We start from the raw sequence: 55,399 nt of genomic DNA on the forward strand, positions 1-55,399 counted from the left end.
AGGCGAGGACGCGCTCGTAGGCCTCGTTGACCCGGTCGGCCGAGATGATCTCGATCTCGGAGCCGATGCCGTGCTGGGCGCAGAAGTCGAGCATCTCCCCGGGTCTCGGGGATGCCGCCGATCATCGAGCCGGCGAACGAGCGTCCGTTGGTGAGCAGGCTGAAGACGTTCAGGCTCAGCGGCTCGGCGGGCGCGCCGACGTTGACGAGCGCACCGTTGACCGTCAGCAGCCCGAGGTGGGCATCGACGTTGATGGGCGCACTGACGGTGTTGATGATGATGTCGAACGAGCTGCGCAGGACCTTGAACGTGGCGGGGTCGCTGGTCGCGTAGTAGTGATCGGCACCCGTGCGGAGCCCGTCCTCCTGCTTCTTCATCGACTGCGAGAGCACGGTCACCTCGGCGCCCATCGCGTGCGCGATCTTGACGGCCATGTGGCCCAGCCCGCCGAGACCGACGACGGCGACCTTCTTGCCCGGACCGGCGCCCCAGCGCTTGAGCGGTGAGTACGTCGTGATGCCCGCGCACAGCAGCGGGTGCGGCTGCAGCGGGGTCGATGCCGTCGGGGACGGTCAGGACGTAGTCGGCGTCGACGACGACGTGCGTCGAGTAGCCGCCCCGGGGTGGTGCTGCCGTCGCGGTCCTTGGCGGCATAGGTGCCCACCATGCCCCGGACGCAGAACTGCTCGTCGCCGTTCTTGCAGTGAGCGCACTCGCCGCACGAGTTGACCATGCAGCCGACGCCGACGCGGTCTCCGACCCGGTGCCGGGTCACGCCGGAGCCGACCTCGGCGACGGTGCCCACGATCTCGTGGCCGGGCACGACGGGGAAGGGCTGCGAGCCCCAGTCGCCGTTGACGGTGTGGATGTCGGAGTGGCAGATGCCGGCGAACTCGATCGCGATCAGCACGTCGTTGGCCCCGACCTCGCGGCGCTCGATCGTGATCTGGGCGAGGGGCTGACCGGCAGCGGGTGCGGCGTAGGCGTTGACGTTCATCGGGTGGTGCTCCTTCGTGGATGTCATGGTGTGGGGGGCCGCTTGAGCTCGTCGGCGATGACGCGTGCCTCGCCGCTGAGCTGTTGGGCCGGGGGCGTCGTCGCCCGCGTTGATGGCTTGCCAGTAGTCGATCTTGAGCCGCACGTAGCGCTGGCGGACGGCGATGTGCTCCGCCTCGACCCTGAGCCGCTCCTGCTGGGCGGTCAGCAGCGCGACCCGGGCGTTGGCGGCCACCGGACCCAGCGCGCCGTTCGCGACGTACGCCCGCATGTCGGCCACGGACATGCCCGTGGCAGCGAGGCAGGCGACCCACATCAGCCGGTCGAGGTCGGCCTCGTCGTAGACGCGGTGCTTGCTGCTCTCGCCGCGGGTGATGTGGTCGATGACGCCGACCGACTCGTAGTAGCGCAGGGTGCTGGCCGGGAGGCCCGTCAGGGCTGCCGCCTCCTTGATCGTGTAGCTGCGCGTGGTCACGTCGTCGAACGTAGGAACTTCAAGTGCTTGAAGTCAAAGGCGTGCGGGACGCTTGGCTCGTGATCCAGCGCCTCTTCGTCTACGGCACCCTCGCGCCCGGCCGCCCCAACGAGCACGTCCTCGAGGACATCGAGGGCCACTGGGAGTCCGCCACGGTCAGGGGCAGGCTCGTCGAGGAGGGCTGGGGCTTCGAGCACGGCTACGCCGCGCTCGAGCTCGACGACGACGCCGCCGAGGTCGCCGGCCTGCTGTTCGTCTCCGAGCACCTCGAGGAGCACTGGGCGCGACTCGACGAGTTCGAGGGTGTCGGCTACGAGCGAGTCAGCGTCCGGGCGGTGGGCGACGACGGTCCCGTGGAGGCCCACGTCTACGTCAACAGGGAGACTATTCACTCGGAGTAGTCACTGTGTGTATAGTCGCCGCATGAGCATCGGTCACGTCCTACTCGGCGTCCTGTCCGCCGGGCCTGCGCATGGCTACGACCTGAAGCGGGAGCACGATGCCCGGTTCCCGAGCGCCAAGCCACTGGCCTTCGGGCAGGTCTACTCCACGTTGTCGCGCCCGGAGCGCGACGGACTGGTCGAAGTGGCCGAGACGTCGCAGGACGGCGGCCCCGAACGGACCACGTACGCCTTGACCTCCGCGGGGAGAAGTCACTGGCGGCGTGGCTCGAGGAGCCCGAACAGGCAGGGCCGTATGCCGCTGACGACCCGGTCAGGAAGACGGTGATGTCCCTCCATGTGGGCTCCGACGCGGGGGAGTTCCTGCGTCGGCAGCGGGCAGTGCACCTGGCTCGGATGCGAGAGCTCGTCGCGCTCCAGTCGGCAACGGCCGACGCGGACGAGCAGATCGCCGTCGACCACACCATTTCCCATCTCGACGCAGACCTGCGTTGGTTGGACACGGCGGCCGCCCGGGTGGCCGCACGACGAAAGGTTCGTCCATGAGTGCCGCAATCGTGGAGGCCCGCGCTGTGCGCAAGGCGTTCGGCCGGACCGAGGCCCTGCGCGGGACCTCGATCGCGGTGGACGAGGGCGAGGTCGTCGCGGTCACCGGGCCCTCCGGCAGCGGCAAGTCGACGCTGCTGCTCAGCCCGGCCGGCGTCCTGAGGCCCGAGGCCGGCGAGATCTGGTTCGACGGGCGCAACCTGACCGACCTCTCGGAGAGCGACCGCACCCGGTTGCGCAGGCGCGAGTTCGGACTCGTGCTCCAGTTCGGTCAGCTCGTGCCCGAGCTGACCGCAGGGCAGAACGTCGCCCTGCCGCTGCTCCCGGAGAAGCACGAGGCGCGCCGCGGCCAACACCCTCGCCCGGGGCTGGCTCGAGCGCCTCGACGCGCTGGCCATGGCCGATGCGCTCCCCGGTGAGCTGTCCGGCGGTGAGGCGCAGCGCGTGGCGATCGCGCGTGCCCCGGTCACCGGCCCGCGAGTGATCTTCGCCGACGAGCCCACGGGCTCGCTCGACACGGTCAGTGGCGAGCGAGTCCTGTCGGCGCTGCTCTCCACGGCGCGAGACACGGGCGCGACCGTCGTCATGGTCACCCACGACAACAAGGTCGCCGCGAGCGCGGACCGTGAGGTCGTCATCCGTGACGGCGCGGTCGAGGCTGCGCCGGTGACCTCATGATCCGCCCGGCTCTGACCCTGACCCGCGCCGGCGGCTGGCCGCGGATGCTGCTGCTCGGCTCGTGCACCGCCGTGGTCAGTGCCCTGCTGCTGCTCGTCGTGAGCTACGCCCGGTTGCCCGAAAATCCCAACGAGATCCTCTTCAACGTGGTCGCCGATCCCGGCACCCGCGGCGGTACGGCGTTCGCGACCGGTCTCCTCACCCTGCCGCCTCTCCTCCTGCTATACCGGGCCGTCCGCCTCAGGACGGCCGCCCGTGACCGGCGACTCGCAGCCCTGCGACTGGCGGGCGCGACCCCGGGGGAGGTGCGACGACTGGGCGCTCTCGAGGTCGGCATCCCGGCCCTGCTCGGCAGTCTCGGCGGGATCGCGCTCTACTGGTTGCTGCGCCTGCTGCTCGGTGGCGAGGTGTCCTACAACGACTTCGGCGGCAACGGCTACGTCTACACCGAGAGCCTCCGACTCGTGCCGACCTCGGTCGCGCCGCTGTGGTGGCAGGTGCTGCTCGTGGTCATCGGCACGACCGTCCTCGGTGTGTTCGTGGGGGCTCGCGCCTCGCGTGGTGTCGTGGTCACCCCGCTGGGGGTCTCGCGCCGGCAGGCCGCCGCACCGCCCGGGCCGTGGGGGTTGGTGCTGGTGGCCGGCGCGATCGTCCTCCTGCCGGTTGCGCTGCTCGTGTTCGAGCCGGCCGTCTTCGTGGCCATCGGTCTCGCCGTGCTGGGTCTGATCGGTCTTGCTCCGTGGGCTGCGTTCCGAGCCGGCTCCTTCGTCCAGTCCCGCACCGCGTCCCCGGCGGTGCTGCTCGCGGCCCGCCGGCTCGTGGCGGAGCCTCGCCCGGCCGGTCGCGCCGCGGCCGCGGTCGGAGCCATCGCGCTCGTCTCCGGGGGTGGAGCGGCCGTCGCCGCCGATCTCCCGGCCAGCGACAACGTGGACGCCTTCTACTACATCTCGCTCGCGCTGGTGGCGGGCGCGCTGCTGGTGGCGCTGCTGGTCGCGATCGGCACCCCGGCGGTGCACTCGGTGGAGTCGATCCCGGACCGGAAGCGGTCCGTCGCGTCACTGTTGGCGCTGGGCATGCCGCTCGACGTCCTCGAGAGCGCCCAACGCTGGGAGTCACGACTCGTGGCCATCCCGATGGCGACGGCCGGGGGTGATCCTCGGGTCGCTGACGGTCGGCGTGCTGGGAGACCGTGGCTCGCCGCTGGCGTTGCTCGTGCTGGTGGCCAACGCCGTCATCACCCTCGGCCTCGTGTGGCTGGCCATCACGGCCGCCGCCCGCATCACCCGGCCGTGGGCGACGCGGGCGGCCTCGGCCGCCAACCTGCGCACGGAGTAGTCGGCAGGCAGAGCCGGATCAGGCGTAGCTCGCGGCGGTCTCGAGCAGGACGTCGTGCAGGGCCAGCTCGGCAGCAGCGCGCACGCGTCCCGGCCGGTGCGCCGTCAGGACGCGCCGTGCGGGTGCGGTGTCGCCCAGTGAGACCACGCGGACGTCGGGGTGCTGGTTGACCGTCGCCGTGCGTGGCGCGAGCGCGATCCCGAGACCGACGCTCACCATCGCCTGCGCCTCCCGGTAGTCGTTGGCGTGGAAGGCGATGGTCGGCGTGAACCCGGCGGCCGGGGCGCTGCGTTCGAGCACCTCGACGACCGGGTGTCCGCCGGCACGGATGATCCGGGGGTTCGTCGGCCGGGTCGGCCATCTTGACGGTGCGCCGGCGCGCCAGCCGATGGGTGGCACCGACGAGCAGGACCGTCGGGTCGGTGAAGAGCTCCGTCAGCTCCAGCTCCTCGTTGTCGATCCGCTGCCACTCGTAGTCCCACAGCAAGGAGATGGCGACCGTGCCCTCCTCGAGCAGTCGGACCGGGTGGTCCTCGCGTCCGCTGCTGATGGTGAGCTGGATGGCGGGATAGAGCTCGCGGAACCGGCGTACGGCGAGGGGCAGGAACGAGCTTCCGACGGTGGGGAACGTGCCGAGGGCGACGCTCCCGCGCCGTACGCCTGCGATGTCGGCGAGGTCCGCCTCCGCCGCTGCCAGCTGTCGCACGACCTTGCGCGCGTGCCGAGCCAGCACCAGTCCCGCATCGGTGGGCGTCATGCCGCGTGCGTGCCGGTCGAGCAGCGGTTGGCCGACCTCCCGCTCCAGTCGCAGCAGCTGCTGGGAGATGGCGGACGGCGTGTAGCCCAGCGCGGAGGCCGCGCTGGTCACGGAGCCCTCCTCCACGACGGCGAGCAGGACCCGGAGGCGTTTGACGTCGAGCATGGGTCAAGTGTGCATGAAGGATCGCTTCACGACCATGAAGTGTGCTTCAGCAGCTCTAACGCGCGGCTGATGGCGAGCGGAGCGGTGGATCCACCGGGCCTGACCGCCGGATTCCCGGGTCTGCTGCTCGGCCCGGTGGGCACGTCCCCGACCACTGCCGAGGAGCGGTTCACCTTCGGCTCCCTCTTCCTCGGGGACGGGGTGTCACTCGTCGCGGTGGCCCTCGGCATCTTCGGCCTCGCCGAGATCGCCAGCCGCGTCGGCCAGCGCCGTGTCACCGAGCAGCCTGTCACCCTCAGTGGAGGGTGGGGCGCCGGCATCCGCGAGTGGCTCACGCACTGGACCCACGTCGTGCGGGGCTCGCTGATCGGCATCTGGGCCGGGATCCTGCCCGGCGTCGGCGCCACGGCCGGCACTGGCTGGCCTACGGCCGGGCCGTCGCGACCGCCAAGGACAAGCGCCAGTTCGGCAAGGGTGACCCCCGAGGCATCGTCGGCCCGGAGAGCGCGAACAACTCGGTCGAGGCCGGCGACCTCATCCCGACGTTCCTCTTCGGGATCCCCGGCGGAGTGCCGTCCGCGATGCTGCTCGGGATGCTGTTGACCTACGGCATCCAGCCCGGGCCGGCCATCGTCACCGAGCACCTCGACCTGATGTACGTCATCATCTGGTGCTTCGCGATCGCCAGCGTCGCCGGAGCCTTCCTGTGCTTCCTCGCCACGCCGACCCCGGCCAAGCTGACCAAGGTGCCCTTCGCCATCCTCGGCCCGGGACTGCTGGTCGTCATGCTGCTCGGGGCCTACCGGGAGGGCGGCCAGCTGGGCGACCTGTGGGTGATGGTCGTGCTGGGCGTCATCGGGTTCTTCCTCAAGGCCACCGGCATGCCACGCGCACCGTTCCTCATCGGATTCGTGCTCGCCATACCCATGGAGCGCTACTACTACCTGACCACCAGCCTCTACGACAGCTCCGCCTGGATGGCGCGTCCCGGCGTGCTCGCCTTCGCGGCCATCCCGGTGGTGCCGCTGCTGTGGTCGCTGGTCAAGCGCATCCGGGCGACTCGCTCCGGCGCACCCGACGACGGCCACCGCAACGAGGCCGAGCTCGACGACGCCGACGGTGACGAGCTCGAGGGATCGATGACCGGCACGCGCTGGTCGCTGGCCGTGGCCGTGGGTGCCGTGCTGCTCTTCGCCGGAGCGCTGGTCCTCAGCGGGTCGTTCTCCGAGGAGGCCAGACTGATGCCTCGCCCGGTCGCCGGCTGTGGCCTGCTCGCAGCGGTCGCGCTGCTCTGGCAGGAACGGCGCGGTTGGCAGGGAGAGACCCCGGACACCGTTGACGAGGTCGGGCCGACGGCGGCGCCCGCGTCCGGGACGACCATGCTGGCCACCCGCGACGAGGCTCGACTGCGGACGCGGCGCGAGGACCTCGTGGTCGCCGGCCGCACCTTCGCCTCGATGGCGGCCTTCCCGGTGCTGGTGTCCCCGGCCGGCTACCCGGCAGCCGCCCCTGGTCTTCGTGCCGTTGTTCCTGCTCTACACGGCGCGTGCCAAGCCTCGGACCGCGGTCATCTACACCCCGGTCCTCGGCATCGTGCTGCTGTCCCTGCCGTCCCTGCTCCCGGTCGAGCTCCCGCCGGGCCTGTTCCAGTGACCCGGCACCGTGTCCTCGCTCCGCTCCGCACGTCGAAAGGATCGCTATGACCATCGTGGTCGCCTATGCCGACACCCCACCCGGCCATGCCGCCATGAGGGCCGCAGTCGAGGCGTCGATCGACGAGGAGGAGGTGATCGTGGTTCTCGCCGTGCGTGGCGAGGCCCCGCCCACCGTCGCCGACGTCGAGGCTCACTGGCCCGAGCTGACCGGCCGCGTCGAGGTCGACCGGGCGGACGTCGGGGACCCGAGTGACGCGGTCGTGCAGGTGGCGCAACGACGGGACGCGCGCCCGGTCGTGCTGGGCCTCAGGCACCGCACGCCGGTCGGCAAGATGGTCTTCGGGTCCACCGCGCAACGCATCCTGCTCGATGCCACCTGCCCGGTCCCGGCCGTCAAGCCGGCGCTATAGCCCCAGCATCCGGCCGATGATCTCCTTCTGGATCTCGGTGGTGCCGCCGTAGATCGTCTGGATGCGACTGTCGACGTAGGCCTTGGAGATCGGGTACTCCGACATGTAGCCGTAGCCGCCGTGCAGCTGGACGCCGGCGTCGACGACCCGCTTCTGCAGCTCGGTCGTCCACCACTTCGCCATCGCGGCGAGCGAGGTGTCGACCTCGCCGGCATTGAGCTTGAGGACGCAGTCGTTGACGAAGACCCGGGCGATGTGGGCCTCGGTGGCCATCTCGGCGAGCACGAACCGGGTGTTCTGGAACTTCCCGATCGGGCGGCCGAAGGCCTCGCGCTCCTTGGCGTAGGCCGGGCACATGTCCAGCACGTGCTCGATCGCGGCGACGGCGATGACGGCGATGGAGATGCGCTCCTGCGGCAGGTTGACCATCAGCGAGATGAAGCCGGAGCCCTCCTCGCCGAGCAGGTTGGCCTTGGGCACGATCACGTTGTCGAACGACAGCTCGGCGGTGTCCTGAGCCTTCAGGCCCATCTTGTCGAGGTTGCGCCCGCGCTCGAAGCCCTCCATGCCGCGCTCGACCACGAGCAGGCTGATGCCCCAGTGGCCGGCGTCGGGGTTGGTGCGCGCGACGACGATGACGAGGTCGGCCGGGATGCCGTTGCTGATGAAGGTCTTGGAGCCGTTGAGGACGTAGTGGTCGCCCTTGTCGACCGCCGTCGTCCTGATGCCCTCGGAGGTCGGAGCCGGCGCCCGGCTCGGTCATCGCGATCGCCGAGATGAGCGAGCCGTCGACCGTGCCCGGCAGCCAGCGTCGCTTCTGCTCGTCGTTGGCCAGCGAGCTGATGTAGGGAACGATGATGTCGGTGTGCACGGGGAAGCCGAGCCCGCTGGCGCCGACGCGGCTGATCTCCTCCGCCATCACCATGTTGTAGCGGAAGTCCTTGATGCCCGGGCCGCCGAACTCCTCCTCGACGTCGAAGCAGAGCAGGCCCATCTCGCCGGCCTTGCGCCATACGTCGCGATCGACCCGGCCGTCCTTCTCCCACTGCTCGTGGAACGGCTGCACCTCCTTCTCCATGAAGGCGCGCGCCGTACGGCGGAAGTCCTCGTGTTCCTGCTCGAGGATGGTGGGGCGTTCAGGCATGGAGTTCCCTTTCCTGTGCTGCATTGAGAGCGTCGAGCATGGAGAGCGGGCCGAGGTCCGACAGGCGGTGGCCGTCCGGATAGGTGACCGGCTTGTGGAGGTACGGCGACGTGCGGGGCGCCGCGAAACGCAGCGCTCGTCCTCGCAGCCGCAGCGATCGGCGTACGAGGGAGGCGAACCGGGCCGGCTGGGCGGGCAGCCCCGGGGCGACGCGCAGCGGCTCGTCCATCATGGCGATCGTCACCCGCCGCACCAGCGGGCGGGCCGGGGCCAGGGGCGACCGCCCGCGCGATGTCGATGGACGCCTCGGCGAGCGCGGTGTTGGCCGGGTCGGGGGAGAAGTGGGTGCGTTCGTAGTCGACCAGCAGCTGCAGGTAGCCGTCGTACGTCGAGGGCAGCCCCTTGATCCCCATCAGCTCGCCGAAGCGGGTGGTGACCCGGGTGATCGCGACCAGCTCGTGCGGATCGAGCGGCCGCCAGCCGTAGGCCGAGATCCAGCGCACCGGTCCGACGATGGTGGTGGCCGGGACGTAGGCGAACTCGTCGTTGGGGATGTCGTAGTGGCCGTGGATCTTGTTCAGGCGCCGCACCGCCGCGTGCCCGCGAGCGGAGTCGATGCCCTCGATCGTCGACTCCTCGCCGATCAGGATCGTGTCGTCGTAGCGCTTGATGCCGTCGTGCTCGAACTCGCCCGTCTTGTGCAGCAACCGGGAGATCGACGGGACGCCGTAGTCGCGCATGAAGGCGATCCCGGTGCCTTGCACGTAGTCCCACGGGAACTCGTGACGCGCGGTCAGGTTGGTGATCGCGTCGTAGTCGACCTCGGGGTCGAGGGCCCGGATCCGGCGAAGATTGTCGTAGCGACGAGGGTGGGCTAGGAGACCCATTCCTTCACCTGCGCAATCGTCGCGGCCGGGTCCTCCGTGACCGGGGTGAGGGACAGGTTGGTCACGCCCGCCTCCTTGAAGGCCGCGATCCGCTCGCGCGTAGGACTCGGGACCGACGAGGTTGGCGGCCTCGAGCCACTCGAGCGGGACGAGCGCCTCGGCCTCCCTCTTCTTGCCGGAGAGGTAGAGCTCCCGGATCTGCTCGGCCTCCTTCTCGTAGCCGAACTGGCAGGCGATGTCGTTGTAGAAGTTCTTGCCCTTGGCGCCCATGCCACCGACGTAGAGCGCGTAGAGCGGCCGGGCGAGGTCGAGCAGCGCCTTCGTCTCCGCGCCCTCGCCGATCGCGACCATGCCGCCGGCGTTGATCTCCAGCGGTCCGAGGTCGGCCGAGCGCTTCGCCGTACCGGCAGCGAGGGCGTCGCCCCAGACCAAAGTGCGACTTCTCGGGGTGGAAGAGCATCGGGATCCAGCCGTCGGCGATCTCGGCGGTCTGCTCGACGGACTTCAGCCCGAGGGCGGCGATGTAGATCGGGATGGTGTCGCGCTCGGGGTGGGTGAGGATCTTCAGCGACTTGCCGAGCCCGGTCACGGCGCCGTCCGCCTTGGTCAGGGGCAGCTTGAAGATGCCGTCGTTCTCGAGCCGCTCGCGCTTGAGGCCACGGCGGACGATGTCGATGACCTCGGCGGTGCGGCCGAGCGGCTTGGAGTAGGGCACGCCGTGGAAGCCCTCGATCACCCGGGGACCGCTGGCGCCGAGGCCGAGGATCGCGCGGCCACCCGACACGTTGTCGAGGCCGGCGGCGGTCTGCAGCAGCGCACCGGGGGTGCGGGAGTAGACGTTGAGGATCGCCGAGCCGATCTCGATCGTCTCGGTCTTCGCCGCGAGGTAGCCCATCAGCGTCGGAGCGTCGAAGCCGTAGGCCTCCGCGATCCACACGGTGTCGAGCCCGGAGCTCTCCAGCTTGCTGACCCGGTCGGCGGCCTCGCGGGGGTTGCCGGCGTACATCAGCGGCATGGAGAGCTTCATGGCGCCAACTGTGACACCATTACTGTCACAATCGCAAGGAGGGTACGGCGATCAGTCCTGCGGGCACACGGGACGGGGCTCCCGGCCGGGGAAGTGCTCGGCCCACTCGGCCTCGGTGAGGTCCCGACCAGCCAAGCGGCAGGCGAACTCGACGGCTCGCGTCGCGGAGGGATCCCACACGTAGACGGCGGGATCCCCTGCCCACGGGACGATCAGGATTTCGCCGTTCGGCAGGAAGACGGGCGAGGTGAGCACTCCCTCGGTCACGCTGATGCGGCGGGTGATCCGACCCGTCGACACCTCCCAGAGGATGACGGTTCCGTCCGGGCCGCTGCTGACGAGCTGTGAGCCGTCTTCGGAGAACGCAGCCCACGAGGCATAGTCGCCGTGGGCGATCCCGGGTTGCCGCACGAGCTGACCGGTCTCGGTGTCGATGATGGCCACGTCTCCGTCGAACCCGGTAGCGGCTACGTGCCGACCCGTCGGCGAGTAGACCGCCCAGTTGGCGCTCGCCGGGCCGAGAGCCCCTTCCCTGACGACCTCACCGGCCTCGAGGTCGACCAGCGCCCAGCGGTCGACTGGATCGTCCCAGAAGCCGCGGGCGTCCGATCCGCCGATGAGGACGAAGGCGGTTCGGTTGTCCGGCCCGAGAGCGACGCAGCACACGTTCGCACCGAGGTCGACCTGTCGCCCGACGGGCTCGAGGGTCGGACCATCCGGGAGGGTCAGGGTGCCGGACAGCTCGGAGATCACGACCCGGGAGCCATCAGGGCTGTGAGCGAGCTCTGTCACACGGTTGCCGACCGGGTGAGGACCGACCCGGACCCGACCCGTGGTCCCGTCCATGACGTAGATCGTGCCGCCCCGGGCCCGGAGATACTCGGCGCGCGGCGAGAACCAGCTGCCCCCGCCACGGCCGTAGGCCTCGCTGTCGGGTTGTCTCCGGAACGCGCGGCGTCGCGCCACGTCCACCATGATGGAGTGTCCCGTGCACAGCTTGTACGCGATGTAGGCCCCGTCGTAGGAGGGATTGACGAAGCAGGGCGCCTTCGTTCCAGTCCACGTGGGGAGTCCCGTGATCTGCTCCCGGCGGAGGTAGCGATGCTGGCCGTCCACATCGAGATCGCGCAAGCTCTGGTCGGTCGCGCTGATGACCCGCTTCCCGAGGCCGTGCAGGTCCACGGCGCCGGGCTCGCCCCGGGGAAGGTCGAACTGGGCGAGCCGACGTCCGGTCCGGGTGTCCCAGACAAAGGCACCGGTCGGCCGGTAGGTCGCCGTCAGGACCCGGCGGCCGTCGCTACTGAAGCGGGCATCGAACGTGTGATTGTCGTGGGGCAGGGTGTGCCGGACCTGACCGGTGCCGGCATCGAGCAGGAGAGCCTCGGCCTCCGGGTCGCCACGCGCCAGGACCGGGAACCGCCCGTCGGGGCTGATATCGAGACCCACCTCGAAAGGCGTGGTGTCCTGCTCCAACAGGGTGCGGACCTCACCCGTGCGCAGGTCGTGGACGCGCACGGCAGGCGTGGCGGTGTAGAGCAGACGGCCATCCGGTGAGAGGACGGCAGAGGCCCATCCCGTGGTCCACGGCGTGAGATCGATCATCAGCGGCTTCGAGGACGACCCCAGCGACCAGACGTAGGCGCGATGACTCGCTGGCGCCCATTCGTTGTTCTCAGAGGTGAGCTTGCCCACCACCACGGCCAGTGTCGAGCTGTCTTGGCTGAAATGCGCTTCGTTCAGCCGCCAGTTCCCCGGGGGCAGACCTGCCGGTTGTGGCGAGACTGGGTCCAGCGTGCGGGCATCGAGGAGGTGCAGCAGATGCGCGGAGAACGCGGACCCACCAACGGCGACCATTCGCCCGTCGGGGCTGGCACGGAGGGCTCGCCGGGTGTCGAACTCGGAGCGGGTCGAACCGATCTGGCGTCGAGCGAGCTCGGCACCCGTGGTCAGATCGCGGATGCTGACGGTGTGGGCCGAGTCGTAGAGTGCGGCGGTGCGGCCGTCGGGCAGGACGTCCAATGCCACTGTCTGCGTGCCCGAGAGTGGGGTGGAGCGGATCAGCGCCGGGTTGCGAAGGATGGCCTGCTGCAGGTTGCCGATCGTCTCTGGCGAGTCGTCCAGGACCACCCCGGCTGCAGGCCAGCAACATCTCGGTGTCGACATCACCCAACGTGGTGCCCCGAGCCGCGGCGCCCCGCGCCAGCGCGGACACGGCGGACTGCTCCGCATTCGCAGCGCTCTGCTCCGCCCGCTCTGTCTGGACAGCAGCCACACCCCCCGCGGCGAGCGCCGGGACGAGGAGCACGACGGCACCGGCGAGCACGATCCGAAGCCGTCGGATGAGCCGGCCCTGAGCTCGGGCGCGCTCGGCGGCGCTCTGTTCCTCGGCGTCGGACGCCTCTCGTCCGGCAGTCAGGAAGTCGCGCCCCGTGTCGGTGAGCGCGGACGCCGTACGCGACTGCCAGTCCAGGGGCACGAGTCAGCCGCACGCCGCGATAGAGCTCGCTGTCGGGGCGGTCGAGGGTGTCCCGGGCGTCGGCGGCGCCGCTGAGGTGGTGGCGGATGCGTTGGCCCTCGACGTCGTCGTCGAGCCAGCCGCGCAGGCGTGGCCGGCGCGAGCGAGGGCCTCGTGCGTGATCTCCAACCGTCCCTCGTCGCTGGTGACCAGCCGTGCGTCGACGAGCATCTGGATCAGGCGCTCGTGCTCGGGGTCCGAGGTGAACAGCCGACGGGAGACTTGGGTGCGGACCGCTTCGCCGTCGATGCCCGGCGAGACCAACCGGAGGACCGTGTCGCGGAGCAGCGGTCGTTGGTCAGTTTCGACCCGGCCGTAGAGGAGCTCCGCGGACTGGGCCACCGCCCCGTGGATCCCCCCGGTGGCGCGGTAGCCGTCGACGGTCAGGGTGTTCCCTTCGCGCCGGCGCCGGGTCTCGAGCAGGGCGTGCGACAGCAGCGGCAGTGCGCCGGGGTCGTCGCGGACCTCTCGGACGAGCAGGTCGACGAGACCCGGTTCGAGGAGCAGCCCTGCCTGCTGAGCCGGACCTGTGACGGCCTCGCGCAGGGCCTGCTCGTCGAGCGCGCCGACGAGGTGCAGGCCGCGTTCGACCAGCCGGCTGAAGCCGTCATGCTCGGTGACCTGCGCGAGCCGGTCTCCACGCAAGGTCAGGATGACAGGTCGACGGGTGGCCTCCTCGGCCAGCCGCGAAAGGAACTCGCGCCGCTCGTCCGGGTCGTCGCAGAGCGCGAAGACCTCCTCCGTCTGGTCGATGGCGAGCACGGTGCGGGCGTCCGCGTCCTCGGGGAGGGCGGACAGTGCCTCGACGGGGCGCGCGCCCGGAGTGATCACCACGATCCGGTGTCCGCGCTCGCGCAAGGCCGCCAGCACGCCGGCGCGCATGATCGAGGACTTGCCGGAGCCGGAGGGGCCGACGAGCGCGACGAAGGACTGGGCGGCGAGCAGGTCAAGGCACGACCACACGACGGCGCTGCGGCCGAAGAAGCGCTCGGAGTCGTCGACGTCGTAGGCCCGTAGCCCCTGCCGGGGACACTGCACCGCGCGGTCCGGGGCGTGGGGACCAGGGGGCCGACGTCCTGCTGCAGGATCGACTGCTCGAGGGCCAGCATCTCCGGAGCGGGGTCGATCCCGAGCTCCCCGGCTCAGCACGGCGCGGAGCTGGCGCAGCGAGCGCAGCGCCTCGCCCCGGGCTCCGGTCTGGTACTGCGCGAGCGCCAGCAGCTCCCAGCGGCGCTCGCGCAACGGCGCGGCGCGCACCATGGCGTGGGCCTGCGGCAGCACTCGCGCGGACGTCCGCTGCGCAGCAGCGTCGACGTGCATCTCCTCGGCCTCGAGCCGCAGCTCGCCCAGCCGTCCGGCCTCGCGCCGCGCGGGCCCCCAGTCGGGCAGGTCCGGGAACGCCTGCCCCCGCCACAGCTGGAGTGCCTGCTCCAGCAGGTAGGCCACCCGGTCGCTCTCGCCGACCGCCGGGAGCTCGCGAGCCCGGACCACCCGGGCCTCGAAGTCGCGGGAGTCGACGTGGTCGGACGGCACCACGAGCGCGTAGCCGTGGGGCGTCGTCTCGATCGCGGCACTGCCGATCGCCTTGCGGAGCCGGACGACGCACGACTGGAGGTTCTTGGCGGCGGACGCGGGTGGATGGTCGCCCCAGACGGCGTCGATCAGTTCGTCCGCGCTCACCGGCTGCCCCAGCCTCGTGGCCGGGGCCTGCAGTACGACGCGGTCGCGGGGGCCGAGACGTCCCGAGCCATCAACGGTGAGCGGACCGAGGACAGTGATCCCCACATCGCCAGCGTCCTCGCCTGAGGTACCGGCGTCAACGACGCGGATACCGAACGGATACCGGTCCTACGAGCGACGTGTACCGGCGATCAGTTCTTCCCGTGCCACGAGTCCCAGAGTGCGGCGTAGGAACCACCAGCAGCGACCAGCTCGTCGTGCGACCCGAACTCGCTGATCCGTCCGTCCTCGCACACCGCGACCCGGTCGGCGTCGTGCGCGGAGAAGAGCCGGTGCGCGATCGCGATGACGGTGCGTCCTTCGAGTACGGCGGCGAGCGAGCGCTCCGGGTGCCGGGCCGCGCGAGGGTCGATGAGAGAGGTCGCCTCGTCGAGGACCAGCGTGTGCGGGTCGGCCAGCACCAGTCGAGCGAGCGCGATCTGCTGGGCGTGGGCAGCCGTCACGGCCCGCCCGCCGGAGCCGATGATCGTGTCGAGTCCGGCCGGCAGGGCGGCCACCCACTCCTGCGCATCCACCGCTGACAGGGCGGCGTGCACCTCGTCATCCGAAGCGAACGGCCGGGCGAGGATGAGGTTCTCCCGCAGCGTGCCGACGAAGACATGGTGCTCCTGCGTGACCAGCGCGACGTGGCCGCGGAGGTCGCCCAGCGGCAGCTCGACCAGACCGACGTCGCCGACGGTGACCGAGCCGGACCGCGGCGGGTGGATGCCGGCCAGCAGTCGGCCGAGCGTCGACTTCCCGGCTCCTGACGGGCCGACCATCGCGATCCGCTCGCCGACACCGACGTCGAGGTCGACGCCGTGGAGCACGTCGCGCCCCTCGACGTACGCGAACCGCACGTCGGATGCGTCGAGCTTCTCCGAGGACGGGGTGCGGCCCGAGACCGAGCGGTCGTCGGGCACCCGGGCGACGCCGAGGAGCCTCGAGAGCGCGGGCGGCGCCGAGCTGGAGCTCGTCGAGGATGGAGACGATCCGGTCGACCGGGTCGATCAGCATCTGCACGTAGAGCGTCGCGGTGGTGACCTCGGCGAGCGAGACCGAGCCCTGCGTGTAGAGGTAGCCGCCGAACAGCAGCGTGCCGACCACGGGCAGCAGGTAGCTCAGCTCCATGCTCGGGAAGAACATCGTGCGCAGGTGCAGGGTGTACTTCTCGGCGGTGAACGACTTGGCGCAGTCGTCGTCGCACATCTCCACCCGCTTGGCGCCGAGCCCCAGCGCCTCGACCGTCCGCGAGCCCTCGACGGTCTCGGAGAGGGTGGTGGTGATCTGCGAGTAGGACGCGGTCTCGGCGAGGTACCCGTCCTTGGCGCGGGCGAGGTACCACCGCAGCCCGCCCACCAGCGGCGGCAGCGCGAGCAGGCACGGCAGCGCGACCCACCAGCCGACGCTGAGCGCGGCGGCGAAGGTCAGCACGGCCGACACGACCGCGATGGTCCACTCGGGCAGCGCCCAGCGGACCGACCAGCCGAGCCGGTCGATGTCGGAACCGGTGCGGGTCAGCAGGTCGCCGGAGCCGGCGGCCTCGACGGTGCCGACGGGCAACGCGAGCGTGTTGGCGACGAAGTCCTCGCGGAGCTCGGCCAGCACCAGCTCGCCCATCACCTGCGAGCGGTAGCGGGCGTAGCGCGTGAGCACCGACTGCAGCACCAGGGAAGACTGCCGGGGCGATGACGATCTTGTCGACGTACGCGCGGGTCGTGCCCTCCTCGACGGCCTGCACGAGGTCGCCGAGCAGTCGCGGTGCGGCCAGCGCCGCGAGCGCGGCCAGCACGTGCAGCCCGAGCGCGGTCCACAGGAGGCGCGGGTGCCGGTGCGCGACTCGGCCGACATAGCGGCGTACCGCGCGACCGTCCGCGATCGGGAGGCGGGTCGTCACACTCATACGACTGCCTCCACGTCACGCACGACGACACTGCGGTATGCCGCAACGTCGGCCAGCAAGGAGGCGTGGGTGCCCACCGCGGCGACCCGCCCGTCGACGAGGAACGCCACCTCGTCGACGGCGTCGAGCAGGAGCGGACTGACCGTCGTGACGACCGTGGTGCGACCCGCGCGGTGGGCCCGCAGCCGGGACGCGATCCGCGCCTCGGTGTGGGCGTCGACGGCGCTGGTCGGCTCGACCAGGGACCGGGATCTCCGGGTCGGCGGCGAGGGCGCGCGCCAGCACGAGCCGCTGTCGCTGGCCACCGGAGAAGGAGCGGCCCTTCTCGGTGACGATGGAGTCTAGCCCGTCGGGGAGCGCCTCGAGGATGTCCTCGGCGGACGCGGTGAACAGCGCCTTCTCGACGTCGCCGTTGCCGCGCTCGTCGATGCGATCGGCGAGCCGGCCCGCGAACAGGGCGGCGCCGGTGTCGGAGACGATGATCCGCTCGCGCACGTCTGCATGGCGAAGCGAGGTCAGCGGCACGCCACCGAGCGAGACCTCGTCGTCCTGCTCGGCCGCGCACAGGCCCAGCCGGTCGGCGAGCAGCGCCGAGTCGTCGGGCTGGTCGGAGACGATCGCGGTGAGGATGCCGGGGCGGACGCGCAGGCCGGATCGAAGATCGACCAGCGTCGAGCCCGGAGGCGGGGAGCGGCGGGAGACGACGGCTCCACCACGTCCGGCGCCAGTGCGAGCACCCGGCACACCCGGCTCGCCGCGACGCGGCCGCGGATCAGCTTGTTGGCGAACTCGGTCGCCGTACGCAGGGGAAGGAGGAGAAAGGCGGAGTAGCCGTAGAAGGCGACCAGCTCACCCGCGGTGATGGCGCCGGTGACGGCGGACCGGGCGCCGAGCCAGACGACGAGCACGACGAAGATGCCGGGCAGGAACACCTGCAGCGCGTCGAGGGACCGACTGGAGCTTCGCGACGTTGACGGCGGCGGTCCGGGTCGCCTGCGACTCGCGGCGGTAGCGGTCGAGGAAGACGCCCTCGCCGCCGATCCCGCGCAGCACGCGGAGACCGCCCACGATGTCGGTGCCGGTGTTGGACAGGTCGGAGCGCATCTGCCGCTCGGTGGCGGCGCGGACCTGCAGCGGCTTGAGGATCGGGCCCATCACCAGCATCAGCAGCGGCACGCCGATCAGCACCACCGGGCCGAGCTGGACCGAGGTCGAGAGCAGGATCGCGGAGACGAGCAGGAAGGACACGATCGCGCCGGCGAAGCGGGCGGTCACGTCCATCACGTTGCCGATGTGGTCGAGGTCGGTGGTGCCGATCGCGATCACCTCGCCGGTGCTGACCTTGCGCGGCAGCGAGCCCCCGAGGCGCACGGACTGGCGCGAGGTGAGCTGCACGATCCGGTAGGACGCGGTCAGCCAGTTGGTCACCGCGAACCGGTGCCGCATGATCCCGGTGAGCGCCTGCACGAGCCCGATCGCGAGCATCACGCCGGCCCAGAGCACGAGCTGGCCCCGGTCGCGATCAGCGACGCCGCGGTCGATCGCGCGACCGAGGACGGCGGGCATCACGGCCCGGCAGGACATCCAGATGATGCCGAACGCCATGCCGCCCATCAGGGTCAGGCGCTGCTGCCCCGCGAGCCACCACAGGAACCGTCCCGGCCCGCGGTGATCGGCGATGCCGGGGTCGGGGACGGGGAGCTGACGCACTCGAACGAGAGTACGTATCGAGTGCCTGCTCGGGCGAATCCTTTTTGCGCACAGTCCTCATGCCTCGTTCACCTCGCCGTCGTCGCCGCGACGTACGCCGACGCGACGGTGTCCCACATGACCGTGACTCGGCAGGTGCCAGTTCGAGACCGGACCCCGAGCCCGGTCGTCACGCCCGCCATCGTGGGTCACCGCGGTGCCAGCGGGCACCGCCCCGAGCACACGCTCGAGGCCTACCGCACGGCGATCCGCATGGGCGTCGACGACATCGAGATCGACCTCGTCAGCACGTTGGACGGCGTGCTGGTCGCTCGGCACGAGTCCGAGCTGAGCGGCACCACCGACGTCACCGACCACCTCGAGTTCGCGGGCCGTCGCGACACCCGCCGCATCGACGACCACCTCGTCACCGGTTGGTTCACCGAGGACTTCACGCTGGCCGAGCTGAAGACCCTCACGGCCCGTGAGCGGCTGCCCGCGACCCGGCCGGGGAACACGGCCTACAACGGCCGCGAGGGGATCGCGACCCTCACCGAGATCCCGGCGATGGTGCACGCCGAGTCGATGCGCCGAGGTCGCAGCGTCGGGGTGATGATCGAGCTCAAGCACGCGGCCTACTTCGACTCCGTCGGGCTGCCTCTCGACGACCCGCTGCTCATCGCCCTGCACCGCCACGACCTCGACCGGCCGTGGGCGCGGATCAGCCTGATGTCCTTCGAGACCGGCATCCTGCGCCGGTTGGCCCAGCGCACGAAGCTGCCGATCATCCAGCTCCTCGAGGCGGGGCCGTCGCACGCCGAGCTGTGCACCCCCGCCGGGCTCGCCGGGATCGACGAGTACGCCGACGGGATCGGTCCGCACAAGAGCCCGGTGCTGCCCCGCGACGACCGCGGCGCGATCGGCGAGCCCTCGAGCTCGGTCCGCGACGCGCACCGCCTGTGGCTGACCGTGCACGTCTGGACGGTGCGCGCGGAGAACCGCTTCCTGCCCAGCAACCTGCGCCGCGGCGACGCCCCGGACGCGCCCGGCGACATGGCCGGCGAGGTGCGCGCGCTGCTCGACGTCGGTGTCGACGGCGTCATCACCGACCACCCGGAGCTCGCGGTCGCCGCGGCCCGGGAGCTCGACATCTGACGGTCGGACGGCGGACCGCATACCCGGTTCGCTGGTCAGCCGCTCGTGCCGCGCAGACTCAGGGCCACCGCCAGCACGTGCTTGCAGGGGCCTCGGGTGCCGTGGTGCTTCTCCTCCCGGGGACATTGGCAGACCAACGTGGGTCGGCTGAACTCGAGGGTGTCGTTGACGGGGCCGGCTGGATCGTCGGTGCGGACTCGGTAGGTCGCTGTGCCGCTCCCGGCCACCAGCCAAGCTCCGGGCTCGGCCTTGGCTGACCTTGTCCTGTTCGACCAGACGTTGCGCGGAGAGCAGGCGTGGGTTGCGTCGGAGCACTCTTGCTACGTCGATGGGCAGCTCACGGTGGAACCAGGCGCGTGCGGTGAGGTCATAGCCGAGACGTCCGGACGCGGCGAGCCATGCGAGCCCGGTCGTCACCTTGGATGTGCCCAGTCCACTGGCGTTGGCGAGGCGGTCAGGGTCGATGGTGGGTTCCCAGCCGAGGAAGGGCAGGAGGTTGAGGCCGTGGGTCTCGGCGGACGGGTCGTTGAGCCACATGAGGAGACTGCCCTCGCCGGAGAACGCCCGGTATGGCTCGGGGCTCAACACCAGAGTCAGGCGGCTGCTGGGGAGCTCGAAGACCCATGCAGTGGTGCCGGTCGGGGAGGCGTAGACGTCGAGCCGCCGTGTGTGCCTCGCCACGCGCTGAGAGCCTCGCAGCCGGGTGGCGCCGGGTAGGGGGATGGAGAGCTCGGAGCGGTGAGTCGCGATGCGCCGGGAGCCGGGCGCGGGCACGAGGTGCAGGAAGGGGCCCGGTGGGGCGACGCGTGGGAGGGCGCCGAGCAGCTTGCTGACGGCGGGTCCGACGAGGCTGCCCCGGTGCGACATGGAGGCGCTGATCGTGGGAACCTCGGCGAAGCCGCGCACCCAACGGTCGGGCAGGGTGACCTTGCGTTCGAGGTGGCTGGCGGCAGGCGTCGAGGCAGTGAGGCCGTGGTGTCCGACGGCGAGGTGCAGCGTCTCGGTGCGTGCTGTCCGGGCCAGTGCGGCGCGCAAAGGCGGATTGATGTCGACGTTGGTCGTACCGAACCCGATGGTGCTGGCGCCGAGCCCTTCTGCGAGGACGTCGAGTCGTGCGTGGACGCCGTTGCAGGCGGAGAACGACTCGAAGCGGAGGATGTCGCCGCTGGCGGTGACGACCGGGTCGAGGTTGGCCACTCGTTGGGCCGGGCCGAAGTCGGCGTAGCGCGTGCCGGCGACGTCGGCGACGGCAAGAAGACCGGCGGCGAGGACGTCGGGGCGGTCCGGGAAGCCGCTGAAGAACGTGGGGTTGTCGACCAGTCCGTCGGGGGTGATTCCGAGCGCGGTGGCGAGTGTGAGCGTGGACGTACCCTCGTGCTCGGTCAGAGTCGAGGCAGCCCTGTAGTCGCCGCTCACGCCTGCTCCACTGCCTCGACCAGCGTCCGGGCCGCATCGTGGGCCTTGGACGACCCGCGTGAACCGGCGAAATGGCGGATCCCGTCCGGCAGCTCGACCCGTTCGGGGATCTCGACCACCCAGCCCGACAGCTGGCGGAACAAGCCGGCCGGGGCCGGGGGCCGCTTGGGTTCGGCTGCCGGGCCCGAGGCCGGGGCCGTGAGCAGAGGCCACAGCTGCTTGACCAGCTGCTGCTCGCCGAGTGCCTGAGTGGTCTCGAGGAGATGGGGTAGGTCGAGGGTTCCGGCCCGGTGTCGCTGAAGGCCCACCTCAGCGATCAGACCGGGGTCGAACCGCTGGTGCCCGAGGGCGCAGCGGGCGCCGAGCAGCCGGTCGTCGTTGTGGTCGCCCTTGACCGTGGCGCGGGTGAGGTCGTAGAGGAACAGGTCGTGCAGGGGCGCGCCGAAGGTCCCGGTCGCATGCGCCGGGAAGTCGACCGTTGTCGTGAAGTGCCGATTCCCTTCGGCGAACGCGTTCTTCACGGCACGATCGGTCCAGTGGGAAAGACGCGGGCCAGTTCGGCTGCAGGACACGTAAGGATCTTCTGCGACCGAGGAGACGCGTGTGAGCACTCGGCACGTCGAGAATGGCACGGGTGCGGTTGCCGTGGAGACCCACTTACCGTCGACAGTGCGCGCGTCGACTGGTGGGAGGCCCCCGCTCGATACCCGTGTGCGGACGAGCTCGATCGCGTCCCACGACTCGTTGCCATCGGGAGAGGTGAGCTCGGGCGTCGTCCGGACAGCGAGTCCGCCGAGCTCGGTCAGCCGGGCCGGGTCCACCGGTCGCAGCCGGTGCAGGGCCTGAACCACGTCGAGCGGCCCGACTGGTCGGCCCTCGCACGCCGTGAGGCGGGCGAGCAGGTCGTCGAAGTCGATGGTGAAGTCTGCCCGGTCGGCGCGGCGAGGACGACGTCGTTGTGCTCCACGTTCAGGAGTCCCTCGAGCAGTCGGAACCGGGCGATCGCCTCCAGCTCGCCCGGCGCGCGAAACACGGCGAGCAGGGGCTGGGCGTCGACCCGCGGATTGCCGGTCGGACGCCCGAGCGGCGAGTCCGCGGCCAGAAGCCCGGCGACCTGCGGCACCCGGCGGAGGATCACGTGGTCGTCCCGGGCCATGTCGAAGTCCCGGTAGCGGACGCTCTGCCGCCACACCTCGACGTGGTGGAGCTGCTCGTGGTCGGGGTCGGACAGCTGGCTCGTGACGGTCCACGCGGGCACCGAGCGGCATGCGATCCGCCAGTAGTCGTCGACAGTGAGGTCGGACGCGGCCCACTGCTGGACCGCCCGGCGGCCGCCGGAGAACTCGTGCGGGTAGCCCTCGCCAGCCGCCTTGGTGACTGGCCGGCGCATCTCGCGCCGTACCGCGTCGGAGCCGTGTGACGCTGCAGCCGTGATCACGGCGAGCTCCAGGAGCTCGTCGTCCGGGGGCCGGGACCGGGACGAAGTAGGCCCGCTGCTTCTTGACCCACGCCTTGGAGAAGCACTGAACGTGGGTGCCGACGGCCGAGTAGCTCGGGTCGGCGACCATCGCCCGCAGGTGCGAGAGGTCGCGAGCGCGAGCGACCCGTGCGTCCTCGGAGGCGGACGTCCTCGGGCATGGGGCACAGGACGGGGTCGGTCCACAGCCCCCGGGCTTCTCGCGGCGTCATCGACGCCCCGCCCGACCGCAGGTCCGCCAGCCAGGCGTCGCCGTCCTCGGCGCGTGCGAGGGCGACACCGAGCCGCCGTGCTTCCTCCTGCGCGCTCGTCCGTCCCTTCGCCACGGCCAGTGTGCGGATGTTCGCAGGCAGCTCGATCGACACGTCGGGCGGGATCTCGACGGCGTACTGAGCCAGCAATCGCAGCAACAGGTGCAGCCCGGCCGGCTTGCGTCCGACACCTGCTCCGGTGTCCGCGACAGCCAGCGCGACCGGGTATGCGTCGCGGAACCCCCCGGCGAGGAACACGTCGGTGAACGCGTCGACCGTGCGGGACACCCTCAGCTGCCCGTTGGTCATGCGACTCTGGAGACTGGCGAGCAGTGGGGCGCGCCAGTCCCGGCCGCCTGCCATCGCGCTCAGCAGGTTGAAGGTGGCCCGCTGCAGCTGTTCGGGGTACTCGTTGGACCTCTTCGCGAGCGCCTCGCCCCACGTGATGTTGGGGTCGAGCCAGTGAGGCCAGTCCTTGTCGGGCGCGATCGGCGTCGGGCGCAAGTCCCACAGCCCGAGGGGTTCGACGCCGACGGGATGTGACGGCGCGGCTGCACCGCGTCGGTCGAGTGATCGCGTGACCGCCGCGGCGAATCGGACGTCCTCGTCGGCAGCGAGCAGCTCCAACGCCTCGACGACGCCGACACGGCCGACCCTTGCTTCCAGCGCCTCGTCGTCCGGGGCCTTCAGCAGCGTGGTCTTGTGCACCTTCTCGCGGCCGGCGACCAGCATCGTGAGGTCCGTCAGATCGTCCGGACCAGACACCAGTTCCAGCACCAGCGGCAGCACGACCTTCAGCACGGAGGACTTGGTCGTCGCCAGCACGCCCAGCATGTAGTCGAACCCACCCGGCACCTCCTCGACCCGCAAGCCCAGCACCCGGAGCGTCTCAGCCATGACGGCCTGCGCAGACGGACGATGCTGGGTCGTCAGCGCAGTGAGAACCACCTCGAGCAACCGGGAGCGGTCGAGCACCTCGAGCTGCACACCACGGCCCAACGCCTCGGGTAGCCACCCCCAGCTGCCGCACTGGTCGGAGTTCAGCAGGTGGTAGGCGAGGTCGGGAAGCAGAGGGTCCGCCCGGAGCCACTCGTCGACATCAGGTACGGCGTTCGGCCAGTGCCCGTGGAACGTGAGCGGTGCGCCGACGGTCCACACCTCGAGGAACGCCTCGCCAGAGGGGCAGGCCAAGCCGTGATGCGCCACGACGGAACGGATCACCTCACCCGACCCACCGCTCTTCGCCGCCTCGTCGACGTAGGCCCTGGGCCCACGCGCGGTCCTTCTCCCACAGTGCGTAGATGAGCTCGCTGTGGTCGTCGATCGCCCACGACTCGGCTTGCACTCGGTGGGCTGCCTTCACCGGTCCACACAGCTCGACTGCGGCGAGCGCGAGGATCAGGTGCGCCCGGTAGCCACGCTTCGATGCAGCCTCGTATGCGTCCCGGTCGTGCGGCTCCCCCGCCGCCGGCTGGTCGTACCCGAAGGTGGATTCGTTCATGAAGTCTGACCACGGTTTGGGCCGTTCGAACGCAGCCTTCGCCTCGTGACGCTCGTCCCCGTGCAGATCGTGAAGGACTTCCCAGCCCGCGGTCACGTCGCCCGCCTCCAGAGCCGGCGCCAGTCGATCCTTGAGCCCCACCCGTTCACCCCTGTATGCGTCGCTCCTGCGCAGTGCTGACAAGTGTGCAGGCCGTGGTCTGCGGTCGGGTGAGAATCGACAAATGGGGCCATTGTGCGTGGGATCCCGGGGGGCGTTGAGCTCGCCCGGGAGCTCGACATCTGACGTTCACCTCGCCCACGCGGGCCGGCTGCCTGCGCGCTGTTGGCTCTGGACATGAAAACTCGGAGCCTCATCGTCGCGGCCATCGCTGCCGCCGTCACCCTGACCACCGTCCCGGCCAACGCGCTGCCCACCGAGGACCCGATCGTGATCGGGCACCGCGGGGCCTCGGGCTACCGCCCCGAGCACACGCTCGCGGCCTACAAGCTCGCGATCAAGCAGGGCGCGGCCTTCATCGAGCCCGACCTCGTCTCCACCAAGGACGGCGTGCTCGTCGCCCGCCACGAGAACGAGATCTCCGGCACCACCGACGTCAGTGCGCACCCGGAGTTCGCCGACCGCAGGACGACCAAGCTGATCGACGGCTCGCCGATCACCGGCTGGTTCACCGAGGACTTCACCTACGCCGAGCTGAAGACGCTCAACGCCAAGGAGCGGCTGCCCGCGGTCCGCCCGGCCAACACGGCGTTCGACGGTGAGTTCAAGATCCCCACGCTGGAGCAGGTCCTCGACCTCGCGACCAAGCGCGGTGTCGGCGTCTACCCCGAGACCAAGCACCCGACCTACTTCGACTCGATCGGGCTCTCCCTCGAGGAGCCGCTCGTCGCGGCACTCCGGGCGCACGACCTCGACGACGCCGACGACAAGGTGATCATCCAGTCCTTCGAGGTGGCCAACCTCGTCGAGCTCGACACGGTGATCGACGTGGACATCGCCCAGCTCGTGAACTCCAGCGGTGCGCCGTACGACCAGACGGTCGCCGGCACCGGTGTCACCTACGCGTCGATGACGACTCCTGCCGGCATCGCCGCGATCGCTGCCTACGCCGACGGCATCGGCGCCAACAAGGACCTCGTGCTGCCGCGGACCGGCGGCGCCACGACGACCCCGTCGGCCCCGGTCGACGACGCGCACGCGGCCGGCCCGGTCGTGCACGTGTGGACGCTGCGCCCGGAGAACCAGTTCATGGCGACCAACTTCCGCATCGGCACCGACCGCAACGCCCCCCGGGGACCTGTTCGCGGAGACCCAGGCGTTCCTCGATGCCGGGGTCGACGGAGTGTTCTCCGACAACCCCGACATCGCGGCGGCTGCGCTGGCTGACTGGCTCAGCTGACGGCTACACCTCGTCGTCGAGCGGCGTCGGCTCCTCCGGGGCCGGCGCCGCGGCGTACGACTCGACGGCCTCAGGCTTGGTACGGCGACCGGTGAGCGCCACCGCGAGCAGGCCGGCCGGGCCCGCCGCCAGCCGGGGGAGCGGCAGGAACCAGCGCAGGTCATCGTCGCCGATCGCCGTCGTCTCGAACAGCAGCCAGATGGCGGCCAGCCCCGGAGAACGCGACGCCCATCACGAGGTGGCCGACGTTGACGGGGTGGCGACCGGACTGGTCGGTCTCGACCTCGGTGTACGAGGTGTAGGGGTTGGGGTAGTCGCTCATGTCTGACCTCACTGCTCGCGGACGGTGACTCGGCCGACGCCGAGGTCGATGTTGATGCGCATGTCGGGCACTTCGTTGCCGCCGTCGACGAAACCGTCCTCGCTGATGTCGAGGCCGTCGTCGTGCTGGCCGAAGAGGCTGATGTCGCCGACACCCACGGCGGCGTGGACGGAGACGTCCATCCCCTCGGGGACGATCACGACGAGCTCACCGATGCCGCCGTCGATGTTCAGCTCGTTGCCGTCCGGGCCCTCGACGTCACTGACCCTTGAGAGGTCGACGAGCAGGTCGCCGGCCTCCATGTCATAGGAGTCGCGGACCTCGGCCGACGTGGTCGGGGTGTAGGTGAGGCTCTTGCCGTCGTAGTTCGCGGTCGCCGTTGCGGCGAGCGTCGCAACGGCGGTGATGAGGCCGATGAAGATCAGTCCGCCGGCACGGCCCCAGAAGGCGCCGAGGAGCAGCATCGCCCCGGTCAGCGACATGGCGAGGGCGGGGTAGGCGGCGTCCGGAACGGAGGTGCCGGAGACATCGATCAGGCCGAGCGTGCCGACGCCGGTGGCGATCAGCGCGAGGGTGAACCAGAAGAGGATCGGGCCCCTCCGGCGCGGGTTGCGGGGCTTCACGTAGCCCTGCCACTGGTAGGGCTGGTCCCGGGTACGAGTACGCCTGCTCCGTGCCGGTCGTCTCCGCCGTGGTCGGCATCTGCCAGCCCGGCTGCGGCTGGGCGCTGGCGTAGGTCGCCGGCTGCTGGTCGCTCTTCTCCTTGCGGTTGAGGAACCACACGACGAGCAGCCCGATGATCACCAGCGGCCGGGGGAACCAGAAGGCGCCGGCGAAGTCACCGACGGCCGCGATGGCCGCGAGCACGCCGGTGCCGATCAGGGCGATGTTGCGGTTGCGGTCGTCCAGCCCGAGCGGCTCCGCGGGGGAGCCCTCCTCGGGGACGAGCAGCCACATGGCGCCGTACAACAGGAGACCGGAGCCGCCGAAGAACACCAGCACGACCAGCGCGACCCGCACGATGATGGGGTCGATGTCGAGGTGGCGGGCGAGGCCGCCGGCGACTCCGGCGATGTGCCGGTCGTCGCTGGCGCGTCGCAGTCGACCGAGCTCGAGGACCTCGTTTCGGGTGGTGCGAGGGCCTTGCTGTTCGCCCGGATCCGCGGCGGGAGGTGGAGATGTGTTCGTCATGGCACCAACTCAACGCCACGCGCGCCCTCCGCACCATCGGGGACGACCCTGAATGTGCCTCAGCGATCCCGGTCGGGACTCAGGGTCGGCTCGGGGGTGAACCTCATGGTGAGCGGCGCGCTGGCCTGCGACGATGGACGCACGATGAGCAGCACTGTGTCCCCGCCCCCCGCCAGCAGCACCGGCCCGCGCCCGTTCCGCCGCGCCACCCGCGACACCGAGTCACCGATCGCCGGTGGTGTGTCCGGCGGCCTCGCGCGGGCACCTCGGGGTGCCCGTCCTGTGGGTGCGCGTGGCTTTCGTGCTGCTGGCCGTCCTCGACGGCGTCGGCCTGATGTTGTACGCCGGACTGTGGATGTTCCTGCCGAGCGACTCCCGTTTCCGAGGAGGCCGCGCCCGGGCTGGAGAGCGCCACCCGCACGGGCAAGCGACCGCGGCGAGGCTCGCGGCTGCGCGACGCCGGCCCGGTGATCGCGATCGGGGCGCTGCTCTTCGGCGCCGTGCTCGGCTTCGAGGCGGCCTTCGGGCAGGGTGCCCTCTTCTGGCCTGTGGTGATCGCGCTCTCCGGGGTCGCGCTGTTGTGGCGGCAGGCCGACGAGGCCCAGCGCGAGCGCTGGCTCGACTCGACTGGGCGGATCGATCCGTTCCGCGCGATCTTCGGGGGCGGTGGCTGGGCGGCCTACTTCCGGGTCTTCGCGGGCCTCTCGCTCGTCGTCACCGCGCTGATCCTCTTCGCGGTCTGGTCGGGCTCCTTCGCGTTCCGCGGGGCCGGTGATCATCGCGGCCCTGCTGGGCGTCGTCGGGCTGGCGATCGTGGTCGGACCCCGGGCGCTGCGGCTGGTGCACGACCTCGGGGCCGAGCGCGCCGAGCGCGTTCGCACCCGTGAGGGGGCCGACATGGCCGCCCACCTGCACGACTCGGTGCTGCAGACGCTGGCCCTGATCCAGAAGAACTCCGGCGACGCGGCCATGGTCGCCGCTGGCCCGGCCCGCCTGCAGGAGCGCGACCTGCGTGGCTGGCTCTTCGAGTCCGTCGGCACCGACGTCACCGTCGCCGGCGAGCTCCGCGCCCACGCCGCCATCGTCGAGGACACCTACGGCGTGGTCGTCGACGTCGTCGCGGTCGGCGACCTCGACATGACCGAGTCGCTCAAGCCGATCACCGACGCGACGCGTGAGGCCCTGACCAACGCCGCCAAGCACGCGGGCGTCCCGCGCATCGACGTGTACGCCGAGGTGTCGGCCGAGGCCCTCGACGTGTTCGTCCGAGATCGCGGTCTCGGGTTCGACCCGGGCTCGGTCGCGGACGACCGCCGGGGCGTCCGTGGCAGCATCATCGACCGGATGGCCCGGCACGGCGGCAGCAGCGAGATCCGCTCCGCCCCGGGCGACGGCACCGAAGTGCGGCTCCACCTGCCGCTGAAGACCGAGGAGAAGTCATGACCGCCCCCGCACCAGGTCCGACCCCGCGTCCCGTCCGGGTCGTGATCGTCGACGACCACGCGATGTTCCGGGCCGGCGTCCGCTCCGAGCTCGCCGCCGCCGGTGTCGGTGTCGTCGACATCGTGGCCGAGTCCGCCGACGTCGATTCGGCGGTGGCCGCGATCCGCGAGCACCAGCCGCACGTCGTGCTCCTCGACGTGCACCTCCCCGGCGGAGGCGGCGTCGAGGTCATGCGGCGGATGCCCTTCCCCGACGCGCGCTACCTCGCCCTGTCGGTCAGCGACGCGGCCGAGGACGTCATCGGCACCATCCGCGGCGGAGCGCGCGGCTATGTCACCAAGACGATCACCGGCCCCGAGCTGGTCGACGCAATCGGGCGCGTGGCGGACGGCGACGCCGTGTTCTCGCCCCGGCTCGCGGGCTTCGTGCTGGACGCCTTCGCGGGCTCCATCGACGTCGCCGCGGTCGACGAGGACCTCGACCGCCTGACCGAGCGCGAGCGCGAGGTGATGCGCCTGATCGCCCGTGGCTACGCCTACAAGGAGGTCGCCAAGGAGCTCTTCATCTCGGTCAAGACCGTCGAGACCCACATGTCCTCGACCCTGCGCAAGCTGCAGCTCTCGAGCAGGCACGAGCTGACGCGATGGGCCTCGGACCGCCGCCTCCTCTGACCGCCGGGTTTCATGTAACCGGCGTTTACCCGGACTGACCGGCCGTTGCGTGGGCCGTTCAGTGTGACTAAACGCCGGTTACAAGGAGCGGGCCTCGATCGTCGTACGGCGATGGGCCCTGTTCCGGACCGCAGCTCGTCCACAGGCAGCCTCGATGGTCGGTTGTCCACAGCCCCCGCGACGGGGTCAGGCGCGCTGTCGGAGGTGCTCCGGACGCTGGTCCCATGGACCCGCGAATCATTGGCCGGATGGCCACACAGGAAGGCCTGATCACTCGCCGTCAGCTCCTCGAGCTGGGCCTCCTCCCCGAGGAGATCGACCGGCACGTGCGAGTCGGCGTGCTCGTCCTCGTGCGACGAGGGGTCTACGCGCGGCCCGAGGTCTGGGCCGCGGCCGGGCGGTGGGACCAGAGGCAGCGGCTCATGGACCGCGCCGCGTCGCTCTCGACCGGCCGACCACACGTGTGGAGCCACGACTCGGCGGCTCTGCGACTGGACATGCAGGTCCTCAAGCAGGACGGGCGGTCGCACCTGACCCATGCCGGTCGACGAGGAAGCCACACCCGCGCCGGCATCACACATCACCATGCGCCGTACACCTCAGCAGAGCTCGACCCGACGGGGCACTCTCTCCGGCTGGCTCGCGTCGCCCTCGACATTGCCCGCGAGCACGGGATCCGCGCCGGGGTCTGTGCTGTCGACTCGGCGCTGCGTATGGGTGCCACCTATGAGGAGCTGGAGTTCTCCCTCGAGCGGATGAAGCACTGGCCCGGCGTGTCTCACGCGCGCGTGCGGTTGCCCTCAGTGATCCCGACACCGACTCCATCGCCGAGACGCTCGGGCGCGAGCTCGTCGAGGAGCTGGGCCATGGTCGACCTCAGACCCAGTTCGGCTTGTCGGCAGATGGGCGCGTGGTGTGGTGCGACCTGAGGCTGCACCGCCACCTGTTCGAGATCGACGGCTGGATCAAGCTGCTGGCCGTCGCCGAGGGCGGTGTCGCGGACGACCCCAAACAGGCGCTGCGGGAGCAGAAGGAGCGCCGGGACTTCGTGACGGGCTTCAAGACAGGAATGTCTCACCTCGTCTGGGCCGATTTCTGGGGCGCCCAGCGCGACCAGGGAAGGCCCGCCCGGAGCGGGAGTACAGGACACCTGCAGCCGATTCGGCACTGACATCAGCGATCTCGCGGCCTTCAGGCCACGACAGCCGCGTCGCCGTACGTCGCCTCCCACCGCAGCCTGAGGCAAGGGCGCCGCTAGTCTGCGGCCATGGAGATCCTGCGCCTCGTCCTGCTGTTCGTGCACGTGCTCGGCTTCGCCGCACTCTTCGGAGGTCTGGTGGTGCAGGCCCGCAGCTCCGAGAAGTCGGTCAATGCCGCGATGCGCGACGGCGTCGGCACCGCCTTCCCGGCTGGCCTGCTGCTCGTGGGTGCGCTGGAGTCGGGCGACGACCCGGTCAACCACGCCAAGATCGGCGTGAAGTTCGCGATCGGGCTGGTGCTGCTCGTGCTCGTCATGGCCAACACCCGCAAGCCGACCATCCCCCGGGGTCTCTGGGCAGGCCTGCTTCTGCTGAGCGTCGCCAACGTCGCAGTGGCCATCTTCTGGTCGCCCGCCCACGCCGCCTGACCCGACCTCGGTCTTGTAACCGGCGTTTACACGAACTGAACGGCCGACCCAACGGCCGGTCAGTGTGACCAACGGCCGGTTACATGTTCCGCGCGCGGACCTGTCGGTCCCGGGCCGTAGGCTGGCCGGGAGATGAGTAGCCCCGACCTGATCCCCGGCCTCGAGCACGTCACGCCCCATGAAGAGCCACGCACGACTCGTCGTGGGCCCAGCCCCGACGAGCTGCTCGAGGGCCTCAACGAGCCGCAACGCGCCGCGGTCGTGCACGCCGGCGCGCCGCTGCTCGTCGTCGCCGGAGCGGGCTCCGGCAAGACCCGGGTGCTCACCCGGCGCATCGCCCGGCTGATCACCGAGCGCAAGGCCCATCCGGGCTCGATCCCGGCCATCACCTTCACCAACAAGGCCGCGGCCGAGATGAAGGAGCGGGTCGAGGACCTCGTCGGCAAGCGCGCCCGGATCATGTGGGTCTCGACGTTCCACTCGGCGTGCGTGCGGATCCTGCGCAAGGAGATCACCGCGCTCGACTTCGACGGCACCTCCTACAAGTCCAACTTCTCGATCTACGACGCGGCCGACTCCAAGCGGCTGATGACGCTCGTGCTCAAGGGCCTCGACCTCGATCCGAAGAAGTACCAGCCCGGCGCCGTGCTGCACTGGGTGAGCAACCAGAAGAACGAGCTGCGCGACCCCGAGGAGGCCGCCAAGGACACGCGCAACTCCTTCGAGGAGGCCTACGCCGCGGCGTACGCCGGATATCAGCGCCGACTGCGCGAGGCCAACGCCCTCGACTTCGACGACCTGATCATGACCACGGTGCACCTGTTCCAGACGCTGCCCGACGTGCGGGAGAACTACCGCCGCCGGTTCCGGCACGTGCTGGTCGACGAGTACCCGGGACACAAACCACGCGCAGTACGCCCTCATCCACCAGCTCTGCGGCCGGGACCTCGGAGGAGGGGCGGCCGGTCGAGGACACCCCGAGCGAGCTGATGGTGGTCGGTGACGCGGACCAGTCGATCTACGCGTTCCGCGGCGCCAACATCCGCAACATCCTCGACTTCGAGCAGGACTTCCCCGACGCCACCTCGATCATGCTCGAGCAGAACTACCGCTCGACGCAGACGATCCTGACGGCGGCCAACTCGGTGATCAGGAACAACGCGAGCCGCAAGGACAAGCGGCTGTGGTCCGAGGCGGGTGACGGCGAGCGGATCGTCGGCTACGTCGCCGACGACGAGCACGACGAGGCGCGGTTCGTCTCCGAGGAGATCGACAAGCTCGTCGACACCGGTGACGTGCTGGCCAAGGACGTCGCGGTGTTCTACCGCACCAACGCGCAGTCGCGGGTGTTCGAGGAGATCTTCATCCGCACCGGCCAGCCCTACAAGGTCGTCGGTGGCGTGCGGTTCTACGAGCGCCGCGAGGTCCGCGACGCGCTGGCCTACCTCCGGATGCTGGTCAACACCGCCGACGAGATCTCGCTGCGGCGGGTGCTCAACACCCCGAAGCGGGGGATCGGCGACCGCGCGGAGGCGTGCGTCAACGCGCTGGCCGAGCGGGAGCGGATCTCGTTCTGGGAGGCGCTGGTGCTCGCCGATCAGGCGCCCGGGATCGCAACCCGGTCGCTGAAGAACATCCGGGGCTTCGTGGCGATGATCCGGGAGCTCCAGTCGATGGTCGCCGCCGACGAGCGGGCCGACGTGATCCCGGAGTCGGTGCTCGAGCGGTCGGGCTACCTCGCCGAGCTCGAGGCCAGCGACGACCCGCAGGACGAGACCCGCGTGGAGAACCTCGCCGAGCTGGTGGCGGTCGCGCGCGAGTTCTCCGACGACCCCCAGCCCGGCCCGTCCGCCGACCCGGCGGAGGTCGAGGCGGGAGTGGTCGCCGTGACCCTCGGCGACTTCCCCGGAGCGGGTCGCGCTGGTCGCCGACTCCGACCAGATCCCCGACACCCCGGAGGGCGAGGATGCCGGTGTCGTCACGCTGATGACGCTGCACACCGCCAAGGGCCTCGAGTTCCCGGTGGTCTTCCTGACCGGCCTCGAGGACGGAGTCTTCCCCGCACCAGCGGTCTCTCGGCGACCAGCCCGAGCTCGAGGAGGAGCGGCGCCCGGCTACGTCGGCGTCACCCGTGCCCGCGAGCGGCTCTACGTCTCGCGCGCGATGGTGCGCTCCGCCCGGGGTGCGCCTTCGCACAACCCGGCCTCGCGGTTCATCGACGAGCTCCCCGTCGACCCGGTCGACTGGCGTCGTACGGCGCAGGCGATGACCCGTTGGGGCCGACCCGACCTTGCGTCGAGCTCGTCGGCTCGCCTCGGTGCGCCGACCGATGCCGGTCGCCGCAACTTCTCGGCCGCGGCCGCACGTGCCGACGTGAAGGCGAAGGCGAAGCCGGCCCGCGAGATCCCGTCGCTGGAGCCGGGCGACCGGGTCCTGCACGACTCGTTCGGGATGGGGACCGTCGTGGCGCTCGAAGGCGCGGGCGACAAGTCGGTCGCGTCCATCGACTTCGGGGTCCGAGGGCGTGAAGCGGTTGTTGCTGCGCTACGCGCCGGTGGAGAAGTTGTGAGAAGCGAAGCGCCGAACAACTTCTGATGGTGGTTGAGCGAGCCGCGCGACCGAGGCACGAGGTCGCGACTGGCGTGTCGAAACCCAGTCGTTTACGAAGCGGCAGTACTACGGCGTGATGCCGTGCTCCAGCAGCGCGGTGAAGGGGTCGACCGGGTCGCCGGCGCCGGGTCGGACCTCGAGGTGGAGGTGCGGACCGGTGGAGTTGCCGGTGGAACCGACGGTGCCGATGGTCTCGCCGCCGCGGACGACGTCGCCGACGCTGACCGGGAACGAGGTCTGGTGGCAGTACCAGATCTCGGTGCCGTCATCGAGGGTGACGACCGTCTTGTTGCCGTAGGAGCCGTCGTAGCCCGTCTCGGTCACGACGCCGTTGGCGATCGAGCGGATCGAGGATCCGGTGGGGGCGGAGAAGTCGAGGCCGGTGTGCACGCTGGACCAGAGGTAGCTCGACAGTCCGAACGTGGCGGTGATGCGGTAGCTCTCCAGCGGAAGGATCCACTGGTTCTCCTTGATCTTGGCCGACTGCTTCTCGGCGGCCGCGGCGAACTGCTTGAGGGCCGCGTGCTGCTGCTCGGCCCTGGGCCTCCGCCTGCTCGACCAGCTCTTCGTTGGCGGCATCGGCGAGCGCGTCACGACGCGAGTCGCGCGACACGATCGCGTCGCGGTGACCGAGCGGCGCGACATTGGCGAGGCCGGTGCTGCCGGCCGCGGCCATGGCGCCGGTCTGCGAGGTGACCTGACCGACCGGGCCGGCGTCGGAGGCGCTCACGGCGCCGCCGGCGGAAACTGCGAGGGCCGCAACCCCGACCGGGATCGGGGCGGACGGCAGTGCACGGAGGAAGGGGTGGCGAGCAGGCTCTCGTGCTGCCTTGCGTCGACCCGCAACGGGTGCTGCCGAGGTGTCGCGGCGGGGGCCGCGTTCCGCTCGGTGGTTTCCCATAGATCAGGTTCCTTATGTGCCGGGGGTCGTCGCCTCGGGGGATAGGCGACGTCGAACTGTAACGGAAAGGTCACGACCACCGAAATCGGTAGCGACAAATTTGTGGATGACGTCACCGGGCGTTCGCAGCGCTTCACCGTACTCGGCCGTGCTCGGTCGGTGTGATGTGGGGTGGATCACCTGCTCGCTAGGCTGCCCGTCATGAGGATCGTGGTCGGCGATGCGGGGCTGGGCCGGGCGTTGCGCGACGCCGGCCACGAGGTCATCTACCTCGGGCCCGACCACACGCCCGAGCAGGTCGCCGCGATCGCCGTACAGGAGGACGTCGACCTGATCGCTCTCGAGGCCGCCGCCGACACCGACCTCATCGCGGGGCTCCTCGTCGAGCTGGAGGCCGAGGACATCGACGTCGCCGTGGTCACCTCCGATCAGGCCCGCGCGCTCCGATAGCGCTCGAGCGCTTCGCGCCGCTCGTCGGCGTGGTCGACGATCCGCAGCGGGTAGTCGCCCTCGTAGCCCGTGTCGGACTTCCGGGGCTCGTGCGCCGCGGCGCCGGGGAGGTGCGCCAGCTCGGGCACCCAGCGCCGTACATAGGAACCGTCGGGGTCGAACTTCTTGCCCTGCGTGACCGGGTTGAAGACCCGGAAGTACGGCGACGCGTCGGTGCCCGTCCCGGCGACCCACTGCCAGCCGTGGTTGTTGGAGGCCACGTCGCCGTCGATCAGCAGGGACAGGAAGTGGCGGGCGCCGAGCGGCCACCACACGTGCAGGTCCTTGGTCAGGAAGGAGGCGGTGATCATCCGGACCCGGTTGTGCATCCAGCCGGTGGCCAGCAGCTGCCGCATCCCCGCATCGACGATCGGGTAGCCGGTCGTCCCCGTGCGCCGGGCCTCGATCGCGTCCTCCGGCTCGTCGTAGCGCATCCCGCTCAGGGCCGGCTTGAGATCGGACCACGCCGACGAGCGCGAGTGCCACAGCACGTCGGCGTAGAACTCGCGCCGGAGCCAGCTCGGTCGCATAGGTCGAGGCCGGATCGAGCTCGGCCAGCAGCGAGCGCGGGTGCAGCACCCCGAGGTGGAGGTAGGGCGACAACCCTGGACGTGCCGTCGTGGTCGGGCCGGTCTCGCTCGACCTCGTAGTCGTCCGTGTGCTCCGAGCGGAACGCGTGCCAGCGCCGCCGGGCCGCGTCCTCCCCGGCGGTCGGCAGCTCGACGGGAGCGTCGGCGACCGCCTTCTCCAGCATCGCGACGGCATCGGACGACGAGTCGGCCGGCGCGAGGTCGGGGGAGCGGGGAGTCATCGCCGGCTCCGGCCACCCGCGCTCGCGCCGGGCCCGGGCGAACGCGGTGAACACTGGGTAGGGATCGCCGGTCCCGTTGCTGACCAGCCCCGGCCCCACGGCGTACGGCGAACCGCTGGCGACGAGGTCGACGCGCTCTCCGACGACGGCATCGCGGCCGCGGCCGTAGGGCGTGGTCTCGGCGGCCACGTGGACCGCACCGGAGCCGGCGACGGACGGGACGACGTCGCGCGGGTCGCCGTACCGGATCGTCAGGGGGATGCGCTCGGCCGGGGACAGGACGTTGGCCGCGAGCCGGGCGCGACGAGCCGGACCGGCGCTCGTCCAGAGGGCCGGGTCGACGACGAACAGGCAACTGACGGGCCCGTCGGACAGGGCCGCGAGCAGGGCCGGGTTGTCGCGGACGCGGAGGTCGCGACGGAACCACATCACCAAGGGCACGCGGATCAACGTAGCGAGAGGGTGATCAGAGCCACCTCGACCAGCCTCGATGTGACCCGGCCAACAGGTCTAGGGTGCCCAATGGAAATCCCGGACTGTTAACGAACTCGAAAAGGACTGGGTACGTCGTGGACTTGATGGAGTACCGGGCGAAGGAACTCTTCGCGAAGCACGGAGTGGCAGGCGCCCTCGGCATCACCGTTGAAACCCCGGAGGACGCTCGCGCGGCCGCCGAGAAGATCGGTGGCGTCGTCGTCGTCAAGGCCCGTGTCAAGGCCGGAGGTCGTGGCAAGGCCGGCGGCGTCAAGGTCGCCAAGACGCCCGAGGAGGCCGAGGAGCACGCCCGCGCGATCCTCGACCTCGAGATCAAGGGTCTCCCGGTCAACCGGGTGCTCGTGGTCCCCGGCGCATCGATCGAGGAGGAGTACTACTTCTCCTTCCTGCTGGACCGGTCGAACCGCTCCTACCTCTGCATCGCCAGCGTCGAGGGTGGTGTGGAGATCGAGGAGGTCGCCAAGACCAACCCGGACGCGGTGAAGATGATCCCGATCAACGCCGGCACCGGCGTCGACGAGGCCAAGGCGACCGCCATCGTCGACGAGGTCGGCTTCCCGGCCGAGCTGCGCGACCAGGGCGATCACGATGGTCCAGCAGCTGTGGACGGTCTTCACGTCCGAGGACGCGACGCTCGTCGAGGTCAACCCGCTCGCGCGGCTGACCGGTGACAAGCTCGAGGCCCTCGACGGCAAGGTTTCGCTCGACGAGAACGCCGAGTTCCGTCAGCCCGACCACGCCGCCTTCGAGATCCGTGAAGAGGCCGACCCGCTCGAGGCGAAGGCCAAGGACCTCGGCCTCAACTACGTCAAGCTCGACGGTGCCGTGGGCATCATCGGCAACGGCGCGGGCCCGGTCATGTCGACGCTCGACGTCGTCGCCTACGCCGGCGAGAACCACGGCGGCGTGAAGCCCGCCAACTTCCTCGACATCGGCGGCGGCGCCAACGCCACCGTCATGGCCAACGGTCTCGACGTGATCCTCAACGACGAGCAGGTCAAGAGCGTCTTCGTCAACGTCTTCGGTGGCATCACCGCGTGTGACGAGGTCGCCAACGGCATCAAGGGCGCCCCGGAGATCCTCGGCGACGCGGCCACCAAGCCGCTCGTCGTCCGCCTCGACGGCAACAACGTCGAGGAGGGTCGCCGGATCCCGGACGAGCTGAACCACCCGCTCGTGACCCAGGGTCGACACCATGGACGGCGCGGCCGACAAGGCCGCCGAGCTGGCGAACGTCTGAGAGGCGACGACAACATGAGCATTTTCCTGAACAAGGACTCCAAGATCATCGTCCAGGGGCATCACCGGCGGGATGGGTTCGAAGCACACCACCCTGATGGTCGAGTCCGGCGCCACCATCGTGGGCGGCGTCAACGCCCGCAAGGCCGGCACCACGGTCGAGCTCGGCGGCCGGGAGCTGCCGGTGTTCGGCAGTGTCGCAGAGGCCATGAAGGAGACCGGCGCCAACGTGTCCGTCGCCTTCGTGCCGCCGCCCTTCACCAAGGACGCTGCGATCGAGGCCATCGACGCCGAGATCCCCCTCCCCGGTCGTGATCACCGAGGGCGTGCCCGTGCAGGACACGGCCGAGGTCGTGGCCTACCTCGAGGGCAAGTCCACCCGGATGATCGGCCCCAACTGCCCCGGCATCATCACGCCGGGCGAGTCGCTGGCCGGCATCACGCCGCACACCATCGCGGGCAAGGGCCCGGTCGGTCTCGTCTCCAAGTCGGGCACGCTGACCTACCAGATGATGTACGAGCTGCGTGACTTCGGCTTCTCGACGGCCATCGGCATCGGCGGCGACCCGATCGTGGGCACCACCCACATCGACGCGCTGCAGGCGTTCGAGGACGACCCCGACACCAAGCTGATCGTGATGATCGGTGAGATCGGTGGAGACGCCGAGGAGCGGGCGGCCGACTACATCAAGGCCAACATCACCAAGCCCGTCGTCGGCTACGTCGCGGGCTTCACCGCGCCCGAGGGCAAGACCATGGGCCACGCCGGCGCCATCGTGTCCGGCTCCGCGGGCACCGCTGCCGCCAAGCAGGAGGCCCTCGAGGCCGTCGGCGTGAAGGTCGGCAAGACGCCGTCCGCCACGGCCGAGCTCGCGCGGGAGATCCTGAAGACCCTCTGATCCCAGAGTGCACGTGCCCCGTTCGCCTCGCCGAGCGGGGCACGTGTCATTCAGCACCCGGCGCGGGCGAAGACGCACATCTCCGCCGCGAGGTCGCGCCCCAACCGGGTCTGCCGGCGCAGGGTCGGACCGATGGCCTCGAGGGTGCCTTCGCCGTACACGTGGGTGAGCAGGATGCCCTTGCCGACACGGATGACTCGGAAGGCCGAGGCCCCGAGGCCCATCGTGTAGGTGCGCGAGAAGGTGATCGCGTCGTAGCCGGTGTCCTCGAAGTGCACGGTCCACACGCGGCCGCCCTCGACGTGCTGGCAGTGTCCGAGGATGAAGCGGATCGCCTCCATGGTGCGCAGCGCGGCCTGCACGCCGCGCAGGGAGACGAGCTCTGCGAGCGTCGAGGTATTCGGGACCGGTGGTGCGTACGGCGAGTCGGTCGACCACCCGCCGTGGGTTCCTCGGCCACAGTCGGTCGCCGCAGGCGCGCGGCCTGCCGATGCCGGCGGCGTCGGGTGCGGGCACCGGCTCCACGCCGGACTCGTTCTCCGCGATCCGCAGGGTCAACGGGAAGTCGTCGGGGATGGGCGTCGGTGTCGGCGCCAGAGCGGGAGCCCGAGCCGCACCCGGAATCGTGCCCGAGAAGATCGACATCGCCTCGACCGTCTCCTCGAGTCGGGAAGCCTCGTCGACGATCCCCTCGTCGAGGTTGGTGGACGGGTCCCACTCGGCGTAGGACGACGTCACCAGCAGGGCGCGACCCACCCGGACCACGTCGATGATCTCGGCGCCGATGCCGACGTCGCCGTCCTGCTCGTAGGTGTGGACCGGGACGGCCGCGTCGGGTCCGAAGGTCGAGTCGCGCACCTCGGTGAGCAGGCGTGACCCCGGGCCGAGCGCATCGGCCGGGCACGCCGCCGCCGACGAGCGGATGTCCGCCATGACGGCCGCCGGCTGGGCGGTGTCGGCGAAGAGCATCAGGTCGCGGGTGTTGGAGTACTCGTTGCCGCTGGCCTCCGCCGCGAGACGGTCGGTCGGCTTCAGCCCGCGCAGCGGCTTGCGGCCGCAGAGGTCGAGGGCGCGCATGCCGACGCTCTGTGCGGAGATGCTGACGGCGTCGCCGTCCCCGCTCGCCATCGCGTCCGAGAGCGGGAAGTCGTCGGGGATGACGGTGGCGGCCGGCGTTGCCGCGGTGGCGCTGGGCGTGGTGGATGTCGTGGGGGCGGCCGGCTCCGCGGGCGTGCCCGACGGGGACTCCCGGCTGCAGGCCGACAGGGTCAGCACCGGGGCGCAGGCCGGGGCGAATCGCCTCATGTCCTCATCCTCTCCACAGCGGTCGTCGCTGGGAAGACGCGAGCCCGAGCCGCATTGTTGTGACGGATCGGCGTTGCGACGAGTCAGCGCTGGGCGCTGGGCAGGTCGCCGAGGCGCTCCGGGGCCCGCTCGGCGACCGCGGTGAAGTCGTCGCGCGCCATCGTCATCGGACCCGCGGGCGTGAAGCCGACTCGGGAGACGGCATTGCCGTCGCGCATGATCGCCATCCAGAACTGGAGCGTCCGGTTGTCGGTGATCTCGATGTCGAGGTCCCAGACGGTGAGCGCCACGTCCTTGCCGGACCGGTTGACCAGCGTGTCCACGGACGTGCCGAGGTTGGCCTCACCACAGCGGCGGATGCGGTTGCGCACCTCGTCGATGAACTTTCGTGCCTGCCCGGTCTTCATCGTGGCCACGGACTGGGTCAGGCCGAAGGGATCGAGCGGCTTCTTCGGGAAGACGAAGGTCCGCGTCAGCGCGTGCCGCATGCCGCGGCCTCGGAACTGGGTGTTGTCGCATCGCGTCGACGCGTAGTTGGTGCGGGCGCGCACGGGGTCGGTGCCGACCCACGGACCGCGGGTGCTGGTGATCGGCGGCAGGTCGACCGCCGACAGCATCCCCGGCGGCTTGCCGACGGGGAAGGGATCGCCGCGCCGCGCCCGGGGCGGCCCGGCACAGGCGCCGGCGCCGGGTGTGCCGCACGCGGCGTTGACGGCTGCTGCCAGTCCGGCCGCGGCGGTCTTCGCGGCGACGGGTGCACCGGTCGAGCGCACCGGGGTCGTCACCGTGAGCTGACCGGTGCGGGCCACGCCCACCGCGATCCGGCTCGGCTTCTTGTCCCGGGAGCGCAGGGTCATCACGGTGGCGTCGTCACCCACCCGCGAGACCGCGTCGGTGGACAGCAGCTGGACACGCGGGTCGAGGCAGTCGGCGTACCACCCTCGGGTGATCTCGAAGGCCGCCTGCGCCCGGGCCTCGTCGGCGGAGAGCTCGACGAAGTGGACGGCGGTGGCGCGCTTCTCGGTGACGGTTCGGCGCACGGTGCGCGCCTTCTTGCCCTTGCCCTTGCGGGTCTTCTTCACCACCTCGGCCGTGCCGGTGAAGGAGCGCATCAGCGCGCCTGCGCCGGCCGGGTCCGCGAAGCGTCTGCTGGCACGGCATCACCGGGCCGGAACCTGCCGGGTTGTCCGACGTCTCTCGCTCGCTCCAGCTCAGGCCGCGGCCGTAGCGCTCGACCTGCGGAGCGCCCAGCAGCGTGGTGTCCTCGAGCGCAGGTGCGGCGCCCGCCGAGGCCGGGCGCACGGTGATCCCGGGCAGGGCGCTCTCCCCGGTCGAGCGAGCCTCGGCTCGGAGCCACCCGAGGCGACGACGGTGCCCGAGACGAGCAGGGCGGCGATGACCGCCGCAGAGCCGATCAGCGTGTGTGTACGGCGACGTGCGGTGCCCGCACGGCGGATGATCGTGCTCCGGGGCCGGGTGGTGCCGATGAGCGGGGCCCGCAAAGCGTCTAGCCGAAGGCGGACATCGGTGCTCTTGACGGCTCGGGCCACCGCGAAGCGGGAGGTCGCGCTCTGCAGCGCGTTCGGTGTCGGCGCGGGGGAGGCCGACCTCGCGGGCGATGTCGGTGAGGGAGAGCGGCGACAGGGAGGTCAGCACGAGCGCCTTGCGCTCGTGGCTGCTCAGCTTGGCGAGGGCCTCGAGCGTCGCACGGACATTGGCGTCGACCGTCTTGTCGCGGTGCCGGGGACGAGCAGTGTGGCGGTGCAGGGCACGGCTGTGCGCGTGCGGTCGCACCCGGGCCTCGGGGTCGTCGAGTCGGCTCACCTTCGACCAGTGGTGCCGGGCGACGGAGAACGCGTCGCGGACCGCGGTGCGCGAGGCGGGCAGGTCGCCGGTGAGCGCATATGCCTCGAGCAGGAGACGCTCGCGCGTCTCGGCGTAGAACGTGTCGAACGCTTCGAAGCTCCCCATGACCCGCTCAACGGTACGGGGTCGCGGCGTGGCAGCGCGAACGCCCTCGGTGATCGGGTCATGATGGCCGGGCCATGACCTCCCTGCTCCTCGACTCCTCCGAACGAACCTCGACCGGCCGCGCCCAGCGTCCGCTGGTCCTGATCGCCACGCTCGGCGGTGCCGCAGCCGCGCTGGCGCCGCTGCTGGTCTGCGTGGCCGTGGGCATCATCGGTTGGTTCGCCGCCGATGCCGGTGCGCACGGTGTCCCGCGCGACGGCATGAGCATGGGCGCGGTCGCCCGGCTGATGGCGCACGGTTCCGGCATCACCGTGCGCGGGGTGGCCGTGGATGCCGTCCCGCTCGGCCTCACCGCGATCTGCGCCTCGGTCGATGTGGCGACTGGGCCACCGGGTCGGCGACGCGTTGTCGGGCCACGGGCCCGACGCCGACCGGATCTCCGACGGGGAGCGCGACTTCACGGTGCCGCTGGCGACCGGACTCTTCTTCATCGGCTACGCCGTCGTGGCCGTCGTGGTGGACACGCTCACGGCGAGCGTCGAGACCACCCTGAGCGTGCCCGGCGTGGTCATGTGGAGCCTCGCGATGACCCTCGCGTTCGCAGGGCCGGCCATCGCGGTCGGCTCCGGCCGGGCCGCGATCTGGGCGACCTTCGTGCCCGCCGTGATCCGACAGGGCGCCGCCACCGCGATCGCGATCCTGACCGCCTTCCTCGCCCTGTCCGCCGCCGTCTTCCTCGTCTCCCCGGCCGTGGGCATCGGCCGCGCCGCGACGATGATGAGCCAGCTGCACCCGGGGGTGGGCGAGGGCATCGTCTACGCCGTCGCCAACGGCGGATTCCTGCCCAACGCGACCCTTTTCTCCGGCTCCTTCCTGCTCGGCCCGGGGTTCGCGGTCGGCGGCAACACCCTCGTCTCGCCCGGCGCCGTGGTGCTGGGCCCGCTCCCGTTGTTCGCCCTGCTGGCGGCGCTGCCGGGCACCGGCACGCCCGGGCTGCTCCTGTCGTCCCCTGGTCTGGCTGCCGCCGTTGGTGGCCGCGCTCGCGACGATGTGGTGGCAGCGTCGACACCCCACCCTGACGTGGCTCGAGGCCGCGCTGCGCGGTTGTGGCGGCGGGATCGTGGCCGGGGTCGCCTTCGCGACGCTCGCCTCCGTGGCGGGCGGAGCCGTCGGACCCGGTCGGATGCGCCACGTCGGACCGTTCGTGCCGGAGGTGCTGGTGGCGGCCATCACGGCGTTCGGCCTCGGTGGCCTTCTCGGCGCCCCGGCGATGGCGTGGTGGCAGCGGCGAGGAGCCCTAGACTCCGGCGAGTGACCACTCGTCTTGTCGTTCTCGTCTCCGGTGCCGGCACCAACCTCCGGGCTTTGATCGACGCGTGCGCGGATCCGGCGTACGGCGCACAGGTGGTCGCAGTCGGTGCCGACCGCGACGGCATCGAGGCGCTCGCTCGGGCCGATCGGGCCGGCATCCCGACCTTCGTGAAGGAGGTCTCGCACTTCACGAGCCGCGAGCACTGGGACCGGGTGATGGCGACGTCCGTGGCCGGGTTCGAGCCGGACCTCGTGGTCTCGGCCGGCTTCATGAAGCTGGCGGGGAGGAGTTCCCGGCCCGTTTCCCGGGCCGCTACGTGAACACCCACCCCGCGCTGCTGCCGTCGTTCCCGGGGATGCACGGCGCTGCCGACGCCCCGGCCCATGGCGTCAAGGTCACCGGCGCGACGCTCTTCATCGTCGACGCCGGAGTCGACACCGGCCCGATCATCGCCCAGACCGTGGTGCCCGTGCTGGACGACGACAGCGTCGAGAGCCTGCACGAGCGGATCAAGACCGCCGAGCGCACGATGCTCGTGGACACCATCGGGCTGATGGCCCGCGACGGGTGGGAGCTGGACGGGCGCCGCGTGCGCTTAGGATGAGCGCACACGACTGGCGCAGGTGGCTGACCACCGGGGAGTGAAGCCGTGGAGCATCGAACGCCCGGGTGCTCCCCTCCGCAGCAATCTTTTTGGAGCAGCCCCGTGTCCCCACGCCTTCACGACCAGATCCCGATCAAGCGCGCTGGTCTCCGTCTACGACAAGGCCGGGCTCGACGAGCTCGTCCGCGGCCTGCACGACGCCGGTGTGGAGCTCGTCTCCACCGGCGGCTCCGCCAAGCTGATCGCCGACCCGGGCCTGCCCGTCACCAAGGTCGAGGACCTCACCGGCTTCCCCGAGTGCCTCGACGGCCGGGTCAAGACCCTGCACCCGCGCGTCCACGCCGGCATCCCGGCCGACCGCCGCCTCGACACCCACGTCCAGCAGCTCGCCGACCTCGGCGTCGAGCCCTTCGACCCGGTCGTGAGCAACCTCTATCCCTTCACCCAGACCGTGGCCTCCGGTGCGAGCCCCGACGAGTGCGTCGAGCAGATCGACATCGGCGGCCCGTCGATGGTCCGGGCGGCCGCCAAGAACCACCCGTCCGTCGCCATCGTCACCTCTCCTGCGCGGTACGCCGACGTGCTGGCCGCCGTCGCTGCCGGGGGCTTCACCCCGGCTGCCCGCAAGACGCTGGCCGCCGAGGCGTTCGTGCACACGGCGACGTACGACGTGCACGTGGCGTCGTGGATGGGCAACGTGCTCACGGACAGCTCCGAGGGCAGTGGCTTCCCGGCGTGGATGGGCGCGACGTGGGGCAAGGACGCGGTGCTGCGCTACGGCGAGAACCCGCACCAGTCGGCCGCGATCTACTCCAACGGTTTCCTCCCCGGTGGTCCCGGGCTCGCGCAGGCGACCCAGCACCACGGCAAGGAGATGTCCTACAACAACTACGTCGACGCCGACGCGGCCCGCCGTGCGGCCTACGACTTCGACGAGCCGGCCGTGGCGATCATCAAGCACGCCAACCCGTGCGGCATCGCGGTCGGCCCCGACGTGGCCGACGCCCACCGCAAGGCGCACGCGTGCGACCCGGTCTCGGCGTTCGGCGGCGTGATCGCCACCAACGTGCCGGTCTCGGTCGAGATGGCCCAGCAGGTCGCGGAGATCTTCACCGAGGTCGTCGTTGCCCCCGGCTACGAGGACGGCGCGGTCGAGATCCCGGCCGCGAAGAAGAACATCCGGATCCTCGAGGCCGCCCCCCGGCCCGCGGCGGCGCCGAGATGCGTCCGATCTCCGGCGGCCTGCTGCTGCAGCACCGCGACGTCATCGACGCCGACGGCGACGACCCGTCCACCTGGACGCTCGCGACCGGCACCGCCGCGACGCCGGAGGTGCTCGCCGACCTCGCCTTCGCCCGGCGCGCCTGCCGGTCCGTGAAGTCCAACGCCATCCTGCTCGCCGCCGACGGTGCGTCCGTCGGCGTCGGCATGGGCCAGTCAACCGGGTCGACTCCTGCCGCCTCGCGGTCGAGCGGGCGGGGGAGCGGGCCGCTGGCTCGGTCGCCGCGTCGGATGCGTTCTTCCCCTTCGCCGACGGTGCGCAGGTGCTGATCGACGCCGGCGTGACGGCGATCGTGCAGCCGGGCGGCTCGATGCGCGACAACGAGGTCATCGAGGCGGCCGAGAAGGCCGGCATCACGATGTACTTCACCGGCACGAGGCACTTCTTCCACTGATGCTCCGCTTCTTCAGGGGGATCATCCCGGCGACCAAGCTGGAGCGCGACCTCGCGCTCCAGTCGGTGCTGTCGGCGTTCGCGACCGGGTCGTTCCTGACCGGCACGGCCGTCTTCTTCACCCAGATCGTCGGCCTCACCGGCGCCCAGATCGGCCTCGGCATGTCGGCTGCGGCGTGCGTGACCCTCGCGCTGTCGATCCCGCTCGGGCGGCTCAGCGACCGGGTCGGCGCGAAGCGGCTGTGGATGATCAGCGCCTTCATCGAGGCGATGCTCTACCTCGCCCGGCCGCTCGCGTCCGGGTTCGTGACGTTCGTCCTGCTGCTGGCCGTGCTGGCCTGCGTCGAGACGGCCAGCCGCTCCGCGCGCAACGTCTACCGGATCGAGGTCTTCCCGCGTGACAAGCGGGTCGCGGCGATGGCCTACCAGCGGGCGGCTCGCAACGTCGGCTACACGCTCGGTGCCGGTACGGCGGGCGTGGCCCTCGGCATCGGGACCCGGGAAGCCATCATCGCCGTACCCCTCATCACCGCCGGCCTGTTGGTGATCAACGCGGTGATGATCTCGTTCCTGCCCGCGCTCACGCGCAAGGTCGAGGTCGCCGTCGGCACCGACGTGCACGTCACCCCGGCCGCCCTGAAGAACAAGGGCTTCCTCGTCCCGGCGATGTGCAACGGCGTGCTGTCGTCCAACCAGTGCTGCTGAACGTCGTCGTGCCGCTCTGGCTGGTCGAACGCACCGACGCCCCGCAGACCCTGCTCGCGTGGCTGTTCGGCACCAACACCGTGCTGGCCGTGCTGCTGCAGGTGCGCGCCTCGCGCGGCGCCGACTCGGTCAACGGCTCGCTGCGCGCGGTGCGCCGGTCGGGCTGGGCGTTCGTGCTGTCCTGCCTTGTCCTCAGCGTCACCCACGAGACCGTCGGCTGGGTCTCGATCGTGCTGATCTGGATCGGCCACATCACCATCACCGGTGCCGAGCTGTGGCAGTCGGCCTCCGACTGGGGCTTCACCGCCGAGCTGTCGGACCCCAGCCGCATGGGCGACTACCGGGGCGTCTGGGGCCTCGGCTACCGTGTCGAGCCGATCATCTTCCCGGCGCTCTACACCTTCCTCGCCCTGACACAGGGGCGCACCCGGATGGGTGGTGATCGCCGCCATCGGCGTCACTGCCGCCGTCGTCTCGCACCCGGCGGCCCGCGCCGCCGAGCGCTACCTTGCCCATCACGGTTCACCCGCACCCGCCACCACCTTGGAGACAGCGTGACTGCCCAGACCCTCGACGGCGCAGCCACGCTGCGCACCATCAAGGCCGAGCTCACCGAGCGGGTCGCCGCCCTCAAGGCGCGCGGCATCACGCCCGGCCTCGGCACCGTGCTCGTCGGCAACGACCCCGGCTCGCAGTGGTATGTCGGCGCCAAGCACAAGGACTGCGCCGAGCTGGGCATCGCGTCGATCCGCCGCGACCTGCCCGCGACCGCGACCCGGAGCCGAGGTCGAGGCCGTGATCGACGAGCTCAACGCCGACCCCGACTGCACGGGCTTCCCCGGTCCAGCAGCCGACCGGCCTCGACGAGTTCGCCCTGCTCTCGCGCGTCGACCCGGACAAGGACGTCGACGGCCTGCACCCGACCAACCTCGGCAAGCTCGTGCTCGGTGAGGCCGGCCCGCTGCCGTGCACCCCCGTCGGCGCGATCGAGCTGCTGCGTCGCCATGGCGTGCAGATCGCCGGTGCCGAGGTGGCCGTCGTCGGCCGCGGACTCACCGTCGGCCGCCCGCTCGGGCTGCTCCTGACGCGTCGCTCCGAGAACGCCACCGTGACCCTGTGCCACACCGGCACGCTCGATCTCGCCGCCCACGTGCGGCACGCCGACATCGTGGTCGCGGCTGCCGGGGTCCCCGGCATCATCACCGCCGACATGATCAAGCCCGGTGCGGCCGTCCTCGATGTGGGCGTCTCGCGCGTCGACGGCAAGGTCACCGGCGACGTGCACCCCGACGTGTGGGACGTCGCCGGCTGGGTCTCCCCGAACCCCAAGGGCGTCGGTCCGATGACCCGCGCCATGCTGTTGACCAATATCGTGGAGATTGCTGAACAGACCCACCCCCTCTGATGAGGAGTCCTGTGCCCGATCCGCTCGAGCCGCCGTTGGACGATCGCTCACCCGATCAGCCGGACACCGGGCGCATCGTGCCGCCCGAGAGCGTGCCGCCGATCTCGGCCGAGGACCTCGTCGACGGTGACCACCCGTCGCAGGACCGGGAGGAGCGCCGCTATCCCTCGACCATCGGGGGCGCGTTCTACCTGCTCGTGCTGGCCGTCACGGTCGCCGGACTGGCGGTGGCGTCCCTGAGCGACTGGCGGATCGGGATCCGGATCGTCGGCGGCGCGCTGATCTTCGCGGCCGCCGTCCGCACGGTCCCGGGTCCGCGCGACGCCGGCATGCTCGCCGTACGCCACAAGGCGCTCGACGTGGCCGTGCTCGTGGCCCTCGGTGCCGCCCTGATCTTCCTGACGACCTCGATCCCGGACCAGCCCGGCCTCTAGTCCACCCCGAAAATGTAACCGGCGGTTACCCCAATTGGACGGCCGTTGCGTGGGCCGTTCAGTCGGTGTAACCGCCGGTTACTTGGTCAAGCAGTCGACCTGGATCAGATCAGACCGAGCTCGGTGACCGCGTCGCGCCCTCGGCCAGCTCGGCCGTGGAGGCGTCGATGCGACCGCGCGAGAACTCGTCGATCTCGAGGCCCCCGGACGATCTCCCAGTCACCGTTCTTGGTGGTGACGGGGAAGGACGAGATGAGGCCCTCGGGCACGCCGTAGGAACCGTCGGAGACGACGGCCATCGAGACCCAGTCGTCCTCGGCGGAGCCGAGCAGCCAGTCGCGGGCGGCGTCGACGGTCGCGGACGCGGCGGAGGCGGCGCTGGAGGAGCCGCGCGTCGATGATCGCGGCGCCACGCTTGGCGACGGTCGGGATGAACGTGTCCGCGATCCGGGCCCGGTCGTTGACGACCTCGGCCGCGTTCTTGCCGCCGACCTCGGCGTGGAAGAGGTCGGGGTACTGGGTGGCCGAGTGGTTGCCCCAGATCGTCATCTTCTTGATGTCGGTCACGGCCGCGCCGGTCTTGGCCGCGAGCTGCGAGATCGCGCGGTTGTGGTCGAGGCGCGTGAGGGCCGAGAAGCGCTCGGCCGGGATGTCCGGGGCGTTCTTCGAGGCGATCAGCGCGTTGGTGTTGGCCGGGTTGCCGGTGACACCGATGCGGACGTCGTCGGCGGCGACGGCGTTGAGGGCCTTGCCCTGCGCGGTGAAGATCGCGCCGTTGGCGGAGAGCAGGTCGCCGCGCTCCATGCCCGGGCCACGGGGGCGGGCGCCGACGAGCAGCGCGAGGTTGACGCCGTCGAAGATCTTCTCGGGGTCGTGACCGATCTCGATCCCGGCCGGTGCGGGAACGCGCAGTCGTCGAGCTCCATGACGACGCCCTCGAGCGTCTTCAGCGCGGGCTCGATCTCCAGCAGGCGCAGCTCGATCGGACGGTCGCCGAGCAGCGAGCCGCTGGCGAGACGGAAGAGCAGGCTGTAGCCGATCTGACCGGCCGCGCCGGTGACGGCGATCTTCAAGGGAGTGGTAGCCACGGTGACTCCTGTAGGCAAAGGTGAGTGGTATGCGATCCGCAGCGACGCTAGCAGCGCCACTCGGCGTCGGGCCCGGGAGGGTTGACTGGCATTCTGCTCCCATGTCGAGGCCTGTCCCCGCCGCCCGCCGACTCGTCCGGATCGCGGTCATCGCCGTTGTTGCGCCCGGTGTGATGTTGGCCAGCGGTTGCGGCGCCGGAGAGCCGCGCTCGATCGACCCGGCCGGGGTGGACGGGCTCGAGATCCCGACGGCGACCCCCGACCCTGCCGACTTCGTGCGCACCATCGACAACCCCTACCTGCCGTTCGCGCCCGGCAACACCTGCGCTACGAGGTCGTCGAGGGCGGCGAGGTCACCGAGACGATCGAGGTGACCGTCACCGACGAGACGCGCGGCGTCGCCGGTGTGACCACCACGGTGGTCCACGACGTGGTCAGGGACGCCACGGGCGCGGTCATCGAGGACACCTTCGACTGGTACGCGCAGGACACCCGCGGCAACGTCTGGTACTTCGGCGAGGACACCACTGCGTTCGAGGACGGCGAGCAGAGCACCGAGGGGTCGTGGGAGGCCGGTGTCGACGGCGCGCAGGCGGGCCCGGTGATGGCCGCGACGCCGCGCGTGGGCGACGGCTACCAGCAGGAGTTCCTGCCCGGGGAGGCCGAGGACCGGGCGGAGGTGCTCAGCCTCGATGAGACCCGGGGCGAGTGGACAGCCCTCGTCGAGACGCTCGACACCACGCCGCTGGAGCCGGGCACGGAGGAGCACAAGTTCTACGCGGAAGGTCTCGGCCTCGTCCTCGAGGAGGGCGAGACCGAGACCGTCACGTTGGTGGGCTCGGACTCGGATTAGTCGGGACGACGCACCCGGGTGCGGCCGTCCTCGCCGTCGTCCTCGATCGGACGACCCCACTCTCGGGCCGGCGCCTGCGGAGCGGGCGGGGCGTAGGGGTCGGCGGCGGGCTGGCCCCAGTGCTGAGGTGCCTGTGCGGGCGGCTGGGCCGGGGGAGCGGCCTGCGGAGCGGGCTGTTGCTGCGGCTGGCCCCACGGCTGGGCGGGCGGCTGCTGACCCCAGCCCTGCTGCTGCGGCGCGGCCGGTGCCTGCCACTGCTGCTGGGGCGGCTGGCCCCGGTTCCACTGCTGCTCGTAGTTGGCCGGCGGTGCGTAGGAGGCCTGCTGGCGACGGCCGCCGCCACCGAAGCTGAGGCCGGACCCGGCGACCGGCTCCGAGCCGTGACCGAAGACGAGTGGGTAGGTCAGGCCGGCGATCGCGGCACCCACGAGCGGCGCCACGATGAAGAGCCAGAGCTGGATGATCGCGTCGGTGCCGCCGAAGACGCCGACGCCGATGGAGCGGGCCGGGTTGACCGAGGTGCCGGTCGCGCCCATGGACGCGAAGTGGATCATCGCGAGCGCGAAGCCGATGGTCAGCGGACCCATCAGGGCCCGGAACTCGTTGCGCTCGTCGGTCACCGCGAGGATGACGTAGAGGAACACCGGGGTCAGCAGCGCCTCGAGCGCGAAGGCGGCCCACATGGCGTAGTTGCTCGCGCTCTCCGCACCGAAGGCGTTGGCGCCGATGGCCCCTTCGGAGCTGTAGCCCTCGAAGCCGTGCATGAGACCGAAGAGCGCCGCGCCCGCCACGAGACCACCGACGAGCTGCGCGCCGACGTAGATGGGCAGCGAGCTCCACGGCAGGCGTCCGCCGAGCACGGCTCCGAGCGTGACGGCCGGGTTGAAGTGACCTCCGGAGATGCGACCGACGGCGTAGGCCATCACGACCACGGTCAGGCCGAAGGTGAGCCCGGTGGTGAGGTAGTCACCACCGCTCATCAGGGCGGCGCCGACGCCGAAGAAGACCAGGACGAAGGTGCCCAGCACCTCGGCCGCGAACTTCTGGCCCGTTGTCGGTGTGTCGTCCGTGCTGGTTGCGTCTGTCATCTTCGGCAGCCTTCCCTGAGAAGTCGAGCGCCCACCCCCCGTGGACCACGGCGCACTCTAGCGAGATGAGGACCGTGGGTGCGAGGCTAGGCGCACGGACAATCAGGTATCTTGACGTCAAGTTAGTTTTGCAAGGTCGAACTCACGTCTCGTCTCTAGGAGCGGCTCGCACCCATGGCCAAGATCATCTACACCCACACCGATGAAGCGCCCATGCTGGCGACGTACTCCTTCCTGCCGATCATCGCGGCCTATGCCAAGACCGCCGGCGTCGAGGTCGAGACCCGCGACATCTCCGTGGCGGCGCGGATCATCAGCCAGTTCCCGGAGCGGCTGACCGACGCCAAACGCCTCCCCCGACGCGCTCGCCGAGCTGGGCGAGCTGGCCACCAAGCCCGAGGCCAACATCATCAAGCTGCCCAACGTGTCCGCCTCCATCCCGCAGCTCAAGGCCGCGATCAAGGAGCTGCAGGACAAGGGCTACGACCTCCCGGACTACCCCGAGAACCCGCAGTCCGACGAGGACAAGGCGACGCGCGCGAAGTACGACAAGGTCAAGGGCTCCGCGGTCAACCCGGTCCTGCGCGAGGGCAACTCCGACCGCCGCGCGCCCGGCGCGGTCAAGAACTACGCCCGGTCGCACCCGCACTCCATGGGTGCCCGGAGCTCCGACTCGCGCACCAACGTCGCGACCATGGACGCCGACGACTTCTTCCACAACGAGAAGTCCGTCGTGATCGCCGCCGACGACACCCTGCGCATCGAGCACACCGCCAAGGACGGCACCGTCACCGTGCTCAAGGACGAGCTCAAGGTGCTCACCGGTGAGGTCATCGATGCCACCGTGATGCGCGTCGACGCGCTCAACGAGTTCCTCAAGGCGTCGATCGAGCGCGCCAAGGCCGACGACGTCCTGTTCTCGGTGCACCTCAAGGCCACGATGATGAAGGTCTCCGACCCGATCATCTTCGGCCACGTCGTGCGCGCCTTCTTCCCCAAGACCTTCGCGGCGTACGGCGATGCGCTGGCCGCCGCCGGTCTCAGCCCCAACGACGGGCTGGGCGGCATCCTCGGCGGGATCGGCAAGCTGGAGCAGGCCGACGCGATCAAGGCGTCCTTCGAGGCCGAGCTGGCCGACGGCCCGGCGCTCGCCATGGTCGACTCCGACAAGGGCATCACCAACCTGCACGTGCCCTCCGACGTCATCGTCGACGCGAGCATGCCCGCCATGATCCGCACCAGCGGCCAGATGTGGGACGCGGACGGCAAGCAGGCCGACACCCTCGCCGTCATCCCGGACTCGTCCTACGCCGGCGTCTTCCGGGCCGTGATCGACGACTGCCGCGCCCACGGCGCCTTCGACCCGACGACCATGGGCTCGGTGTCCAACGTCGGCCTGATGGCCAAGGCGGCGGAGGAGTACGGCTCGCACGACAAGACCTTCGAGGCGACCACCGACGGCACCATCGCGATCGTGGCGTCCAACGGCGACGAGCTGATCAGCCACAACGTCGAGGCCGGTGACATCTGGCGCGCCTGCCAGACCAAGGACGCCTCGATCCAGGACTGGGTCAAGCTCGCCGTGACGCGCGCCCGGGCCACCGGCTCGCCGGCCATCTTCTGGCTGGACGAGACCCGCGCCCACGACGCCAACCTGATCCAGAAGGTCAACGCCTACCTCCCGCAGCACGACACGTCCGGGCTGGACATCACCATCGCCGCCCCGGCCGCCGCCTGCGCGACGTCGATCGAGCGGATCCGCCGTGGCGAGGACACCATCTCGGTGACCGGCAACGTGCTGCGCGACTACAACACCGACCTGTTCCCGATCCTCGAGCTGGGCACCAGCGCCAAGATGCTCTCGATCGTCCCGCTGATGAACGGTGGCGGCCTGTTCGAGACCGGCGCCGGCGGCTCGGCGCCCAAGCACGTCCAGCAGCTCGTCAAGGAGAACTACCTGCGCTGGGACAGCCTCGGCGAGTTCTTCGCCCCGGCTGCCTCGCTGGAGCACCCGGCGGCCTTCGACGACAATGCCCGCGCCAAGATCCTCAGCGACACGCTCGACCGCGCGACGGAGACGTTCCTCAACGAGGACCGTTCGCCCGGTCGCAAGCTCGGCACGATCGACAACCGCGGTTCGCACTTCTACCTCGGTCTCTACTGGGCCGAGGAGCTGGCCAAGCAGACCGACGACGCCGAGCTGGCCGCGGCCTTCGCCGCGCTGGCCGGCACCCTGCGTGCGAACGAGGCGAAGATCGTCGAGGAGCTGATCGCCGTCCGGGGCTCGCCCGCGGACATCGGTGGCTACTACGAGCCCGACGACGAGCTCGCCAACGCGGTGATGCGCCCGAGCACCACGCTCAACGAGGCGCTCGCCTCGCTCTGATAGCCAAGCCGCGCTACCGAGCAGTACAGGGGGTCTCCGGGCCGGAAGACCCCTTGACTGTTCGGTAGCGCGAGCTCGATCGGGTGCTCAGCTCGATCGGGTGCTCAGAGGCACTCACGGTTGGACGGTCGCTTCGGGCGGTTCTGGGGGAGTCGTCAACGCCGGGTCCGGACGGAACGTCTCCCAGCCGTCGCAGAAGGGCGAGCCCCACGCGTCGATGACTGTCTCGACCACGGCTGCGTCGGCCGGGAACGAGTCGGCTTCGGCCCGGGTGTAGCGCCCCTGCTCGACTGCGATCTCGAGCTCATCCTCGTGCTTGCGTTCGCGGACGCGGTCCGGCTCCACCCAGAGGTCGAGCAGTCGGTCGGTGGAGTAGATCGTGTCGGTGTCGCGGCGGTGCACGTCCTCGAGGTTGACGTACCACCCGAGGTGCTCGCCGGCCCGCGTGAAGAACACCCACAGCGACCGGGGCTGTCCCGTGGGCGCGACCCGCAGCACGTCGTAGTCGGTCCAGGGCGCGTTCGGCCTGCACGCGGGGCGCGGTGAACATCGAGTCGCTTGCCTCGGGGTCTCGCATGTCGAGCCCCGTCGGCGCGCTGCGCGACGAGTCCGGGGTGCCGGCCGGCAGCCGGGCGACGAGCGAGTCCGCGTCGTCGCGGACCACGGTGAGGGTGAGCGCGTAGTGCGGCGCGGTGACGTCGCCGTACCGCCAGACGATCTGCTGGCCGGTCGAGAAGAACGGCGGCGTGCCCGAGAGACGCGTCGTGGAGTCCATCACGTCACCCTAGGAATCACGCTCGGGGAATTGGCGGCGGGCTCCGGGCCTTGGAGAATGAGTGCAGATGACCACGACTTCCGACGCTCCTGAGATCGACCACACGCCGGTCGTGCGCGCCCGCCACTTCGGACTGGCGGTCCTCGCGCTCGCCATGGGCGGCTTCGCGATCGGCACCACGGAGTTCGTGACGATGGGCCTGCTGCCCCAGATCTCCGAGGGCGTCGAGGTCTCGATCCCCACCGGGGGCCACGTCATCTCCGCCTACGCCCTCGGCGTCGTCGTCGGCGCACCCATCCCGGCCTTCCCGGGCGCCCGCCTGCCGCGACGCGCCCTGCTGGTGGCGCTGATGGTCGCCTTCGCCCTCGGCAACGCCGCCAGCGCCCTCGCCACGTCGTACGGCGCACTGATGGTCGCTCGCTTCGCCGCCGGTCTTCCTCACGGTGCCTACTTCGGCGTCGCGTCACTGTTGGCGGCCAGCATGGCCAGCCCGGCTCGGAAGGGCCGCGCGGTCGCGGCGGTCATGCTCGGCCTGAGCGTGGCCAACGTGGTCGGCGTACCGGCCGCGACCCGGCTGGGGCAGAACCTCGGCTGGCGCACCGCCTTCTGGGTGGTCACGGCGCTCGGCGTCGTCACGCTGGCGCTGGTGCTGGCCTTCGTCCCCAGCTGCCCGGGCGACAGCGAGGCCAGCGGTCGCCGCGAGCTCGGGGCCTTCAGGCTGCCTCAGGTCTGGCTGACCCCGGTGGCCGGGGCCATCGGCTTCGGCGGCATGTTCGCCGTCTACACCTACATCGCACCGACCGTCACCGAGGTCGGCGGGCTGGGGGAGTCGGCCGTGCCGGTCTTCCTGTTCTCCTTCGGTCTCGGCATGGTGGCCGGCACCGGCTGGCCGGGGTGATGGCCGACTGGTCGATCTTCCGGTCGCTGCTGATCGGCGCCGTCGGCATGGGCGCGACGCTGATGCTCTTCTGGCTGACGGCCCCCGGTGGCTGGCTGGCTCTGCCGGTGGTCTTCCTGATCACCGCGCTCGGTTCCGGTGCTCGTGGTCAACCTGCAGCTGCGGTTGATGGACGTCGCCGGTGAGGCGCAGACGCTCGGCGCGGCCCTGAACCACGCATCCCTCAACGTCGCCAACGCGCTGGGCGCCCGGCTGGGCGGCCCGGTGATCGCGGCCGGTATGGGCTACCGCGCACCGGCGCTCGTCGGCGTCGCCCTGAGCGTGGCGGGCTTCGCCGTGCTGGTGCTCTCCGCCGTGATCCACCGACGTAACCGGGATCTCACCGTTCCGGACCGAATGGGAACACCGGCGTAACACCGTGTCCACCGCTTGTTCGCATACCGCGGGCACGCTTTCGACATGGACGCGAACCAGACCTCCCAGCCCGACGAAGCCGAGCTCGATCGCCGGCGGGCACTGCGCGATCGGCGTACGCACGACCCGGTCGAGCTGATGGAGCGCCGCCGCGAGCTGGCCGGCGTCAACCCGTGGGCCGACCAAGTGATCGAGGGCGTGGCCCGGACCGCGTGAACGGTCCGGACCACGCCCTCGGGGCGACTCGGTCAGCGCCGGGTCACAGCGTCCAGCAGTTGTTCCACTGC

The 55,399-nt window shown here is 70.7% G+C and carries 52 protein-coding genes and 18 pseudogenes (2 of these 70 running past the window's edge); 37 read left to right on the forward strand and 33 right to left on the reverse strand.

All coding sequences use genetic code 11. The features are described 5' to 3' along the window. Together LP418_RS17495 and LP418_RS17500 are read right to left on the reverse strand one after the other, a co-directional pair. A pseudogene (locus tag LP418_RS17495) lies at positions 1 to 997 on the reverse strand (NAD(P)-dependent alcohol dehydrogenase) (it extends 47 nt beyond the left edge of the window). A 315-nt stretch (positions 998 to 1,312) separates the two neighbouring features. Continuing rightward, positions 1,313 to 1,471, reverse strand: a pseudogene (locus LP418_RS17500) (MerR family transcriptional regulator); the annotation flags it as partial. Between the two features lie 59 nt (positions 1,472 to 1,530). Here LP418_RS17500 and LP418_RS17505 point away from each other — a divergent pair. From LP418_RS17505 to LP418_RS33735, 6 genes and pseudogenes are all read left to right on the forward strand, one after another. Further along, positions 1,531 to 1,872: a gamma-glutamylcyclotransferase family protein gene (locus LP418_RS17505; protein WP_257953025.1), complete on the forward strand. Its 342-nt coding sequence runs from the start codon at positions 1,531 to 1,533 to the stop codon at positions 1,870 to 1,872. A gap of 22 nt (positions 1,873 to 1,894) precedes the next feature. Next, the gene (locus LP418_RS17510; protein WP_257953026.1) at positions 1,895 to 2,200 is read left to right on the forward strand and encodes a PadR family transcriptional regulator; all 306 of its coding nucleotides are present in this window, start codon (positions 1,895 to 1,897) and stop codon (positions 2,198 to 2,200) included. Then, the gene (locus LP418_RS17515) at positions 2,200 to 2,418 is read left to right on the forward strand and encodes a hypothetical protein (protein ID WP_257953027.1); all 219 of its coding nucleotides are present in this window, start codon (positions 2,200 to 2,202) and stop codon (positions 2,416 to 2,418) included. The genes LP418_RS17510 and LP418_RS17515 overlap by 1 nt, the downstream gene beginning before the upstream one ends. Then, positions 2,415 to 2,837 (forward strand): ATP-binding cassette domain-containing protein, encoded by a 423-nt coding sequence (locus tag LP418_RS17520; RefSeq protein ID WP_257953028.1) that lies wholly within the window; start codon positions 2,415 to 2,417, stop codon positions 2,835 to 2,837. Before LP418_RS17515 ends, LP418_RS17520 begins: the two co-directional genes overlap by 4 nt. Further along, a complete protein-coding gene (locus tag LP418_RS17525) occupies positions 2,815 to 3,096 on the forward strand; it encodes an ATP-binding cassette domain-containing protein (protein ID WP_257953029.1) in 282 nt (93 codons plus the stop codon). The genes LP418_RS17520 and LP418_RS17525 overlap by 23 nt, the downstream gene beginning before the upstream one ends. A 44-nt stretch (positions 3,097 to 3,140) precedes the next feature. Further along, positions 3,141 to 3,644: pseudogene (locus LP418_RS33735) on the forward strand (FtsX-like permease family protein); the annotation flags it as partial. Positions 3,645 to 4,449: 805 nt separating this feature from the next. On the opposite strand, the gene LP418_RS33740 reads toward LP418_RS33735, so the two are convergent. Together LP418_RS33740 and LP418_RS31100 are read right to left on the reverse strand one after the other, a co-directional pair. Then, positions 4,450 to 4,830 carry a LysR substrate-binding domain-containing protein gene (locus tag LP418_RS33740; RefSeq protein WP_442940276.1) on the reverse strand — a complete coding sequence of 127 codons (381 nt, stop codon included), beginning with the start codon at positions 4,828 to 4,830 and terminating at the stop codon, positions 4,450 to 4,452. Next, positions 4,829 to 5,353, reverse strand: a pseudogene (locus LP418_RS31100) (LysR family transcriptional regulator); the annotation flags it as partial. The pseudogene LP418_RS31100 and the gene LP418_RS33740, both read right to left, overlap by 2 nt. Before the next feature lie 69 nt (positions 5,354 to 5,422). Between LP418_RS31100 and LP418_RS17540 the strand changes: the two are divergent. Both LP418_RS17540 and LP418_RS17545 read left to right on the forward strand, forming a co-directional pair. After that, positions 5,423 to 7,056 (forward strand): annotated as a pseudogene (locus tag LP418_RS17540) (tripartite tricarboxylate transporter permease). Further along, positions 7,053 to 7,418 (forward strand): universal stress protein, encoded by a 366-nt coding sequence (locus tag LP418_RS17545; RefSeq protein WP_257953032.1) that lies wholly within the window; start codon positions 7,053 to 7,055, stop codon positions 7,416 to 7,418. Before LP418_RS17540 ends, LP418_RS17545 begins: the two are co-directional and overlap by 4 nt. Here LP418_RS17545 and LP418_RS33745 read toward each other — a convergent pair. From LP418_RS33745 to LP418_RS17590, 11 genes and pseudogenes are all read right to left on the reverse strand, one after another. Next, positions 7,413 to 8,144, reverse strand: a complete 732-nt coding sequence (locus tag LP418_RS33745) for an acyl-CoA dehydrogenase family protein (RefSeq protein ID WP_442940278.1) — start codon at positions 8,142 to 8,144, stop codon at positions 7,413 to 7,415. The two genes, LP418_RS17545 and LP418_RS33745, sit on opposite strands and share 6 nt — an antisense overlap. Positions 8,145 to 8,262: 118 nt before the next feature. Continuing rightward, a pseudogene (locus LP418_RS33750) lies at positions 8,263 to 8,586 on the reverse strand (acyl-CoA dehydrogenase family protein); the annotation flags it as partial. A 1,019-nt stretch (positions 8,587 to 9,605) separates the two neighbouring features. Further along, positions 9,606 to 9,881: pseudogene (locus LP418_RS33755) on the reverse strand (LLM class F420-dependent oxidoreductase); the annotation flags it as partial. Positions 9,882 to 9,945: 64 nt separating this feature from the next. After that, positions 9,946 to 10,476: pseudogene (locus LP418_RS33760) on the reverse strand (LLM class flavin-dependent oxidoreductase); the annotation flags it as partial. 51 nt (positions 10,477 to 10,527) lie between these two features. Next, complete coding sequence (locus LP418_RS17560) at positions 10,528 to 12,603, reverse strand: WD40 repeat domain-containing protein (RefSeq protein WP_257953034.1); 2,076 nt, start codon at positions 12,601 to 12,603, stop codon at positions 10,528 to 10,530. A gap of 352 nt (positions 12,604 to 12,955) precedes the next feature. After that, positions 12,956 to 14,776, reverse strand: a complete 1,821-nt coding sequence (locus LP418_RS17565) for an nSTAND1 domain-containing NTPase (RefSeq protein ID WP_257953035.1) — start codon at positions 14,774 to 14,776, stop codon at positions 12,956 to 12,958. Between the two features lie 86 nt (positions 14,777 to 14,862). Further along, positions 14,863 to 15,492, reverse strand: a complete 630-nt coding sequence (locus tag LP418_RS17570; protein ID WP_257953036.1) for an ATP-binding cassette domain-containing protein — start codon at positions 15,490 to 15,492, stop codon at positions 14,863 to 14,865. Between the two features lie 277 nt (positions 15,493 to 15,769). After that, positions 15,770 to 16,561, reverse strand: a pseudogene (locus LP418_RS17575) (ABC transporter transmembrane domain-containing protein); the annotation flags it as partial. A 67-nt stretch (positions 16,562 to 16,628) separates the two neighbouring features. After that, a complete protein-coding gene (locus tag LP418_RS17580; protein WP_257953037.1) occupies positions 16,629 to 17,138 on the reverse strand; it encodes an ATP-binding cassette domain-containing protein in 510 nt (169 codons plus the stop codon). Then, positions 17,129 to 17,545, reverse strand: coding sequence for a hypothetical protein (locus LP418_RS17585; protein WP_257953038.1), 417 nt, complete (start codon positions 17,543 to 17,545; stop codon positions 17,129 to 17,131). The genes LP418_RS17580 and LP418_RS17585 overlap by 10 nt, the downstream gene beginning before the upstream one ends. Beyond that, a complete protein-coding gene (locus LP418_RS17590; RefSeq protein ID WP_257953039.1) occupies positions 17,463 to 18,323 on the reverse strand; it encodes an ABC transporter transmembrane domain-containing protein in 861 nt (286 codons plus the stop codon). The genes LP418_RS17585 and LP418_RS17590 overlap by 83 nt, the downstream gene beginning before the upstream one ends. Before the next feature lie 117 nt (positions 18,324 to 18,440). On the opposite strand from LP418_RS17590, the gene LP418_RS17595 reads away from it, so the two are divergent. Beyond that, the gene (locus LP418_RS17595) at positions 18,441 to 19,457 is read left to right on the forward strand and encodes a glycerophosphodiester phosphodiesterase family protein (protein WP_257953040.1); all 1,017 of its coding nucleotides are present in this window, start codon (positions 18,441 to 18,443) and stop codon (positions 19,455 to 19,457) included. A 35-nt stretch (positions 19,458 to 19,492) separates the two neighbouring features. Here LP418_RS17595 and LP418_RS17600 read toward each other — a convergent pair whose 3' ends face one another. The 5 genes from LP418_RS17600 to LP418_RS17620 form a co-directional block, all read right to left on the reverse strand. Continuing rightward, a complete protein-coding gene (locus tag LP418_RS17600; protein ID WP_257953041.1) occupies positions 19,493 to 19,684 on the reverse strand; it encodes an SWIM zinc finger family protein in 192 nt (63 codons plus the stop codon). 1,185 nt (positions 19,685 to 20,869) lie between these two features. Further along, on the reverse strand, positions 20,870 to 21,394 hold the full coding sequence (locus LP418_RS17605; protein WP_257953042.1) for a hypothetical protein: 525 nt from the start codon (positions 21,392 to 21,394) through the stop codon (positions 20,870 to 20,872). A 281-nt stretch (positions 21,395 to 21,675) separates the two neighbouring features. Beyond that, positions 21,676 to 22,311: a hypothetical protein gene (locus LP418_RS17610; protein ID WP_257953043.1), complete on the reverse strand. Its 636-nt coding sequence runs from the start codon at positions 22,309 to 22,311 to the stop codon at positions 21,676 to 21,678. Then, positions 22,308 to 23,792, reverse strand: coding sequence for a hypothetical protein (locus LP418_RS17615; protein ID WP_257953044.1), 1,485 nt, complete (start codon positions 23,790 to 23,792; stop codon positions 22,308 to 22,310). Before LP418_RS17615 ends, LP418_RS17610 begins: the two co-directional genes overlap by 4 nt. Positions 23,793 to 23,823: 31 nt before the next feature. Continuing rightward, a complete protein-coding gene (locus tag LP418_RS17620; protein ID WP_257953045.1) occupies positions 23,824 to 24,102 on the reverse strand; it encodes a hypothetical protein in 279 nt (92 codons plus the stop codon). 336 nt (positions 24,103 to 24,438) lie between these two features. Here LP418_RS17620 and LP418_RS17625 point away from each other — a divergent pair, with 336 nt between their 5' ends. Then, complete coding sequence (locus LP418_RS17625) at positions 24,439 to 25,488, forward strand: glycerophosphodiester phosphodiesterase family protein (protein WP_257953046.1); 1,050 nt, start codon at positions 24,439 to 24,441, stop codon at positions 25,486 to 25,488. A gap of 173 nt (positions 25,489 to 25,661) precedes the next feature. Here LP418_RS17625 and LP418_RS17630 read toward each other — a convergent pair whose 3' ends face one another. From LP418_RS17630 to LP418_RS17640, 3 genes are read right to left on the reverse strand one after another with little or no spacing between them, the layout of a single operon-like run. Continuing rightward, complete coding sequence (locus tag LP418_RS17630) at positions 25,662 to 25,823, reverse strand: hypothetical protein (RefSeq protein WP_257953047.1); 162 nt, start codon at positions 25,821 to 25,823, stop codon at positions 25,662 to 25,664. Between the two features lie 8 nt (positions 25,824 to 25,831). Next, a complete protein-coding gene (locus LP418_RS17635) occupies positions 25,832 to 26,125 on the reverse strand; it encodes a cell wall-active antibiotics response protein (protein ID WP_257953048.1) in 294 nt (97 codons plus the stop codon). Between the two features lies 1 nt (position 26,126). Beyond that, positions 26,127 to 27,014 (reverse strand): PspC domain-containing protein, encoded by an 888-nt coding sequence (locus tag LP418_RS17640; RefSeq protein ID WP_257953049.1) that lies wholly within the window; start codon positions 27,012 to 27,014, stop codon positions 26,127 to 26,129. Between the two features lie 467 nt (positions 27,015 to 27,481). On the opposite strand from LP418_RS17640, the gene LP418_RS17645 reads away from it, so the two are divergent. The 9 genes and pseudogenes from LP418_RS17645 (at position 27,482) to LP418_RS17685 (ending at position 33,350) form a co-directional block, all read left to right on the forward strand. Continuing rightward, positions 27,482 to 27,901, forward strand: coding sequence for a hypothetical protein (locus tag LP418_RS17645; RefSeq protein ID WP_257957271.1), 420 nt, complete (start codon positions 27,482 to 27,484; stop codon positions 27,899 to 27,901). Further along, positions 27,786 to 28,457, forward strand: coding sequence for a sensor histidine kinase (locus LP418_RS17650; protein ID WP_257953050.1), 672 nt, complete (start codon positions 27,786 to 27,788; stop codon positions 28,455 to 28,457). Before LP418_RS17645 ends, LP418_RS17650 begins: the two co-directional genes overlap by 116 nt. After that, on the forward strand, positions 28,454 to 29,128 hold the full coding sequence (locus LP418_RS17655; RefSeq protein WP_257953051.1) for a LuxR C-terminal-related transcriptional regulator: 675 nt from the start codon (positions 28,454 to 28,456) through the stop codon (positions 29,126 to 29,128). The genes LP418_RS17650 and LP418_RS17655 overlap by 4 nt, the downstream gene beginning before the upstream one ends. A gap of 248 nt (positions 29,129 to 29,376) precedes the next feature. After that, positions 29,377 to 30,057, forward strand: a complete 681-nt coding sequence (locus tag LP418_RS17660) for a type IV toxin-antitoxin system AbiEi family antitoxin domain-containing protein (RefSeq protein WP_257953052.1) — start codon at positions 29,377 to 29,379, stop codon at positions 30,055 to 30,057. Next, positions 30,042 to 30,299 (forward strand): hypothetical protein, encoded by a 258-nt coding sequence (locus LP418_RS17665; protein ID WP_257953053.1) that lies wholly within the window; start codon positions 30,042 to 30,044, stop codon positions 30,297 to 30,299. The genes LP418_RS17660 and LP418_RS17665 overlap by 16 nt, the downstream gene beginning before the upstream one ends. 96 nt (positions 30,300 to 30,395) lie before the next feature. Next, positions 30,396 to 30,755: a hypothetical protein gene (locus LP418_RS17670; protein WP_257953054.1), complete on the forward strand. Its 360-nt coding sequence runs from the start codon at positions 30,396 to 30,398 to the stop codon at positions 30,753 to 30,755. 132 nt (positions 30,756 to 30,887) lie between these two features. Next, positions 30,888 to 31,745 (forward strand): UvrD-helicase domain-containing protein, encoded by an 858-nt coding sequence (locus LP418_RS17675; protein WP_257953055.1) that lies wholly within the window; start codon positions 30,888 to 30,890, stop codon positions 31,743 to 31,745. Beyond that, a pseudogene (locus LP418_RS17680) lies at positions 31,745 to 32,533 on the forward strand (3'-5' exonuclease); the annotation flags it as partial. The gene LP418_RS17675 and the pseudogene LP418_RS17680, both read left to right, overlap by 1 nt. Before the next feature lie 208 nt (positions 32,534 to 32,741). Then, on the forward strand, positions 32,742 to 33,350 hold the full coding sequence (locus LP418_RS17685) for a 3'-5' exonuclease (RefSeq protein WP_257957080.1): 609 nt from the start codon (positions 32,742 to 32,744) through the stop codon (positions 33,348 to 33,350). A gap of 81 nt (positions 33,351 to 33,431) precedes the next feature. Here LP418_RS17685 and LP418_RS17690 read toward each other — a convergent pair whose 3' ends face one another. Continuing rightward, the gene (locus tag LP418_RS17690) at positions 33,432 to 33,959 is read right to left on the reverse strand and encodes a M23 family metallopeptidase (protein ID WP_257953056.1); all 528 of its coding nucleotides are present in this window, start codon (positions 33,957 to 33,959) and stop codon (positions 33,432 to 33,434) included. A gap of 508 nt (positions 33,960 to 34,467) precedes the next feature. Between LP418_RS17690 and LP418_RS17695 the strand changes: the two genes are divergently transcribed. After that, positions 34,468 to 34,716: a cobalamin-dependent protein gene (locus LP418_RS17695; RefSeq protein ID WP_257953057.1), complete on the forward strand. Its 249-nt coding sequence runs from the start codon at positions 34,468 to 34,470 to the stop codon at positions 34,714 to 34,716. Here LP418_RS17695 and LP418_RS17700 read toward each other — a convergent pair. Both LP418_RS17700 and LP418_RS17705 read right to left on the reverse strand, forming a co-directional pair. After that, a complete protein-coding gene (locus LP418_RS17700; protein ID WP_257953058.1) occupies positions 34,695 to 35,246 on the reverse strand; it encodes an FAD-binding domain-containing protein in 552 nt (183 codons plus the stop codon). The genes LP418_RS17695 and LP418_RS17700 overlap by 22 nt on opposite strands. Beyond that, positions 35,195 to 36,007: a deoxyribodipyrimidine photo-lyase gene (locus LP418_RS17705; RefSeq protein ID WP_257953059.1), complete on the reverse strand. Its 813-nt coding sequence runs from the start codon at positions 36,005 to 36,007 to the stop codon at positions 35,195 to 35,197. The genes LP418_RS17700 and LP418_RS17705 overlap by 52 nt, the downstream gene beginning before the upstream one ends. Positions 36,008 to 36,135: 128 nt before the next feature. Here LP418_RS17705 and sucC point away from each other — a divergent pair. Together sucC and sucD are read left to right on the forward strand one after the other, a co-directional pair. Continuing rightward, positions 36,136 to 37,301, forward strand: a pseudogene (sucC, locus tag LP418_RS17710) (ADP-forming succinate--CoA ligase subunit beta). 14 nt (positions 37,302 to 37,315) lie between these two features. After that, a pseudogene (gene sucD, locus LP418_RS17715) lies at positions 37,316 to 38,199 on the forward strand (succinate--CoA ligase subunit alpha). Between the two features lie 50 nt (positions 38,200 to 38,249). Here sucD and LP418_RS17720 read toward each other — a convergent pair. Beyond that, the gene (locus LP418_RS17720; protein WP_257953060.1) at positions 38,250 to 38,540 is read right to left on the reverse strand and encodes a hypothetical protein; all 291 of its coding nucleotides are present in this window, start codon (positions 38,538 to 38,540) and stop codon (positions 38,250 to 38,252) included. Between LP418_RS17720 and LP418_RS17725 the strand changes: the two genes are divergently transcribed. Continuing rightward, positions 38,539 to 39,075, forward strand: a complete 537-nt coding sequence (locus LP418_RS17725; RefSeq protein ID WP_257953061.1) for a hypothetical protein — start codon at positions 38,539 to 38,541, stop codon at positions 39,073 to 39,075. The genes LP418_RS17720 and LP418_RS17725 overlap by 2 nt on opposite strands. Beyond that, the gene (locus LP418_RS17730; protein ID WP_257953062.1) at positions 39,062 to 39,649 is read left to right on the forward strand and encodes a hypothetical protein; all 588 of its coding nucleotides are present in this window, start codon (positions 39,062 to 39,064) and stop codon (positions 39,647 to 39,649) included. Before LP418_RS17725 ends, LP418_RS17730 begins: the two co-directional genes overlap by 14 nt. Here the strand turns inward: LP418_RS17730 and LP418_RS17735 are convergent. Both LP418_RS17735 and LP418_RS17740 read right to left on the reverse strand, forming a co-directional pair. Further along, positions 39,588 to 40,382: a hypothetical protein gene (locus LP418_RS17735; RefSeq protein WP_257953063.1), complete on the reverse strand. Its 795-nt coding sequence runs from the start codon at positions 40,380 to 40,382 to the stop codon at positions 39,588 to 39,590. The genes LP418_RS17730 and LP418_RS17735 overlap by 62 nt on opposite strands. Then, a complete protein-coding gene (locus tag LP418_RS17740; RefSeq protein WP_257953064.1) occupies positions 40,375 to 41,475 on the reverse strand; it encodes a hypothetical protein in 1,101 nt (366 codons plus the stop codon). Before LP418_RS17740 ends, LP418_RS17735 begins: the two co-directional genes overlap by 8 nt. 372 nt (positions 41,476 to 41,847) lie before the next feature. Between LP418_RS17740 and LP418_RS31105 the strand changes: the two are divergent. The 6 genes and pseudogenes from LP418_RS31105 to LP418_RS17775 all read left to right on the forward strand — a co-directional run bounded on the left by LP418_RS31105 (position 41,848) and on the right by LP418_RS17775 (position 47,610). After that, positions 41,848 to 42,790: pseudogene (locus LP418_RS31105) on the forward strand (cell division protein PerM). After that, a pseudogene (gene purN / locus LP418_RS33765) lies at positions 42,787 to 43,391 on the forward strand (phosphoribosylglycinamide formyltransferase). Before LP418_RS31105 ends, purN begins: the two co-directional pseudogenes overlap by 4 nt. 142 nt (positions 43,392 to 43,533) lie before the next feature. After that, positions 43,534 to 45,067, forward strand: a pseudogene (purH, locus tag LP418_RS17760) (bifunctional phosphoribosylaminoimidazolecarboxamide formyltransferase/IMP cyclohydrolase). Then, entirely contained in the window at positions 45,067 to 45,771 is a 705-nt protein-coding gene (locus LP418_RS17765) for an MFS transporter (protein WP_257953067.1), read from the forward strand. Before purH ends, LP418_RS17765 begins: the two are co-directional and overlap by 1 nt. 554 nt (positions 45,772 to 46,325) lie before the next feature. Next, a pseudogene (locus tag LP418_RS17770) lies at positions 46,326 to 47,176 on the forward strand (bifunctional methylenetetrahydrofolate dehydrogenase/methenyltetrahydrofolate cyclohydrolase). 35 nt (positions 47,177 to 47,211) lie between these two features. Beyond that, a complete protein-coding gene (locus LP418_RS17775; protein ID WP_257953068.1) occupies positions 47,212 to 47,610 on the forward strand; it encodes a DUF3017 domain-containing protein in 399 nt (132 codons plus the stop codon). Positions 47,611 to 47,714: 104 nt separating this feature from the next. On the opposite strand, the pseudogene LP418_RS17780 reads toward LP418_RS17775, so the two are convergent. Next, positions 47,715 to 48,698 (reverse strand): annotated as a pseudogene (locus LP418_RS17780) (malate dehydrogenase). 101 nt (positions 48,699 to 48,799) lie between these two features. On the opposite strand from LP418_RS17780, the gene LP418_RS17785 reads away from it, so the two are divergent. Further along, positions 48,800 to 49,072: a hypothetical protein gene (locus tag LP418_RS17785; protein WP_257953069.1), complete on the forward strand. Its 273-nt coding sequence runs from the start codon at positions 48,800 to 48,802 to the stop codon at positions 49,070 to 49,072. Next, positions 49,069 to 49,551: a hypothetical protein gene (locus LP418_RS17790; protein ID WP_257953070.1), complete on the forward strand. Its 483-nt coding sequence runs from the start codon at positions 49,069 to 49,071 to the stop codon at positions 49,549 to 49,551. Before LP418_RS17785 ends, LP418_RS17790 begins: the two co-directional genes overlap by 4 nt. Here LP418_RS17790 and LP418_RS17795 read toward each other — a convergent pair. Next, entirely contained in the window at positions 49,548 to 50,639 is a 1,092-nt protein-coding gene (locus LP418_RS17795; protein WP_257953071.1) for an aquaporin, read from the reverse strand. The genes LP418_RS17790 and LP418_RS17795 overlap by 4 nt on opposite strands. 174 nt (positions 50,640 to 50,813) lie before the next feature. On the opposite strand from LP418_RS17795, the pseudogene LP418_RS17800 reads away from it, so the two are divergent. Continuing rightward, positions 50,814 to 53,025, forward strand: a pseudogene (locus tag LP418_RS17800) (NADP-dependent isocitrate dehydrogenase). 114 nt (positions 53,026 to 53,139) lie between these two features. Here LP418_RS17800 and LP418_RS17805 read toward each other — a convergent pair. Further along, positions 53,140 to 53,523, reverse strand: coding sequence for a DUF402 domain-containing protein (locus tag LP418_RS17805; protein WP_257953072.1), 384 nt, complete (start codon positions 53,521 to 53,523; stop codon positions 53,140 to 53,142). A 344-nt stretch (positions 53,524 to 53,867) separates the two neighbouring features. On the opposite strand from LP418_RS17805, the gene LP418_RS17810 reads away from it, so the two are divergent. Genes LP418_RS17810 through LP418_RS17825 form a run of 4 tightly spaced genes read left to right on the forward strand, consistent with a single transcriptional unit; the run spans position 53,868 to position 55,328 of the window. After that, positions 53,868 to 54,698 (forward strand): MFS transporter, encoded by an 831-nt coding sequence (locus LP418_RS17810; RefSeq protein WP_257953073.1) that lies wholly within the window; start codon positions 53,868 to 53,870, stop codon positions 54,696 to 54,698. After that, on the forward strand, positions 54,698 to 54,883 hold the full coding sequence (locus LP418_RS17815) for a hypothetical protein (protein WP_257953074.1): 186 nt from the start codon (positions 54,698 to 54,700) through the stop codon (positions 54,881 to 54,883). Before LP418_RS17810 ends, LP418_RS17815 begins: the two co-directional genes overlap by 1 nt. After that, the gene (locus tag LP418_RS17820) at positions 54,837 to 55,112 is read left to right on the forward strand and encodes a hypothetical protein (protein ID WP_257953075.1); all 276 of its coding nucleotides are present in this window, start codon (positions 54,837 to 54,839) and stop codon (positions 55,110 to 55,112) included. The genes LP418_RS17815 and LP418_RS17820 overlap by 47 nt, the downstream gene beginning before the upstream one ends. A 45-nt stretch (positions 55,113 to 55,157) precedes the next feature. Then, entirely contained in the window at positions 55,158 to 55,328 is a 171-nt protein-coding gene (locus LP418_RS17825; protein WP_257953076.1) for a hypothetical protein, read from the forward strand. 43 nt (positions 55,329 to 55,371) lie between these two features. On the opposite strand, the gene LP418_RS17830 is transcribed toward LP418_RS17825, so the two are convergent. After that, positions 55,372 to 55,399, reverse strand: the final stretch of a protein-coding gene (locus LP418_RS17830; RefSeq protein WP_257953077.1) for a lipase family protein. It continues 1,166 nt past the right edge of the window; 28 of the gene's 1,194 nt are visible here — the last part of the coding sequence; its start codon lies beyond the right edge, outside the window — the gene reads right to left on this strand; it ends in the stop codon at positions 55,372 to 55,374.

It is taken from the genome of Nocardioides sp. B-3 (genome assembly GCF_024703895.1).
Taxonomy (GTDB): Bacteria; Actinomycetota; Actinomycetes; order Propionibacteriales; family Nocardioidaceae; genus Nocardioides.

Coding starts and splice junctions, on each gene's coding strand:
- LP418_RS17510 (WP_257953026.1), top strand. CDS start 1,895: ATGAGCATCGGTCACGTCCTACTCGGCGTCCTGTCCGCCGGGCCTGCG.
- LP418_RS17515 (WP_257953027.1), top strand. CDS start 2,200: ATGTCCCTCCATGTGGGCTCCGACGCGGGGGAGTTCCTGCGTCGGCAG.
- LP418_RS17520 (WP_257953028.1), top strand. CDS start 2,415: ATGAGTGCCGCAATCGTGGAGGCCCGCGCTGTGCGCAAGGCGTTCGGC.
- LP418_RS17525 (WP_257953029.1), top strand. CDS start 2,815: ATGGCCGATGCGCTCCCCGGTGAGCTGTCCGGCGGTGAGGCGCAGCGC.
- LP418_RS17545 (WP_257953032.1), top strand. CDS start 7,053: ATGACCATCGTGGTCGCCTATGCCGACACCCCACCCGGCCATGCCGCC.
- LP418_RS17570 (WP_257953036.1), bottom strand. CDS start 15,492: ATGGTCGGCCCGTCAGGAGCCGGGAAGTCGACGCTCGGCCGACTGCTG.
- LP418_RS17595 (WP_257953040.1), top strand. CDS start 18,441: ATGACCGTGACTCGGCAGGTGCCAGTTCGAGACCGGACCCCGAGCCCG.
- LP418_RS17620 (WP_257953045.1), bottom strand. CDS start 24,102: ATGAACGAATCCACCTTCGGGTACGACCAGCCGGCGGCGGGGGAGCCG.
- LP418_RS17625 (WP_257953046.1), top strand. CDS start 24,439: ATGAAAACTCGGAGCCTCATCGTCGCGGCCATCGCTGCCGCCGTCACC.
- LP418_RS17630 (WP_257953047.1), bottom strand. CDS start 25,823: ATGAGCGACTACCCCAACCCCTACACCTCGTACACCGAGGTCGAGACC.
- LP418_RS17635 (WP_257953048.1), bottom strand. CDS start 26,125: ATGGAGGCCGGCGACCTGCTCGTCGACCTCTCAAGGGTCAGTGACGTC.
- LP418_RS17640 (WP_257953049.1), bottom strand. CDS start 27,014: ATGACGAACACATCTCCACCTCCCGCCGCGGATCCGGGCGAACAGCAA.
- LP418_RS17655 (WP_257953051.1), top strand. CDS start 28,454: ATGACCGCCCCCGCACCAGGTCCGACCCCGCGTCCCGTCCGGGTCGTG.
- LP418_RS17660 (WP_257953052.1), top strand. CDS start 29,377: ATGGCCACACAGGAAGGCCTGATCACTCGCCGTCAGCTCCTCGAGCTG.
- LP418_RS17670 (WP_257953054.1), top strand. CDS start 30,396: ATGGAGATCCTGCGCCTCGTCCTGCTGTTCGTGCACGTGCTCGGCTTC.
- LP418_RS17675 (WP_257953055.1), top strand. CDS start 30,888: ATGAGTAGCCCCGACCTGATCCCCGGCCTCGAGCACGTCACGCCCCAT.
- LP418_RS17685 (WP_257957080.1), top strand. CDS start 32,742: ATGACGCTGCACACCGCCAAGGGCCTCGAGTTCCCGGTGGTCTTCCTG.
- LP418_RS17695 (WP_257953057.1), top strand. CDS start 34,468: ATGAGGATCGTGGTCGGCGATGCGGGGCTGGGCCGGGCGTTGCGCGAC.
- LP418_RS17725 (WP_257953061.1), top strand. CDS start 38,539: ATGGTGCGCAGCGCGGCCTGCACGCCGCGCAGGGAGACGAGCTCTGCG.
- LP418_RS17720 (WP_257953060.1), bottom strand. CDS start 38,540: ATGGAGGCGATCCGCTTCATCCTCGGACACTGCCAGCACGTCGAGGGC.
- LP418_RS17740 (WP_257953064.1), bottom strand. CDS start 41,475: ATGGGGAGCTTCGAAGCGTTCGACACGTTCTACGCCGAGACGCGCGAG.
- LP418_RS17765 (WP_257953067.1), top strand. CDS start 45,067: ATGCTCCGCTTCTTCAGGGGGATCATCCCGGCGACCAAGCTGGAGCGC.
- LP418_RS17785 (WP_257953069.1), top strand. CDS start 48,800: ATGTCGAGGCCTGTCCCCGCCGCCCGCCGACTCGTCCGGATCGCGGTC.
- LP418_RS17795 (WP_257953071.1), bottom strand. CDS start 50,639: ATGACAGACGCAACCAGCACGGACGACACACCGACAACGGGCCAGAAG.
- LP418_RS17810 (WP_257953073.1), top strand. CDS start 53,868: ATGACCACGACTTCCGACGCTCCTGAGATCGACCACACGCCGGTCGTG.
- LP418_RS17815 (WP_257953074.1), top strand. CDS start 54,698: ATGGCCGACTGGTCGATCTTCCGGTCGCTGCTGATCGGCGCCGTCGGC.
- LP418_RS17825 (WP_257953076.1), top strand. CDS start 55,158: ATGGACGCGAACCAGACCTCCCAGCCCGACGAAGCCGAGCTCGATCGC.